The sequence below is a fragment of the Bradyrhizobium sp. 197 genome, from assembly GCF_023073375.1.
In the GTDB taxonomy this organism is placed as follows: domain Bacteria; phylum Pseudomonadota; class Alphaproteobacteria; order Rhizobiales; family Xanthobacteraceae; genus Bradyrhizobium.
On the sequence record NZ_JADPJJ010000136.1, the window covers coordinates 1 to 55,072 of the forward strand.

Genomic DNA, 55,072 nt, shown 5'->3' on the forward strand with positions numbered 1-55,072 from the left:
GCAGCCGACCGCTGCACTGCCTGTGGGCGTGCGCGCCCAGCCGGACGCCTGGGGCACCGTTGACTGGCGCCCCCTGGAGGCATTTCGCCGAGGATTGCGTGAGTTCGGATGGGCCGGCGGCCAGAATTCCGTCATCGATTGCCGGTTCGCGGATAGGCAAACCCACCGGGTGTTTCGCGTCGCAGACAATGCGTCATCGCCGCACGGCGAGGTGGCGAACGCCAGAGAACCGCTGTCTCGTGCCGCTCACGGCCTCGCTGAACTAACTGCGCAGCATACCTAACTTGGCGATGGTCCGGACCTGCTTCAGTTCGTTCCAATTCCGGAACGAGGTGAAGCAAAAGTCTCGAGGCGTTGCACATTTACAACCCGCACAGGCATTCGAGGTACTAATCTCATTGATTGAGACGACGAAACATATTTCATTCTTAGTTCAAAACCATTAGGCGGGGGCGAACGGTGTATGATGTCTATCGCAATGACAAGCGCGACTTCCTCGTTCTAAGTACAGGCTGTGCCGTACCTGCGCTTTACTCTGCACACAAGTGGCGCAAGAGCAGGAAACGAGTTCTCAAGGTCAGCGACGAAATCAAATCAGCGGTTCACGCGCGAGGCTATTACCTCCGCAGCCTGCGGGCCAGCAAGGAGCGAACGATCGAGGTCGCGTAAGGTCGGACGCCCCGGTGACAGCATCACTACCAGCCGAACCGCCATCGTCGCGCTCAACTGAGTTGTGCGCCTATTTTGGTCGCAGCCTTTACCTAGGTTTCATTCTAGGAGGTTGCGGCCCCTGAACGCTTTCCTCTGCCGCCGCCTGCGAGGTTCTGCTTCTGGGGGCCTCAAACACCGCAATGCCCCGATCAAGCTGCCACAGCTCGATGTCGTTGGCATCCACTAGCTCTTGAACACGTTCCCGTGCTTCCTGCTCGTCGGCACAATGCAAATTGGCAACGCTTATAACGTGGCGGTCGTGATCCAAAAGGTAAGCTCGGTAGTGCGCCATCCCACCCCCTCATCCATCAGTGTCCGGTCGTTGTGCTGGGCTTGTTCCCTGTCAAATTGGTCCCCGCCAGATCCTGGCTGGCTTGATCCATCGGACCATCACCTCAATATCTCAATGAGCGTTCTCCAGCCGAGCGCATCGTTCGCCGTCAGAAGCGAACCGCCAAGCCTTTCCAAGTAGTTTGGCAACTCGCAATCGGGACGCGCGTTGATATTCTCGACAAACGAGGCGACCGAGTTCTTAAGATCACCTCGGTCGAGATGATCGAAAGCTCGCTGCTTGCACCGCTCGACATATTTGTCGCGCGTCATCTCAAGTAACAGGGAACGTTCCATTCCGCCTCCCCAACTGATGGCTGCTTCCAATAGTGAAGTTGGAGCGGAGTGGATTTGGCCCGTCTGTTCGAAAGGCGACAAACGGATGCGCTTTTCGCCGCAACCGTGGGAATTAGGACACAGACACAGATCGCACAGCTTGTCGGCTCCGGGCGGACGACGGCACAAGTTCAAGCCGGTCTCAGGCCTGCACCTTGTCTATAGTTCCTGACGACTACGCCGAACGCCATGGTTGAACCGACCCATCCGAAGCCGATGCCAGTGATCCTCACGACGGATAAGGAGCGCGACGTCTGGATGCGAGCGCCATGGATTGGAGTGGCCATTTTGTCCCAAGCGGCGGTCCGTTGGCAGAAGTCGCCAATCCAGTTGGCTGGATGGCTGCAACTGGAACCTATGGTTCTGTCGAGGCAACGTTCAGAAGCTGAGCGACGGCGGTGACAACCTGAACTGGTGCGAACGGTTTGGTGAGAAGGATGCTGCCCGGCACGCCGTGAGAAGGCCACTCGTCGCCCGAGACACCAGTCATGTAGATCACCGGCATGTCGGGCTTGATCTCGCGCACGCGCTTGGCGACCTTCCAACCGCTCAATCGACCCGCCAGATTGACATCTGTCAGCAGAGCGCGAAACTTGTCTTTGTCGCCGCTGAGTATCGTCAGCGCCTCTTCGCCTGACGACAAGGATACGGCGCCAAAGCCGGCCTCGTTGAGTGCGTCCTCGATGAACCCCTGAACAGCGTGCTCGTCTTCGACGACCAGTACGACCGGCAGCAACTCTTTCACACCGAACCTTCCCCTGAGACCTTAGCTTAAGTTACAAAGTGAACACTTGTTCCGGAAATTACCGCTAAAGCGGCAGCTTGGGCTGTCGGGAGGTTATCCGCTTGATATACCTCAAAATTTTCGAGTGCGCCCCTACACAGGGAGGCCGGAACGCGGTAAAGGTTCCTCTTCGCTCCAGCAGGAGTTGCTGTGTATGCCTCGCTCCCCCTCCATCGTGCCGCATGTCGATCACGACACCTATCTTGTGCTGAACGATTTTGGCAGGTTCGGGCGCGCCTGGTGCGAGGCGGACGAAAAAGACAGTGACCGCGCATCGCTTCTCCGACGTCTTTTGGAAGACCAATATAGTCATCCGGTGCGGATCGTTGCGTTCAATACCGCCGAGGGCTGGTCGCGCGACGTGACGGTAGATATTGCCGACGAGCTGCGTCGGCGTTTTGTCGAGCACGATGACGTGCCAAGTTCTGTGCAGGAGTTTGTGGAGACCGCAGTCCGGCGGTGACCACGCCGCAAGATTCGAGAGCAAGCGGGCGAGCGCTTCCGCGATGGAATGCCGGCCTACACGCCAAACGCGCGACTGATCTCGCGCACAAGCCTAAGCGCAGCGTCAGTATTGCGGCCATAGAAGAGCGCCTGATCGAACTGAGATAAAATGCCCAGCGCAAATAGCGCGATAGCAATGCCCTTAATCATAGTTGTGGACCGGGGGTGAACAATGCTGCGCAAGTTCAAAACGGCCCCAGCCGCAGGTTGGGGAGACAGCCGGGGCCGACATTCCCATTCCATGTGCCGCAATCAGCGGTAATCGGCACGCTCTCAGTTAGGCACACAGATCCTAACGAACTATTTCGCGGGAGCGGCGTCGAACTAGCGGCGAGCCGCCGCTAGACCGGGAGAAACGTAAGTTCTCTGCGATAGGAGCGGAGCCGATCCCCCCGCTGACTGGGTGAGGCCCTGACGGACATGCCGCGCCAAGCCTCATAACCTCAGCAGCCTGACAGAAGGTCGTTCGGCTACAGTATCCAGCCTAGGCACAGTGATCGACCTCGTTTTGATCTTCCGCAAGGAGGCGCGTTCGGGCCAGCCGGTCAGAACAACTGATCGCGTCTCTGCACTTGCTTGGCGCTGCGCAAGTAAGGTTCGGTTGCGCGCAAAATTGTTTCGTTTCCTGCCTCACATTTCTTTCGAATGCTAGTGAGAGCTGGCAGGCGGCTCTTCGCAAACAACAATGGATGACATCGGCTCATTCCCCGCTTAGCGTCTGTTCCGAGGTTAGAGCCAAGTTTATGCGACGGCGCGAGCCGACATTGAAATTGAGTGTGACTGTTTCGGGCGAAAATGGACGCAAGGTCGCGTGAGGCAGCGGGGAGATCGAGGATGGCTGGCATCGCCACGATTGAGAACGTCGGCCTGAGCCGGGCGTGGCTTAAGTGTACTGCTGAGGTAGATAACCTGGCCGGATGCCGGGTTCTCGTTCTTGAGGATGAATACTTCTTGGCGAGTGATCTTGAGCAGGAATTAACCGCTCGCGGAGCGATTGTAGTCGGTCCCTTTGCCGAGATCTCTAAGGCAAAAGATCAGGTTGCGAACGGCGGCTTTGATGTTGCAGTCATCGATATTGATCTGCGTGGAGAGCCATCATTTTCGATTGCGGACGAACTGATACGCCGTCGTATCCCCTTTATTTTCGTGACGGGTTACAGCCCCGAGGTATTACCTGTCCGCTTTCAACGTGCGCGACGGTGCGAGAAGCCCGTCTATATGTCTGAGGTGCTCGAAGAGGTCGGACAATTGTGCGGACGGAACGGCGATTAGCTCGTCGGCCTGGTCTTACATGGGGGCCGCGGATTTTATTACGGCTGATCTCGTGCCCGCTCTTGTTCGACGGTGAAGAGCCGCAGGCGTCCTGCGATGGAGCGCGTGCTGGTCGCACGCCCAATTTGCTAGTTTCAGCGAAAGAACTCCTGCGATGCTGCTATTCAGCCGGGGACTTGCTTGGTCATTTACCGGATACTTCAGAACTCACCTCTTGGACCGGAAGATGTCATCCGGCTCGCAAACGCTTCCGAGCAAGCCCTGAAGACCATCGGCGTAAAGGAGCGGAACGATCCCCGTTCCAAAATGATCGCCAAGAAGATCATTGAGATCGGTCAGACCAGCCTGAAAGACCCAGTTCAAATCTGCATTCGGGCCGTCGAAGCGTTGGGCCTGCCGAAAAGGTGATCCGCGAGCCGGTCGCCGGATCGGTGGTGTCAAGCTACCAAAGCGCCTTCCGAGGTTAACTTATGTGAACCTTTGTCGGCCGACGGCGTTGTGTTTGCGAGACCGTCGCCCGCCGTCAGGTACGGCGCATGTCGCGGATAGCCAATGGTTGTTCATCACCCGCTGTCCACAACCGCTCGCGACAGATAGTCAAAGGCGGCGGTCTTGGCCTCAACTCCTGAAAAAGACAGAACGACAATGGCAGGGCAGGCTTTCGGCCAGAACAGGGAGTTCTGCCATGCGAACCCGTATTGACATCGACAGGGCGTTCGGCCGCGCAATCCTCCGAGAGATTGGCGAGAGACTGCAAGCATGTCTCGGGGACGACGAGTTAACACCTACCCTTAGACTTCAGCTTGATCTGTTACGCCGATTGGATGATCAACCGCCGCCGAGTACGCGTGGGCATCCGCCAGGCGCTTAGGCTACCGGAGCGCGACTGAAGGAGTGAAAATGCCGGGAGGAGCCAATAAGCTCAAAGCCTTTGCTGGCCCCCTGCCGAAAGCATGACGCTCACGAGGGAAATAGCTTGTCGCGAATGCAGCGCGACGTGGACGTCAGTCTGATGCCTCGCGGCTTGAGCCATGCCGCCGTATCGATCTCGCGTGTTCAAGTGCCTGCCGTGCGGAAGAATACTGCGTAGGGTCGGACGCCGGTGACAGCATCACTACCAGCCGAGCCGCCATCCTCGCGCTCAACCGAGTTGTGCGCCTACTTTGATCGCAGCCTTTACTTAGGTTTCGTTCTAGGAGGTTGCGCCCGCTGAACGCTTTCCTCTGCCGCCGCCTGCGAGGTTCTGCTTGTGGGTGCCTCAAACACCGCAATGCGCTGATCAAGCTGCCATAGCTCGATGTCGTTGGCATCAACTAGCTGCTGAGCACGGTCGCGTGCTTCCTGCTCGTCGGCACACTGCAATTTAGCCACGCTTATAACGTGGCGTTTCTGATCCAAAAGATATGCTCGGTAGTGCGTCATCCCCGCGCCCCAGCTCTAGGACACCAGCGTACTCCATTGATGCAAAGGGAAACTACGGAAAATTTTAGCTCGAAGTTCACGCTTAATGTCTGTCCCTTTCGAAAAGTTGGTTCAATGCAGGCGCCGGGGCCGCATTTGGTCTCAGGCTTCGCAAGGACAACGCCAAATGAGGTGGGCGGGCTGATCCGCCCAAGCTAATGCCCCGGTCATTCTGGCGACCGACGAGGAAGCGCGATGGCTGGATGGCGCACCATGGGATGAGGCCAAAGAATTACAACGGCCGTGTGCTCATGATCCTAGTCGTGGGGGCAAAGAAGATCGACGCAGATAGAAACGCGAACAGATCGGCTATCCCGTCGTTGCGCCATCCAACCGCGCCAGCCCTGCCTCGATCACGTCGATATCTTCCTCGATCTGCTGGATCGCTGTCCGGCAATCAAAACCGGTAAGCGCCTTCAAGTCCACGGCGAGCTTCCGGCGCTGCATGCGCAAATCGTCAAGAGCCCTCCTGTCATTTAAGCTGACGTAGCCGTCCACAATGAGCTCGATTGCGTTTGGCATTCCCCGATCCAACTCCTACCACCCACCGCAAGGCTTAGCTCGCGACACTCTTCGAAACGGCATCTCTTCGCAAATCGTCTGCAGCAGCCGTCAAATGGGACCCCTCGATCAGCCCGATCCGCCGCAACGTCAGAAGCGCAAGAGGGTCGCACAGTTCGATGGAGAGCCCGGCTCCCAATACTGCGATAGCGCGCCGTTCATCGTTATCGAGATCAGACCATGAGATGTCTTTCATTAGGCGCCTCGCTCAAAACAACGTTCAAAAACACAGACGTTAGCAATAGCCGCAGCATAGCTTTGGCGGCGCGGTATACCGACCGTAAGTTGGGATCAATTAGCTGAGCTGTACTGCTCGGCGCCACACTAGCCGGGAAGTCCATACTCCGGGCATTCCCTCTTGAAAGAGACCACCAATCCTTGGTCTTGCCCGCGTTCAAACCACTTCAGCAATTCCATGGCCGCAAACCGCGACTCATCTGCAATGGTGAGATGGTGACAACAACCGGTGACAAATTCCTTAATTGGGGCACCGACGGGCCGCGCGAGCAACGGGATGAAGTTTGGACGTGCGATAATGCTGACGACAGACGATGCACACGATTTCTGGGTGCGTGCGCCACCCTCGCCCGGCGGTGACCTGCTGGTGCAGGGCGAGCCGCACCTGATCCAGCAATCCGTGCGACTAGCGCTCCTCTGGCCCATCATTGAGTTGGTCATCAAGTTCGAGGTCGCGCATGCTGGCGAGCTACGCCTGCTTGAGACTGGCCCTTTGCCTTATCGAGGCAGCAGCGCCGCCGAATGGCGGGCCGGGGTTGGTGATACGGATAGACCAGACACAAACTGCCGGTCGGTTCATTGGCGCAGCGACTTACAATGTTCCAAGTGCGGAACGAATGCCCACCGGCAGCGCACCGCGAGTGAACGAATGCGCGATCCGAAGCCCAAACGAAAGTTTCTCGCAGCAAGCGCGCCATCGACCGATTGGTCGGCGATCGGAAAAACCTAAAAATACTTCTGGATCATAATCATGATAACGCTGACGCAAAAACAGAAATTAAGGTGGGAAAAATAGAAGAACGACGGGAGGAAGGGAATGAAACCTGTACGCCGCTTGCGCGCGATGGCCTCGTTGTGCCGACAGAGCGCCGCATATCATCCTGACAGAAGCTGGAAGCTGCTCGCCGAGGCGGAGTACTGGGACCACCTAGCCGATGGGGAGCTTCTTGAGCACTACAAAGAATGCACGGGCAGCTCAATACAAGATCGCTGCGTAAAGTAGCATGCATCCGATATCCAGCAACCCAACCTGTGAGCCCCTTTCAGAATGTGAGTGTGCTGCTCGTTGGCGAGTTGAGGCAAGCGCTCCGCCGTCACGCTGATTGCGGGCGTGTCGCGCTGGACGGTACGGCTTATTAGTGTCGGCGAATTCCGGTCTAGTCGCGTCGGCTTCACCGGATCAGGCGACTTCCGGTCTACGCCGGTGAAGGGACATTCTCAGGACAGGCGGGCAAGTCTCAACGCCAGCAGGCGACATTCAATCGAAAGAGGCCGCGCCAAGAGCGAGTCCTACGTCTCGTCCTCCATCCAAGTGTGCTCGCCGCAGGCGCATTTGAACATATGGACTATTTTGTCATTTTGAGGTGTAGAGACACCGCAACTTGGTTCCTCCACAAAGGACACGAGGGCCGTCTAGCGGAACTGGGAACCACCGATTCACGTTTGTTCCAGAACGAGGATTGACGTCAAGAGGCGAGATGATGACGTGCCACGTAGCACGTTCAATCGAGGGCTGCCGCGTTCTGATCATTGAGGATGAATACTTCCTGGCAGATGACTTGGCGAAGGCGCTTCGGTTAGTTGGCTGCAAGGTCCTTTGATGTAGCGCGAACCTGCTCGCAGCGAAGGGCCCTTCGCGGTTGATAGCGCAAGCAAAAAAATGGCCCCGAATGTCGGGGCCATTTTCGTTAATCGTCGTAGTCCCAATGATGCTGACGCCGAATAACTACCGTGCGGTCTCGATTATGATTGTACCAGCCGTGGTGCCATCCGCGATCAAAGCCACGGTCATATCCGTAGTCCCTGTCGCGATAATATCCGTGGTCGCCACCGATCCGGAAACCGAACTCCTGAGCACCGGCGAGCGTCGGTGCTGCCACGCTGAGTGCCGTCACAGCGGCGAGAACATAACAAAGCTTCCTCATTGTGCATCTCCCTTGCTGGTTACGATTACCAACCAGTGGGGAATGTCGCCGTTCCGGGAACAGCCGCGAAACTTTATTGAACAGGCGTTCACCATCATTGCGATGTGGAAGCAACGCCCCAGATGATCTTGTCGATCTCAACACCGTCCAGCTGCGTTTGATCCGCAACACGATGGACAGCACCACCACGATAATCACCGTCAGGCATCAACAAATCTCGAACTGCTCTTGATGAAGCAATTCGGCGTGCTACTACGCACCCGGTAGCCACAGGCCATACCCAAACCAAAACGAAAACGGCCCCGGCGCGTGAAGCACTCCGGGGCCGTTCAAGATCATCAGGCTCGGGTACAACCGCCGTGTCTTCTGATCATTGATGTCGCCGATTACGCCATTTGATTTTGGGCAAGATGTGGCGACCGCGCGGCATCGAGCTGCTCACATTCTGCGCGAAAGCGCTCGGCCTCCACCTCGGCCTTGCGCCACTCAGCGCGCCGCCGGTGCTCAGCCGGCTGCGCAATCCCGACCAGGCTCCGCGATCACACCTCACCCCGCGTCGAATGGCGGACAGCGCTTGCGAAGGGTCAAGGTTCCTTCCCTGGTTGTCCGGCCGTCAACATAGTTTCGCCTCCTCGTCTGCGTTAAAAGCTCCCGTATAGTTCTGGGGTGAGCTGGCAAAAAAAACGACGTGACGTGCAGTTCCATGCTCATCCCTGGGAAAGCTTCGCAGGCTCAAAAACCATCTGCATCCCGTTGAATGTTAGCTCGCCGTAGCGCAGATGCGCGGATCGCTCTCAGTGGGTGCCATTGCATTTATGGAGCACCAAATGGATTCCACGCTGGACGACAAGCTCGCGGAAGAGCAGATCACGAAAAGCTTGGAGGAGCAGTTTTCCAACCGGGTCAACTTGGCGCACGAAGAGGAAGTCGGTCCTTTGGCCCCGCCGACCAGGAGGAAGACGTCTCGCGCCGCGCCGGCAACGATTCATCGCTCGGCGGGTCGGCGCTACGTGGCTTTCGTCGGTTCTCTGTTGGCAGCATCCATTGGTGTCGCTGCCTGGCGGTGGTCATCCTCCGTTGATACGGCGAAGATGGCCCCCTCAGACCCGGCACCCCTGACACAGGCCGCGCCGGACGCCGCCGCGCCGAAAGACGTTGCGCCGACTGCTGTTGCCCTGTCTTCCGAGTTTGCGCGACAGCTCCGACCGATGGCACACGATTTCGCTGCCTTGAGGCAAACGGTCGAACAGCTCGAGGTGAGACAAGAACAATTGGTTCACGACAATGAAAATCTCGTGAGCCAAATCAAGGCGAGCCGGGAAGAAATGGCACGCAGCAATAGTACCATCGACCAGATCAACGCGACCCAGATGCAGATGGCGCGCGACGGTCAGACGCTTACGGAGCGGCTCAACGCAAGCCAGGAACAACTCGCCCACATCATCGCCAATGCCTCAGAGCCAACTGTGATGCCTGAAGAGCCAAAGGTGATGCCCGAAATACCACTGCCGCGTCGGCGGCAGTCGGCCAATGTCGCCCAGACGCAAAAGCCGACGCCGAGCCCGGCGCGGCCGCAAGCCAAAAAGCCACAACCGTCATTGGCATGGCCATGGTCAGTGCACTCGAAGGCCACAGAATGATTCTAGGCACCCGGGCGAGACGTAATCGTCAATCAACGCCTTTCCCGGTTTCAATCGGCTTGGCTCTTTCGAAGGCAGCTATAGGGACCTCGGCGAGAGATTCAATCAGCGCAGTGATAAGGTTTGGCATTGTGTGTAGAGCGGAGATCACCAGACCTTGCTCGATAACTCGAAGTTGCTAATCCGCGCCAGATCTTGCCCGATAATTCGGAGTTACTGTCTTTCGCGGTAAACCAACCTGGAGTCCCTCTTTCCGCTTCTTCTGCATCTCGGCGAGCAGGCCGAATGGCAGCCGCTCAGGTGTTGAGCCGGCGGGTGCGGCGAACGGCTGTAACCGCTTAGCCGGAACCCTTGCTTAGGGATCGGTATAGCTGTGCGAAAGAAGCCGCCGGCTTGGACGGAGGTTTGGGATGGGATTGGACAGCAAAAAGGACGTCCATTTGGACGGCTCAACGACGGGGGCGTCGTGAAGGGCCTCGCGTCCAACCTGCTTCGGTCCTCCCACTCGCGTACGAAGGGCCAGCTGCGAACTGCTTGGCCTGGCGGGCATGAGCGGCCTTCGCCCTCTCCACCAACGAAGGGCGCGACGAAGCTCCGCGCTATCAGCCGATGTGCCACCAGCTTCGCGGTGTCGCCTACCACTCCCTCGTTCAAGCCGTCGCTCACCATCTGGTCTAACCTTTAATGCCCGCATCCAGTGGGCGTTGTCTGAGCTTGTTCAGGAATATAGCAGCCGGGTGATGTCGCGGGAGAGCGCCGAGAGGTTCCGAGGCGACGGCTACTCCATCGGCTTGTAGGTCCCGTCCAGCCATCGAGCAGCTCCTCTACGACCCTGGATACCTTGATCTTATCGTGGGTCGCCTTGATGGCGTCGCGAGCGCCTCGAGGGGATGCTCGAATGCTGTGGTGAACGCCGACTTGGCCGACACGGATGATCTTGCTGTTCTGAAGGCAGCACGGCCCATTCGATCAGTAATTGCTACGCAATCAAATCGTGAGCCGCATGGAGATTGGCGTGCCCTGAGTGATCGTGGTGCGCATCTGAAATATCAATCCCGTCAGCATCCTGGACCGGCTCCGGCCCCTCGCGTGCAACAGCATGCTGACCATCTCCATAGGTTTTTCCATTTCCGTGGCTCAGTTGCTGTAGGTCATACATGTCTGAAAACGTATTGTCGGTGCCATTTTTAAAATGAAAGGAATCGCCAAGTTCGGTGCCAACCGCTGATTTGGCCTGATCTGCGCTGCCGGAAGAAGGCCCGCTCTTTCCTGCAGTCGCAATCTTCAACGCCGAATGTGCGTCGTTGGCAGAATTTACGGACGCCGTTGGTATATCCCGCTGCGGCTTGGCAGTATCTAAATCACCTACCTGTGGATGCTGTGCGTGTGGCTTGCCGGCCCCGGAGCCATCTTCGAAAGCCTGCAAATCGCCGTGCGCCTGTCCGCGATTCGAATCTTCTCCCGCGGTCTCATGCTGGGCGTGCCCCTTGGCGGCTCCGGAGCTGTTGTCGGACTCGTGTAGGGTCTTCTGCGATTGACCGTGATTTAAACCGTCTCCCGCGGCCTCATGCTTGGCGTGCTCTTTGGCGGCTCCGGAGCTGTTGTCGGACTCATGTAGGGTCTTCTGCGATTGACCGTGATTTAGACCGTCTCCTGGGGCCTCGCGCTTAGCGGCCTCGGAGCTGTTGTCGTAAGCGCGCAAGTCCGATTGCGATCGATCCTGATTGGACCCGTTATCCCGGCCTGTCTGCGTTGGGTCACGCTGCGAGGCTTCGTTCGTGGCCGCCGCAACAACGTCAACGGTCCCGGAACCTCGGGGAATAGTGATTTCTCGGTCGCTGCCGCCACCCTCCGCATGGGCATTGCCGACATAAAGCTCGCTGCCGCCTGTGGCGATTGTATCGCCTTGAGCGAACTCGAATGCGAACGCCCCATCGTACACGGCCGTGCCGCCGAAATTTGCGAACCTGGGAAGTGCGGATGCCAGTCCGTTGGCGTCGCTTGCGGTAGATGAAGTGACGATTTCATCGCCGAAATCGAACGCGTGCACGGCGTGGTTGGCACCATCGAGCTCGTAGATCAAGGCGGCGAAAGCTGCAGCCATGAAGATGCTGTAGCTGCTCGAACCCGGCCTCGGCGCGTTGAGTGTTGCCTGCGCAAATAGGCTCGCGGCAATCTCGGCCAAGGGATCGACGATTTTGCCGGTCGGCGATGACGTCCCAGTTGCGGCGCCGGCGCGGTCCTTGGTCGCGCCTCTGGCCGGGGTCCCGCCTGATACTGCTTCCTTGCGACTGATTTTGATGGTGACCACCTCCGCGCACGCGTTTTCGGCCATGACCGTGCAACTTTCGGTTGCGGCGTGACCGAGCGAATCGTCCAATGCTGCCAAGATCGCAACTGCCAGGATACTCATCGCGCCATAACGGCGCGACAGTGCCAGCGCGGCGAGCTCCGTCCGGCTTTTGATTCCGAGCTTCTGTCGCGCGTGGTCGATGTGAATCCTGACGATCTCCGGAGAGACACCGAGCATCCGAGCAATTTCACTGTCCGACAAACCTTCGGCGACGAGATCCATGATCGTCTGCTCGTTGACGGTCAGAACCGCCAGAACGTTATTGCCGAACGAGGCGATCCCATTAGCTTCGTTACCGACCCTAGCCAGGTCGGACCCGGGTTTTTCCAGCCTCAGGAACTGCACCAGCGCTTCTGGTTTGGCGTTCATCGAAATCGCGCCGCAAGCACCGGTCGCCAGTGCCCTGGCAAGATCGCCGCAGGCGACAGTAGCAGTAAAGAACACCAGCCGGGAGGAAAGGCCTTCGTCGTCCACGACGGCGAGGATGTCGGAGGCGGTTACATCTGTGAACCCGTCCTCCAGTAACACCACATCGGGGGTCAAGCTGCGAATAGCCGCAAGGCAACTAGCTCCATCAAGACAGCACGCAACCACTTCGAAATCGGGCTGCGCTTCGAGTAGCGATACAAAACCCTGCAGAACAATGGGATGTCGATCTGCTATCACAAGTCGAACGCGACGCATGGGCTTCCTTCGCTCGGCCTTGCAACACAAAATGAGAAGCGGCGATTTAACTCCGCTCGGCCGATTGCGTTCCTAATGTGATAATGGAGTTCGTGCGGATGCTTCTGACGATGAGTTCAAACAGTCCGTGCGGATAGCTCCATATGGCTCACCCTGGCCGTCCAGAGGTCGTACCGCTCGATGGCATTTGATGAGCAGAACTCTCTCCGATGTCGCTATTGCGCGAAAACGGCCGAAAAACTGGATCCCAGTCGACGACTCTTCACCGGTACAAATCGATCTCGACTGCAATCCGGACGAGGTCGGAGTGATTTTTAGCGCCGAGTTTGGACTTCAGCATGGAAGTCGTGTTGGCAACAGTTTTGTAGGAGATGCCGAGTTCGGACGCGACTTCTGAGATGCGGTCGCCGCGACCCAAAAGCCTCAGGATCTCGAGTTCGCGTCGGTTCATCTGCGTCAAAGGACTGGCCTTGATCACCGCGCCCACGAAGGTCGTCGCTTCAGCCAGACGCGGTGAGACGAAGCGCTCCCCGGCGGCAACCTTCCGGATGGCCTTGGCCAGGAGACGGGGATCATCGCTCTTTGAGACATATCCCTGAATGCCCATCTCCACAGCGCGCACCACGAACGCTGGATCTTCACTCACGCTGAACATGACTATTTTGGCGGCGGGATCATCCCTGCGGATTCGCCGGGACAATTCGAAGCCGGTAAGGTCGGGAAGCGTCACGTCAACCACGGTGACGTCGGGATGCTTCTGCAAGTACGCATGGTGGCCGTCCTTTGCATCGGAAGCTTCCAGGATCTCTACGGACGGGTCCGAAGCGAACAAGGCCCGGCAGCCCGTTACGACAACGGGATGGTCGTCGACGATCAGTATCCGCATGTCGTTCTGGCCCTCATTACACGTCCTCGCTTCCTCCAGTTGTGCAAACGTCGCGAGCGCTGGAAAGGTTCTGTGTCCGCGCGTGACGTCGGGCGATCCAACCATTGGAGCACGAGGTGCAGCAGGCGGCCGGGATGAGGTAGGCGGCGGCCAGAATGGCCGCGACCGCCGTCGCCTAGCGTACCCAGATTGGAAAGTCGGACTTGATCGTCAGGAGGCGGTGTAGAAAGGCTTTCATTCTAGAGAACGTACCCTCGGTGCTCGATGCACCGACGAGGATTCTCGCTCTCGCTTACTAGAGTTCTTCCGCGGTCGGTCTCGAGCTGCCTTCGCCGCACGGCGTGCTCCGCCGGCCGGTCATCGAGGACACGTTCATCAAGCGTTGTGCACGGCTCCTACAAAGCCGGCAAGGCCCCGAAGGAGGACGACGGGAGCCGAACCCGCGGGTATCGCCAGCCGCGACCGTCCCGCCGACCCGCACCACGCCCAGCACCCCGGATTTGAACGGGGGGCCCTTTTCCGCCGACGAGAGCATCTGTCGTTTAAGCCCGGCCCGGAAGCGGTCAATGAGGATGCAAGGCGTCCGGAGGCCGGTCAGCTCTATGACCGTCGAGGGCCCGAGCTCGATAAGGGTCCCGAGCGGCATCCGCTCGAGATCCAGGCCGGTTGTGGTGATGTTCTCGCCCAGGTCGCCCGCTGCGACCTTGAAGCCCGCTTCGAGAAGGGAGGCGAAGAGCTCGGACGGAATCAGGTGGACCTGTCGGAGATTGGCTAGGCGAGGCCGGCGACGGGCGAGATACCGGTGTCGGACGAACGCGCCGGCATGGGCGTCTCCCTCGACGCCGTAGCCTTCCACCAGGACTATGCGTTCATGGGTCGGTTTGCTGAAGTGGTGCCTGCGATCGGCGGCGGCCGCCGCCACCGCTCCCTCGAGCGAGAGATCGGGCGCCTGCGGCATCAGGCCGCTCGGGCGAGCGAGCGCCGCTTCTGGCGGAAGTAGCGCGTGATCTCGGGAAGTGTCATCGCGTTCAAGACGCGGTCGGCGGGGACGCCCCCCTTGCGGGCCATCTGGACGCCCCAGTGCATGTGGTCGAGTTCGGGAATCAGTGAGCGTCCGGGTTGATGCTCAGCATGCAGTCGAAGTCGAGGGCCGCCTGGTGCCAGCGCCAGTCGAGATCGAGCCGCCATGGGTGGGCGTTGATCTCGACGGCGACTTCATGCTTCGCGCATGCCCGCAGTACCTTCTCGACGTCGATTTCGTACCCCGGACGCCGCTGCAGCTGCCGCCCGGTCATGTGGCCGATGATCGTGGTGTGAGGATCCGAGATGGCCCGAAGCAAGCGCTGCGTCTGCGCCTTGCGGCCCAGTCTGAAGCGCCCGTGGATGCTCGCGACCACGAAATCGAAACGCTCCAGCACCTCGTCCGGATAGTCGAGCGATCCGTCGGCCAGAATATCGGATTCGATACCTTTGAGGATCCAGAAATCCTTGCCGAAGCGCTTGTTCAGGCGGTCGGCTTCCCGGTGCTGCTGCGCGATCTCCTCCACCGAGAGACCGCCAGCGTAGTGGGCGGACTTGGAATGATCGGCGACGCCGAAATATTCGAAGCCACGCTGGCGGGTGGCCTTGGCCATCGTCTCCAGGGTCTCGGTGCCGTCGGACGCGTCGGTGTGGGAGTGTAGGATTCCGCGCAGGTCCTTGTCGGTGACGAGCTTCGGCAACTTGCCTTTCAGCGCCAGCTCGACCTCGCTCCGCCCCTCCCGGAGTTCGGGATCGATAAAGGGCAAGCCGAGGGCGCGGTAGATCTCGGACTCGTCGCCGGCGACCAGCGTGCGGCCCTTGTGCAACCCGTCCGCCTCCAACCGCATTCCTTTTTCGGCGGCCAGCGCTTGGAGCTGCTCGATGTGAGCGGCCGAGCCGGTGGCGAAGAGAAGCGTAGCGCCGAAGTGCTTTCGATCGGACAGCCGGATCTGCAATCCGTCAGCAGCTGACGCCTTCGACCTTTTGTCCTTCTTGGGTGCTTCCGCGACGATCGCGAGGTCGCCGACGAGTTCGCAGCCGCGGCGGAACTCGCCTGCGATCGTGACGCGCTTCAGCTCGGGTTGAGACTTGCGGATCGAGTCCTTGGCGTGAGCGAGCAGAGCCGCCGCACGGTGCAGGTGGAGGCGGTCTTCGCCGCTCTTCGCGATGGCGAGGTTCTGCAGGATCTTGGTTTGCAACGCGGCCCCGAGGCCTTTGGCCTTCTTGATGCGGTCGTCCTTGGCGGCGGCCTCCAGCTCCGTTAGCGAGGCGATGCCGAGATCCCGGTACAGACGCAGCACTTTCTCGGGGCGGAGGCCAGGCACGGCGAGCATTTCGAGCACACCCTCGGGAATCCCTTTCCGCAGTTTTTCGAGGCTCGGGTGAGTGCCGGTCTTGTGGAGCTTGGTAATGATGTCCCCGATCGCCTCGCCGACGCCGGGGATTTCCGTAAGCCGGTCCTCGGCGACGAGCACATCGAGAGGGATCGCAAGAGCCGCCAGGTTATCCGCGGCCCGTGAATAGGCTTTTGCCCGGTAGGGATTGCCGCCGCGCAAGGCTGTTCGCTGTGCGTATTCTCGCAGGAGGCTCGCTACGGTGCGGGTGTCGAGGGAAGCCACTTAGCGAACCTCCCGCCCGGCGCGCGGCCAGCTCGACTGAGCAAAGTGACTTTGAGAGGGTGGGCCATCTCCAGGCCGCCGATCGAGGGATCTCTCGAGCTTCTGCGCAGCGCGGAAGTCCTCAAGGTGCTGCGTGTTCGGGCCGTAAGCCGCCTCCTTCTTGAGGAGATTATAGATCCGCCCGGCCAGCAGCTGCAGATGTTTCATCCTGCCGTGCGGCATCGACCGGGCCCTGCAAAGAGCTCGGATAGCGTAGGCCCGGAAGTAGTCAAAAGCGTCTGACATGATGTAGATAACGCCTGGTCTCCCCTATAGTTCGGTTGCTGGCCTCGGCCCTGCTGGGAGAGCGCCCCCAACATCCTCGCACATTCCCTTGAGAACGGATGCGTCGGCTCGACCCAACGCCTAGGAACGAAACGCAGCAGCGTGGCTTCTTCGCTAAAGGAGTCGCGCAATGAAACGCTCCAGCATTGCACTTGTCTTAGCTCTCGTCATCCCTTGCGCAGCATTTGCCCAAGGTGGGGGCGGAGGCGGTGGAGGCAGCGGCGGTGGTGCCGGCGGATCTGCCGGTGGAAGCGCTGGCGGTGCGTCGTCCTCTGCAGGTGCAGGGGGTTCGACTGCAGCATCTCCGTCCGCTGCAGGAGCCGCAGGCGCTGCGACCTCGGGCGGGGCGGCAAGCCCGTCGGCTACTGCCCCGAATGCAAATACCAATCCAACCACGGGCACCACCAATGCGATAACCGGTATCGCCAACGGCACTTCCAGCCCTCAATCCGGGCGCAATCAGGGAGCGGTCGAAGGAAACAGCACGAATGCCGCAAGCCCCGGCACCAATGCTGCCGGAACCGCAGCTTCATCGGGAACGCCTGCCGCTAATACCCAGGGAGCCGCTGCAGGCGGCATCGGTCGGCCGACGACCGCTGATCAACACGATAGTGACGCCAAGATCGATCAGGAGAACAGCAAAGTCGACCAGACCGTGAAAAAGATATGCAAAAATTGCTAAAGCATCGACGACAGAGGTGATGGGCCACAGAACCTTCGAGGTCCGGCGCGGCGACGCCAGGAACAGCGCACAGCAGTGGAGCGTTTTGCCCCGCTCTGCCGCCAGGATAGGACAAGGATAGAATGACCGAGAAGTTTGATCCCGCCCCGCCGGACAAGCACGCGCAGAATCCCAAGCAGCAAATCAGGAGTGACAAGGCTAAGGATGACGAGTTGCAAAAGGGACTGAAGGACAGCTTCCCGGCGTCTGACCCCGTCAGCAGCACTCAGGCATCCGAGACGACGCCGGACTGACGCCGGGCCAGAACTCGGTAATGGAAGGTCGACCGCCCGCCGGCCAACTTGGCGGTGGGTTTTTTTGTGAGTGGCGAAGCGTACCAAGGCATCGGCCCCGAAGCCGGGAGCCCCTCAGATGCCGGGCTTCATCAGCCCCCAATTGGCGACCCTGAAGATGAAGGCGCCTTCGGGGCGCGCAGTGGATTCACGAAATCAAATACGATGGCTACCGCATCCAGCTCCGCCTCTACTTCGCGTTCGATCTGCTGTGGCTCGACGGTAAAGACTTACGCGGAGAGCCGCAGATCGAGCGGAAGAAGCTGCTCAAGGAGCTGATCGAGGAGCACGAGCTCAATGAGCCTGTCTTCTATAGCGAGCACCACGAAGGAGACGGTCAGGCGCTTTTCGCCGCCGCCGGCAAGTTGAACTACGAGGGCATCGTTTCCAAGCGTGTGGACGCCCCATACCGGTCGGAGTGGGTTGAGGCCTGGCAAAAGATCAAGGTCGTTCAGAAGGGCAAATTCCCGTGGTCGGCTTCATGAAGGACCCGTCGGGCGTGGCCGCCCTCTATTTGGGTAAGAAGGAAGGGAAGGACTTGGTCTACATGGGCAAGGTCGGCACGGGATGGAGCCGGACCACGTCTGCGCAGATCGCAAGGCGCTCGACACCGTAGTGAGCCCAAAGCAGAAGCTGACGAAAACCATCAGGAAGCCCAAGGACACCTGGGTCGAACCCAAGTTCTACGCAGACATCGAGTACCGCGACATCACCTCCGAAAACCTTCTGCGGGCGAGTTCGTTCAAGGGCCTGAGCAAAGGAACCCGCCGTTCATAGGGGCGTTTGCCTTCCGAGTATCTGGAGTACCGGCGATGAAACCGGACAAGCGAGTGCTGAAGGCGGAGGAAGAGGCTCAGGACATACTGGCCCGTCATGTCGAGCCCGGCCGCAGAGATTGCGGCCAAACCAACAACCAACTGCTGGACGTGCTCGACGACGAAGCCGTCGTGCAGGCGGTCGAGGATTCAAACATGGAAAAGCCCAGCGCAGAACAACTCGCCGAACTCAAAAGGCTCTCCGCGATAGCGCGGGTGCCGGATGAATCGGAGATCGTCACCTCGAATGAGGAGGCCGAGATCCGAATCCGCGACCTGAAGGACAAGGCAAGGATGGAATGATGCCTGACGAGCCGATGAATGGCGTGGAGCCCGAGCGCTCCGAAGATGACATCCAGCGCGACGAGCTCGGTCCCCGCGGCGTGCCTGGAAAGGAAAGCCCGGCGAAGATGACGCCTCAGCGGGAGAAGAAGACGCCGAAGGACGTCGACCCCGGACATACTGCATGAATCCGATGGATACGTTCAATCCCGATATGCCCTGTCGGGTCCACGACAAAGTCAATGACCACATCTTTGAATGGAATCCACAAATGGGCATCGATATTTCGCGAGTACGGGGCGATATGGCATGAAGGCGTCGTGGCTTGGGACGGCCTGTTGCTCGACGGATGGACCCCCATCATGCATGAGCACCCAAGCGGCCACTGATCGGCGTTAGGCAGAAACGACCGAGTAGGCTCGTCAGACTCGGCTGGAAAAACGGGTGAATGCGGTCAGGGTCTGCAGGCGCGGTTCGACGTCGCGAAGATAGATCTCGGTCCGGAGAAATGCGAGTTCGGCGTCGAACGCGGCCTCGCAGACGTCGACGTACCAAGACTTCGGTCTGCCGTCGCTGCCGTCACTCCAGCGGTAGCCGCGCCGCTTCAGCGAATCCTTGAGTTCGAACGGCGACTGCTCGGCCCATATTCGCACGGTTGGCTTGCGGGCGTTCTCGAGCAGGAGGGCGAGCGCGGGCGAACCCGTGGAGGCAATTGGAAGGCAAGGACTTCCAGCAGAGCGTGGCAGTCGTCGATCGCCGGTGCGCATGGTGAAAGAAGCCCGCGCCGTTCAACAAGTAGCCGAGCTGCGCGCCCGCGAAGCCGTGTTCGCGCCAGTCGATCTCGGTGGCGCTGCAGCCCCAGGCCTTGTGCTCGAATACCGGCCAGTAGCGCTCGACGAACTTCCTGTCGAACCCACTGCTGTGCGCGATCGTGATGGCTGAATCGTGGGCGAAGGCCGTGACGGCGGCCTCGTCGATTCGGTGGCCGGCCACCATTTCGTCGGTGATGCCGGTGAGCGCCGTCACCTCGGGCGGGATCGGCGCCGACGGCTCGTTAAGGCCGAGAAAGTGTCCCTGACGCCGACGATCCTACCGTCCGGCACGTAGTCGAATTTGACCATCCGGAGCTCGATGATCTCGTCCCTGCCGTGATCGAAGCCGGTGGTTTCGGTGTCGAGCAGGATGCCGGTTTTGAACTCCTGCCCGATTTCCGGCTGGGACGCGGGCCGCGGCACCAGGCGTCGCAGCACCCGGAAGTCGGGCGACCGGTCCAGGGCATCGGCCATGGCTGCCAGGCTGATGGTGTTCTGAAATATCGTTTCCCGCTGTCTATCGCGGCGACGGGCATGCCGGCCGCTGGCGCACGATACCGAGGCAGCCGGCGGCGAGGTATCGGAAATTGGCGCGATCCAACGTGTTCTCGGGACCGTCGTTGCGTTCTGTCGCGCTTCGGAAGAAATCGGCCGCCATCAGTCGGCCACGCAGAGACTCGGCGGCGGTCACCAGAGCGACGGCCCGGCGCCGGACCGGGTCGCGTTCATGGAGCTCAGCTTGTTGCCGCTGCAAGGCGCAGCGCCTCCCCCCACCCCGTTCCGAGCCGCTAGGATCGCGTTCACGGCGAAATGCGATGCCGCACCCGCTTATGGCGTCAAACCCTCGCTGGTGAGGCCAGAACCACCGGCTGGGTACGCGAGCTTGGTCCTCGGCAGAGTCCGTCGGCGGCTCTCTTCGCGCGCTGCGGGAAGGCGGCCACGCTCGATCGGGGCGCGCTGCGCCACCACCAAGAACGACAAGAGGGCGTGGGCGTCAGGCCTCGCCCGGTCCGGAGAAGATCGACGCCGGCGGCGTCGTGCGCGGCACCGGCGGGGGGCGCTCGACCGCTCTCGCGGGCCGTACGGCGCTACCGCCCTTCAGGTCGTATTGCTCCGCCAGCTTCTGCAAACGCCTTCTGGTGAAGGGATCGGCCTTCTCGGCCAGGTCGCGCACGCGTTGTGCCAGACCTCTGTAGAACTCCTGCTGCTCCATGACGCACCCCGCAACATCACTGATCGCAGGAGTTGAGTATATCCGCGGCCGGCGAGTCAAGCCGCGCCACTCACGGAAGCGGCCCTGCGGGCAGTCGTTCAGAAGAGAGCGGCCCCGAGATCGAGGCTGAAGGTCATGACCGCCGCCATGGACAGCAGCAGACCCGCGCCACCGAAGATCGCGACGGTCTTGAATTGCTCTATGTCTACATCCGTGCCGGTCGCGTTCGCCAGCGCCTTGGCCGCCCAATCCATGCTTTGATCTCCTCGAAGAAAGCGAAGACGACGGCAAGGGTAGCGGATGTTCGCGCCAGCACGTGTGAACTGGCTCTCACGCGCCAACCGAATATGGATCTGTCCCTTGGATTAATCCCAATCGTGGTGCGGCGGCGGCTGAGCGCGGATATGTCCGCGAGGAAGATCTGATTGACGACCCACGCCGCTCGGCGGCTCTCCGTACTGCAATGGCCGAAGCCGCTTCACTTCGGAGGCTTGAGCTCGCCGGCGAGCCAGCCGACCGCGTCCGTCTTCATCGGATCCACGGCGATCGAGATCTTTTCGGTCCGCTCGCAGGTCGAGCACTCGAACGTGCGCTCTTCGAAGCCATGTGCGCCAGGCGAGATGCGCGCCAGCACCATCCGGTGCTTGCATACCGGACACTTCGGCCGATCGGTGCTCGATGCGATCATCCCTCTAATCCCAGACGCGGATCATACGATGTCCGGAGCCGGAGTCTGCAACATTCGTGAGTTCGGAGCTTTTCCCGTAGCGAGGAACGACGCCGGTCCGGTGTCGTTGCTTCCTCAGGCTGCGCGCCAATGCGTGGCCTGCGTGGCTCCGCCCTCAAGCCCCCCCAGTCCCCAAAGGCGGGGCTGCGCTCATCCTGCATCGCGGGAAGTCCGGTTTCGGGTGAATTTTCTTGCAGCATTTTACTTGTTTGAATCCCGGCAGCGGACGGGGGATGCATCATGCGGCCATCGCAGGGGGATATCTCCATGTTCGACGCCGAAACGACAGCGCTCTTGCGCGCCGTCCTCGATGAGGTCTGCGAAACCGTGTCCCGCAATGAAACCGGCACCCGGACACATGTGGCCTCGAAGCTCCTGCTCAAGCAGGTCGGGCGGAGAGCCTGGAACGAGGCGCCCACCATGTGGCGATAGGCCGGCTGGCTCCGCAAAAGACCTCCTCGGGGCGAGGGCGAGGACCATCGCAGCCGAGGGGCCAGCGCATCATGGCGTAGCCGTCTTCACGTGCGCTGCGCCTCCGCCGCGCCTCTACCAGACAGATCCCGAGGACGAGGAGCAGGATCACGGCCCATCTGAGCTCACCGCCGATCGACCGAACGTCTACGCATGCTGCCCAACGCGTTCGCCGCGTAGCGGCACCTGTTCATCGCGCGATATTTCTTCCGCCGATCGGGCTTGTGGATCCGTCCTTGTCGCCGCACTCGCGGAGATCAGCATCGCCTTGGCTGATTCCAGACAGGAGCCTGGCCGCGTCTGGCAGTTCCTGCAAAAGAGCGCGTTTGAGGCGCGACGACCCCTTCGCGCTGAAAGCCAGTGGTGTCGCTCTTCTTACACCTTGAATGTCGCCTTCTGGCCCGATGGCGAAATTCGGTTTGCCTTAAATAGGATCTGCTGATCGGGGGAGACAGGAAGTGACACGAGGCCAGTCAACGGCGCTTTTGACCCAACAACCGAGACATCGGGCGTAGCCGTCGTCTATCTTGCAGGAATGCCGAGAAGCGTGAATATTCATGCTGGTGCGCGTGCCATCCGTAAAATCCCGTCATAGAGCGCCGCAAATGAGGTGTTTTGTCATGAAGAGGTATTCGCTCCCAGTGGCCGCCTCAGTGCTGGGTCTGGTGCTCGTGCTGTCGCCGTCCGCCAACGTGCAGGCTGCCGAACTCAGGCTTCTGGCGGGTGGAGCAATGTCAGGCGTTTGGGCAGATATCAAACCGCAGTTCGAGCAAGCCTCTGGTCACAGGCTTGAGATTTTCTTTGGCACCACTCCGAACCTCATAAAGGAGGCTACGTCGGGCAAGCCGTTTGATGTTGGTGTTGTACCTGTCGAAGTTATGCAGGACGCGTCGTCCCGAGCTAAATTCGCGGCAGGTCCGACAATCGATATTGCCCACGTTGGCCTCGGCGTTGCTATCCGCTCTGGCGCTCAAAAGCCTGAAATCGGCAACGCGGACGCGCTCAAGGCAACGCTGCTCAAAGCTCAGTCCATTGCCTCGATCCCGGAGAGCGCCACCGGCTATTCAATCGCAAAGGTATTTGATCGCCTTGGAATCACCGAGCCGATGAAGGCGAAGATGAGGGCGCAGCCCAACCCTGCGCAGGTCGTCGCGGTGGTTGCCCAGGGTGAAGTCGAATTGGGCCTATTCCTTATCAACGTTCTCACCGCTCCCGGTTTGGATGTCGTCGGGCCACTTCCGGCCGAACTGCAACAAAATGTGGTGTTTACGGCCGCGGTTGGATCAGAAACCAAAGAGACCACCGCTGCCAAGGCCCTCATTGATTACCTTAAAGGTCCGGCGGCAGTTGCAATCATCAAATCGAAGGGCATGAACCCCGGCTGATCCGACGGATCTCCCTGCGCCAGCGGGTGCTGGGATGACAAGCGTCTTAGATGTTGGGTCTCAGGAACGCCACCCGAAGGTGGCTCGACGATGAGTGCGTCATGAAACGCCTTATTTTTTCGGCGGGCCTTTTGTGGGCGGCATCATCATTGGGTTGGGCTTGCCCGACAGCATCCGCGCTCAGGTGCCGGGATACGTAACCAAGCGAATATTCAAGACGGACTTGGTCAATCTGCCCGGCCAAGAGGCAATCATCTACGCAGCAGAGTGGTCGTCTGGCTTTCGGCTTCCGCTGCACCAGCATGAGGAAGGTTACGAAGCCGTCTACCTCATCGAGGGCGAGCAGATCTTTGAAATCGACGGTGTCGGAACCAAGATAGTTAACGCCAGTGAAGTTGTGTACACGCCACCGAACACCAAGCACTTCGGCCGGAACGCTACGGACAAGCCATCGAAGACGCGGGTGATCGGCATCAAGACCAAAGACAGACCCGTGATGACAGACGTGAAGTAGTTTATCGAGGTTGCCTCCGTTGGCGGTCTCTTTTATCTCTATCGGACCGCGCGGATGTCGCTTGTTGGCCCATCAGCGAAGTAGCGGCCCGCTTCATTGAGGCCTGCTCACTGAAGCATGGCGGACCAGATTTGCTCACGTCGAGTTCTTCGCATTTCTGACCCACAGCGGACGTTGTGCGCGTCGCGCCCGTTTAAGGAATCAATATCGCAATTGGTAAACTTCGATCTGCTCGGCTTTTGAAATGAGCCGATAATGCTCTTAGGCACATGTCCACGTACTTCCTCGCTGCCTGTCTGATCGTGATCGTCTTGAGTTTCGAGGTATCGTTCCGTCGATCCTTGGAATCTCTCACGGAACTCGCGCGGGGCTGCCCCGGCCCATCGGCTCGCACGCGGCGGCGGGCGCTTTGGCCCCTGCATTCGGCGCTCTCATTTGTACGCTGCTGGGGGCTGATCGGATTCGACCATGTTCAAGACAAACTTGCCTCTCCGCAACGGCCAATCTCATGATGCTTAGTACGGCTTTCTTCAGCGGATGGTTCCTTGGCGTCATTGCCGGGATGAATCAGGATTGAAGCCGCGACCGATGCCAAGCGAAAGGTGCATCAGCCTATTGGCGCGTCATTGGAGCGATCGCGAAAAGGCCTGCTCGCAGGTCGCAACCTTCTGCGCCATCCGCTTTTCGAGCAGCAGGATGGTTCTCTGAGTGTGCCCAAGGAACATTGGAGCGCAAGAAGCATTGAGCCAACCCGGCTGGAGTCTACGGAGGCGGCACCTATTGCCCGCAATGTTTCCCTATGGCTCGAATCGAAGACTACGCACTGATTGGCGACTGCGAGACCGCAGCGTTGGTGGGTCTTGATGGCTCCATCGACTGGCTTTGCCTGCCGCGGTTCGACTCCGACAGTTGCTTCGCAAAGCTACTCGGGTCCGAAGACAACGGCTATTGGCGCGTCGCGCCCGTGGCGTCGCGCTCAGCCGAGCGCCGGTATCGGCCGGGCACGTTGATCCTGGAGACGACCTTCAGAACCGACGACGGCAGCGTTCGTGTCACGGACTTCATGCCGCCCAAATCCGACAAATCGCGCATCGTCCGGATCCTCGAAGGACTCGATGGCCGGGTCGAGATGCGGAGCGAATTGGCGGCGCGTTTTGACTACGGCGTCTCCGTGCCATGGGTCAGCCGGCTTGATGATGGCGCACGATCCCTGGTGGCCGGAGCCTCCATGCTGGTGCTGCGGGCTGACGTGCCGCTGCAGGGCGAGGAGATGGCGACCGTGGGCTCGTTCGTGGTCTCGGCGGGCGAACGTAGAGCCTTGGTGCTCAGTCATCAGATTTCCTATCAGGAGGAAACGCCAGCCGCGCATCCTTTCCAGCTTCTGGAGTACACCGAGCGTTTTTGGCGGGACTGGTCCAGCCGATGCCGGGCGGCTGGGGCGTATTCGAACGAGGTTCTCCGCTCCCTCATCACGCTGAAGGCGCTGACGTTCGAGCCGAGTGGCGGGATCGTCGCGGCCGCGACGACGTCTCTGCCCGAGCAGCTCGGCGGCCCTCGCAACTGGGACTACCGGTTCTGCTGGGTTCGGGATGCCACGCTCACGCTGCTCGCGTTCATGGACGGGGGATACTACGACGAGGCTCGCGCCTGGCGCGATTGGCTCATTCGCGCGGTCGCCGGCAGCCCCGACCAACTGCAGATCATGTACTCGGTCACCGGCGAACGCCGGCTGACCGAGTGGGAAGTGCCATGGCTGTCCGGCTACGAAAATTCGAAGCCGGTCCGGATCGGCAACGCCGCCCACCAGCAGCTACAACTGGACGTCTACGGCGAACTGATGGACGCGCTTTACCAGGCGCGGCGCGGGGGGCTCGCCGAGAACAAGCGGGCATGGGCCGTCCAATGCGCGTTGCTCGATCATCTGAAGGCAATCTGGACCGAGCCGGACGAAGGCATCTGGGAGGTCCGAGGCGGCCGCAAGCAGTTCACATACTCGAAGATCATGGCATGGGTGGCCTTCGATCGTGCGATCAAGTCCGCCAAGGAATTCGGGATGGAGGGGCCGGTCGACGATTGGACCGCGGTCCGGGATGCGATCCATGCGGACGTGTGTCGGCGCGGATACGACGAGGACCGCAAGTCCTTTGTTCAAGTCTATGGCGAGCCTCAGCTCGACGCCAGCCTGTTGCTGATTCCTGCCGTGGGCTTTCTCCCGCCGGATGATCCACGTGTCATCTCGACCGTAGGAGCCGTCGAACGCGACCTGGTCGTGGATGGCTTCGTGCGCCGCTACGACACGGGCGCAACCAAGGATGGACTGCCGCCGGGCGAGGGTATGTTCCTGGCCTGTAGCTTCTGGCTCGCCGATGCCTATCAGCTCATAGGCCGTGCGGCCGATGCGAAGGCGTTGTTCGAGCGGCTTCTCTCCTTGCGCAACGACGTCGGATTGCTCTCCGAAGAGTACGATGTCTCGAAGCGCAGACTGGTCGGCAACTTCCCGCAGGCATTCTCCCACATCGCCCTGGTGAACACGGCGCACAACCTCACTCACCGCGACAAGCCCTCCGAAACACGCGGCGGAAAGAAGTCGCTGCCGAGCGAAGGAGCGCAGAGCACGACTGCAGGAGCCAACCATGCCTGAAGCGACAACCGACCCTGCCGGACCCGTCCCGCCGGGCGCGAGACAGCGTTCAGCCGTCCGTTTTCCCGTCGTCCTGGAGGGACAACCGGCGTTGGTCACCGGCGCAAATTCAGGGATCGGCAAGGCTGTGGCGCTGGGTCTCGCTGCTTCGGGCGCCGACGTCGTCGTGAACTACGTGGCCGACCCGGCCGCGGCGGAGGAGGTGGCGCACCAAATCGAAGCCGGCGGTCGCCGCGCCATCGCCATCAAGGCGGACGTCAGCAAGGAGGACGAGGTCAATTCGATGTTCGCCCACGCGGTCGATCATTTCGGGACCCTCCACATTGCGGTGAACAACGCCGGCTTGCAGAGAGATGCCTCTTTCGACGAGATGACCCTCGAGCAGTGGAGGAAGGTGATCGACGTCAATCTCACGGGCCAATTCCTGTGCGCGCGAGAGGCCGTTCGTGAGTTCAAGAAACGCGGCGTGGTGAGCCGAATCTCCGCGGCGGCGGGCAAGCTCGTGTTCATGAGCTCCGTTCACCAGGAGATACCCTGGGCCGGTCACGTCAACTACGCAGCGTCGAAGGGCGGCGTCATGCAGTTGATGCGCAGCATCGCCCAGGAAGTCGCCCCATTTGCCATTCGCGCAAACGGGGTCGCTCCTGGCGCCATTCGCACGCCCATCAACCGGCCCGCATGGGAGACCCCGGATGCCTACGAACGGCTCATGACGTTGGTGCCGTACAAGCGCATCGGAGAACCGGACGACATCGCGCAGACGGTGGCTTGGCTGGTTTCTGACATGGCCGACTACGTCACTGGCGCCACCTTGTTCGTGGACGGAGGGATGAGCCTCTACCCAGGATTCGCGACCGGCGGCTAAGCGGGATTTCATTCGGAAAGGAGGAATGCCATGCGGCAGGGCCATCAGGAAAGCGAGCGCCGGCATCGGCGGCTGTTTGCGTCCATCGCCAACAAGGCCTCGCAGGGGGCGGGGCGTGCATCGACGTTTGTCCTAGCCTGCGCGGTAATCGTCATCTGGGCCGTTACAGGACCGCTGTTCCGGTTTTCCGACACTTGGCAGCTCGTCATCAACACCGGGACGACCATCGTGACCTTCCTGATGGTCTTCCTGATCCAAAACTCGCAGAACCGGGACAGTGCCGCGATCCAGGTGAAACTGGATGAGCTGATCCGGACGGGTATCGTGCAGAATAGCTTCGTGGGAATCGAGCATCTGAGCGCGGACGAGCTCGAGGATCTGCGCGCGCGCTGCGAAGAACGCGCGAAAGCCGTCGCCAAAGACGTGGTCGAGCGCAGCACGGGGACGGCCCTCAGGGGCTGGAAAGCCGCAACGGAATGATCTGGATCCGCGACCTGCTGTTCCGGAAGCCGTCCTGCTGGAGGACCACCGCATTCTCGGGAATTTGCCGGGTCCGCCGGCAGGCTAGACTACCCATCGGGACACCGGTTCGATCCGGCGCCGTCGCCTTCAGCCGCAGGGATCCGGCGATGGACGACTTCGGCGATGCCACCGTGATCCGGAAGTTCCGGGATTTCGGACGATCTCGGCGCCGTGAGTATCCACTGGTCGGCAACGAGATCACGCACCTGCGCGGATGCGCTCTCCTCGCCGCAATGAGCTGCGGCTTCGATCCCAGTAGCGTTCTGTACGGCGCCACTACGCAGAGGAAGCGTTCGCCCGCGCCCGTTCCCGCGCGCCGCGCGCACGCTCCCGACGTTCGCGACGCCGCCTCGCCCGCTCGGCCGGCTGCGGCAGCGACGGCAGCGGCGCGTCTACGGCTAGTTCCGACTCTATGGCCTGCTCGGCGACCGGGCGCGCCTCCATGAACTCCAGCACCATCCGCCCCTTGACGGTGATCTTCCAGCCGCCACTTTCGCGCGCGACCAGGCCTTGCGAAAAGATGTCGAGGTCCGGCATGCGCGCCGCCAGCCGCTTGGTGCGATCGGCCCAGTCCCGACCGCTGGTCGCCAGGATCGCCATGTCGCGCTTGAGGTCGGCCATCACGGCAAATCCATCCGGGTAGCCCACCAGGATCTTCAGCACCGTGACCTGAAAATTCACCCCCGCCCCCTCGGTCCGGTCAGCGCCACATGGTCGGCGCTTGCGAGAGAGCTTGGTGCCCGACCTGCCTGAGACCTTCGGGCGACACCTCTCCGCGCGTAGCAGCTTCCAGAATCTTCGCAGCGACGTGGGTGCGCACTCCGCTCTCGCGGCGCGAAACGCTCTCGCGGACTTCGTCGAGGACCGCGCGCAAAAGCGCGGTAGTGGAGGTGTCGAACATGAAATGAAATGCCCCATGCGGGAAAGCCTCATCCTAGCGCAATTTTTCGCTTTTGGAATTCGGAATCTTGAACACCGCGAGTGTCAGAGTAGCTGCCCCAATTCGGAGAGGCAGGCGACCTAAGATCCCAAACGACCGAAGGCAAGGTCGCCCTCGTGGACCGGTGGACTTGCGCCGGAAGATCAGGCAAATCCCTGAAGGCACTTCCAGCATGAGGAGCTCCCGTGTCTCGGCCAAGGAAGGCATACCGGCAAGCGGCTCTTTCGATGTCGGTCGTTTTGCTCCTTGCAGCCAACGCCATGGCGCAGGAGGACAAGAAGACCGACGACGACAAGCCGGCCGATCCCGACACGGGAGAGAGCACCGTCGAGGAGAAGACGCTCGGCCTTCTGCCCAATCCGTTGCAGAAGTACGGCGTCAAATTCGCCGCGACCTACATCGGCGAGGTGTTCGGCAACGCGTCCGGAGGGTTGAAGCAGGGCGCGATCTACGAAGGCCGACTTAGCCTGGCCGTGGACATCGATCTGCAGAAGCTCGTCGGGATCGACAAGCTCACCTTTCACGCCAACATGTTCCAGATCCATGGCGACGGGCTGTCGCGCTCCAATCTGCAGAATTTTTTCGTCGTCAGCGGAATCGAAGCTCTGCCGTCGACGCGGCTGTACGAAGCCTATTTCGAAAAGCAGTGGGGCGCGAAGAAGCTCTCGCTGAAGTTCGGGCAGCTGGCCGCCGACAGCGAATTCTTCAACACCAAGTACACCGATGTGTTCACGAATGCTTCCATGGGTTGGCCGGCCGTCACGTCGCTCGACCTGCCCAGCGGCGGACCTTCGCCGCCTTTGGCCGCGATGGGAGCCCGCCTGCTCGTCAACGTGACCGACCAGCTTGCGGTACTTGGCGGAATCTTCGATGGCGACCAGGCCGGTCCCGGTCCGGGCGATCCGCAGGAGCGCAACCGCTATGGCGTGAATTTCCGCGTCAACGATCCGCCTCTCCTGCTCGGGCAGATCCAGTACGCCTGGAACAACAAGAAGGGCGATCCGAACCTGAGCGGCCAGATCAAGCTCGGGGGCTGGCGGCACTTCGGCTCCTTCACGGACCAGCACCTCGCGTCGAATGGGGTCTCGCTCGCCGCTCCCGCCAGCAGCGGCGGGCCCCTGCTGTTGTCGGGGGACATCGGCGGCTGGGCAGTGTTCGAGCAACAGATCTATCGCGTACCGCATAGCGACGATCGCGGCATCGGCGTGTTCACTCGCGTTGCCGGCGCGCCTGCCGATCGCAACCTGATCGATCTGTACGCGGATGCCGGCATCGAATTCATCGGTCTGCGCGACGACCGTTCAGACGACAAATTCGGGATCGCAGCGGGTTATGCCCACGTTTCGAAACGGGCGCAGGCGCTCGACTGGGATTATCGGACGCTCGTCGATCCGAATTGGCCGGTGCGAAGCTTTGAAGGCCTGCTGACTGCAGTCTATCAATATCAGGTCAAGGATGGCTGGACGGTGCAACCGAATTTCCAGTACATCGTCCATCCCGGCGGCGGTGCAACGCTGCCGGCGGGCCCGCTCGCTGGAAAGGCTCTCAGGAACGCTTTGGTGTTCGGTCTCAGAACCACGCTCAAGTTCTGAGACCGGACGCGCGCTGCGCTAGATGTGCTGACCGGAGCCAAGAGCAGTGGGCTAAAAGCTCCAATTGGCCATGTCGAAAGTGAAACGTCGCGACGCGGAAGGCCCACGCCGGCGGTGAACACCTAGCTGAGTGCCAAACCGTAGAAAGACGGGCGTCACGTAAAGCCTGGGTTGCGAGGACCAGTCGCATCTCAGGCGCCATGAAGCCTTTCGTGAGCACCTCGACCCTGCAGCCGAGCAACTCTTCGAGTTGGATCTCGACCCGTGCCAGATCGTAAAGCGAGGTGCCCGGAGGCGCCTCGACCAGAATGTCCAAGTCGGTGTCCTCGCCGCGCGCCACCGATCCGAACACTTTCGGGTTGCGCATGCCTGCGCGGTTCAGGATCTCACGAACCTGGTTGCCGTGCTCAGCGATGGAAGTCGATGGTCTCATCGAACCGGCCTTCCGCGACATTTCTTGGTACGGCTTCTATACCGCCGCCTCAGGAACTCCGGTTAAAATACAACTAGCCGGACCGAGTCGGAAGCGCGCGTATCCAGGTCCTTGCGCCGATAGTTGCCGCTTCAGCTTGTTGGTGCCACCCAGCCATCCCTTGAGCATTCCTCCACTACCCTGGGAACGCCGGTCTTTCGCGGATCGTCCTGATCTTGGCGTCCAGCAGGCCCACGACCATGAGCAGCTGCTCGTAGATCACGCTGGCGTCAGTGGCCGGCTAGGTGGCGTTCGGATCCCTTCGGAAGGGCGAGTTCCGGCTTGCCCGAGGAGACGGAAGCCGGAAGCTGCGGCAGCCTTCCCGCGCTGAAGACCCCGTGCTGTATCGTCGGCGGAAATACGGCAGGGAGCGAGGTTTGCGCTTCCAGCCAGCCTGGCCTTCGCCTAACGGCCGAAGGGGTGTCTCAGCCGACGAGGCCTACCCTTGGTCAGGCGCCCGTCATGACGAGCGCCGATCTTCGATTTGCTCCATGTCCTTGGGGTTGCCCCAGAAAGCGCCCGGACGCAGCCCTCGGAACCGAAACCTTTTCATGCCTTCATGAATTCAGCACAGGGGCATTCGAGCGAGAAGCAGCAGCCAATGGCCCCAATGCCGATAGGCGACGTGGTTCTCACGGTTTCAATCATGACCGTCGCCTTCGTGGGTGAGGTCGCGGTGTTCACCCTCTTCGGAATCTTCTGAGGGGAGGCTCAGCCGCTTAAGCCGACGATGGCGTCTGCAAGCCGCGTAACAGGTCTGCCATTTGCAGGCCTGCAGCGCTTCATGGACCCCTGAAGGAACGGCATCACAGCTTGGTCAGCTCGCCCGCATGCGCCGAACTTCGGATCAGCCTGGTGGGCTCGCACCAGACGCCGAGGCTGACCAAGCTGGAGGGCGGATTGAGCGCGTGCAGCATGCTCAAATCGCGCAACGCCTCGCGCACGTGCGGTTGCTGCGGCGTAATGAAGCGCGTGAAGATGGTTCGTGCCCGATAGCGCGACGCGATCGCTGCAACCGTCGGCAGAACGCGCTCCATCCATGGCGTTGCCCACAGACCTCCGGGCGCAAAGATGTTCTGCATGTCGATGCAGAGATGAACTGGATCCCGGATCTCGGCGCGTTCCGACTTGCTGTCCCTCATAGCCACCAATCGTCATGGGTTCGCGGAGTGCCCGGGCGTCTCCCGGCCGCGCCCGGCAATAGGAACTTGCGTATGGAAGCGGCGTTCCAAAGCCGCCATTGCGAAAGGAAACGTACAATATGGGCTTCTTCACCAAGGACATTAATCGATGGAGGACCTGCTGATCCACGATCTGTCAGTTGCGCATGTTCGTTGCAGGCATCATCCGGAGATCCAGAGATTTTGCAGGCCCAACGCTTGATCGGCAATTCCGAAAGGAAAGCCCGCACAGGGGTCGCGGGATGGATCGTTGCGCTTGTCGTTTGCCTCGCGGCTCCGATGCCGGCGCGCGCGGCCGTCACGGCTTCGCAGCTCGAGCAGGTCGGCCTCGTCCCTCACCTCGACGCCCAACTGCCCTTGCGTACCGAGATGCGCGATCTGAGGGACCGCAACTCACCGCTGCAAAGCTGGCTCGGCGATATTCCCACCGTCTGGATTCTCGCCGATTACACTTGCGAGACGCTCTGCGGACCGACGATATCGATCGTATCGAACGCCCTTGCCGATACCGGATTGAAGGCGGGCAGGGATTTCCGGCTCATCGTCGTCGGTCTCGATCCCAAGGACAGCGCGGCCCAGGCGCTGGCCATGAAAACCGCGCAGGTCAGCACGAGAAGCGACCTGCCGGACCACAGCTATTTCCTGCGTGCAGCGGCATCGGACGTCGAGACATTGACCGGTGTATTCGGGTTGCGCACGGTCTACGACGCCGCGCACGACCAATTCGCCCATTCCGCTGCTGCCTTCGTTGTGACGCCAGACGGGCGAATTTCGCGCGCGCTCTCGGCGCTGGCGGTCGATGCGACCAGCCTGCGGCTGGCGCTGGTCGAGGCCGGCCGCGGACATGTCGGAGGCTGGACCGACCAGATCCATCTGCTCTGCTACGGTTTTGATCCGGCCAGCGGCACTTATACGTTCGCGGCTCGGCGGCTGCTGCTCGCCGCCGCCTCGATCAGCCTCATCGCCCTTGGCGGACTGATCGGGCTGCTGTTTCGCCGCGAATTCGCGGCCAGATGACGTCCAGCGGCGCTCTCCGCTCGGCCTCCCGCGCCAGCAGCGCGTCGAACGCAAGCCACAGAACCGAGCCAACAAGCAGCAGGGCAGCAATCAGCATCACGACGGTCGTGGCGGCGGAAAGCCCGTGAATGGCCGGCAGGATCAGGATCGCGGATTCCAGCCACCGCATCGCCAGCGTGAGCGCGCACAGGGCCAGTAGCCAATGCGGGTCCGAGCGTACCCTGGAGCTCAGCATCGCGCAGAACGGGACCACGAATTGCCCGAAGGCGACCCCGGCGAGGGCATATTGCCAACCGTTGTCGGAGCGCGCGATGTACCAGGAGACCTCGTTCGGGATATTGCCCGACCAGATGACGATGTACTGCATAGCGTGGAGATAGCACCACAGCAGCAACACCGACATCAGCAGCGCGCTGTAGCCGCGGCTCGGTCCGATCTGCCGCATCGACAATAGCCCGGCCGCTACGACGAAGGCTGTCCCGTTTACCATCGCGATGCTGAGATAGAGCAGGCCGTAGATCGACGAGTGAAAATCCGGCTCCAGTGCCTCCATCCAGTCGATCCCTGCGAACGACGCGGTCAGCGCCCACACGATCAATCCGGTCGAGGCTGCGCGCACCATGGGCTCGTCATTGCGCCAGGCGCCGCGGAGCCAACTGGCCAACGCAATCCAGACCGCGAAGTAAAGCACGGCTCGCAATATGACGAACCACGGCATGAGCCAGGCCGCCTTGAATGGCGGCAATGACGACGGATCGGCTGCGGCCGGATAGACCTCCTTCATGAAGAGAAGGACCGGAATGAACGCCAGCGCCGCGACCGGCAAGGTGCCCGTGGCCGCCAGAAAGACAGGATGCAGCGCCTCGGTCCAGCGTCGCCGCACCAGATAGCTGGTCATGAACAGCGCCAGCGCTCCGATCGGAACCGCGCTCCACGCGATCCAGGCAGCGAGATAAGCGGCAACCGTCGACCGCGCGTCGAGAACGAGCCCGGCGATCAGGATCAGGCCCGTGACCGCTGTGACAAAGCCGATACGACGCCTCATGGCAAGGCCTCCAGCCTGGCGCGCTCGTCCGCGGGCACGTCGTCGAGCGAGGCGTGGCGGCTGAGCTGAAGCGCGCGGATATAGGCGACGATCGCCCAGCGGTCGGCCGGCGGCACCCGCGCGGCATAGGAATACATCGCGCCATAGCCGTTGGTGATCACGTCGAAGAAGTGCTGGTCGTCGGCGGTGAGCAGCCGCTGGTCGTGATAGCTCGTCGGATGCGGCATGCCGCGCTGGACCACAATGCCGTTGCCGTCGCCGCCGGCGCCGTGGCAGGGCGAGCAAAAGATGCCAAAACGCTGCCGTCCTCGCGCCAAAAGTTCGATGGAAAGCGTTGGTCTGGTGGTCGCGGCCTTCTCCCGGTCGAGATCGTCGCGGGCGACGGTATTAGCCGGCGGGCGCCGCAGCACGCTGCCCCGGAACAGCGGCGCGCGCGAATAGTCGCTGTAGCGGGGCTGCGAATCCATGTTCTGGTCGCAGCCAACGAGCAGCATCGCAAGCGCGATGATGAACGGTAGTCTGTTCATCCCGGCACAAGCTCCACCGAAAGCGCCCCCGTGCCACTGAGAAAGACCAGGGTCTCGTTGGCACTGAACTTGGCATCTTCCGCGCTCACGCAGAGGAAGAAGCGGTCCTTGCTGGCGCGAAAGAAGCGTGTGTCGCCGAACACGGGATAGTTCAGCCGCGGCAACCCATTTTGCACGAGCATCCCGAACAGCATGGCCAGCGCAGAGAACAGGATGGTGAGTTCGAAAGTCACGACTGCGAAGGCCGAGAGCGCATAGACCGGCCGGCCCCCGACATTGAGCGGGTAGTCGTAGTTCGTATAGAGCTGCATCGCGAGCGCGATCCCGGCCCCGAAGATGGCGCCCGCCAGCCCGACGAAGGAGATCCTTGGTCGCGGAAGGTGCAGGATGCGGTCCAGCCCCTCGACCGGAAACGGCGTGAAAGCGTCGAGATTGCGGTACCCGGCCGCGCGCGCCTTCCGCGTGGCGGTGATCAGGTCCTCGGGGCTCTTGAATTCGGCCAGCGCGCCGTAGAATTCCTCAGCCATGCCGCTCCTCCTCCTTCTCCTGGTGGAGAAGCTCCTTGGTCTCGAAGATCGAGATCATGGGGATCAGCCGGATGGCGATCAGGAACGGCACCAGGAAGAGACCGATCGTGCCAAAATAGGTCGACCAGTCCCAGAACGTCGGCGTGAAGTGGCCCCAGGACGAGACCAGGAAGTCGCGGTAGAGGCTGGTGACGAGAATCATGTAGCGCTCGAGCCACATACCGACCGCGACGGAGACCGAGATCAGCAGCAGCATCCATCCGGTCCGCCGGACGACGCGCCACCATAGCGCCTGCAGCGGGATGAAGTTGAAGACCACCGCGCCCCAATACGACCAGGCGTAGGCGCCGGTGAAACGATTGGCCAGCGTCTGGAGCTCATGAGGCTCGCCGGAATAGAGCGCGTCGAACACTTCGAAGACGTAACCATAGGCCGTCATCAAGCCGGTGGCGAGCAGCACTTTTCCGAGCAGATCGAGGTGATCGTCGGTGACGAGGTTTTGCAATCCGAACCACGAACGCAGCGCGACCGCGATGATGGACACGACGGCGAAGCCGGAGAAGGCAGCGCCGAGCACGAAGTAAGGTGGGAAAATTGTCGAATGCCAGCCGGGGATTTGTCCCGCGGCGAACAGCAGCGACACCTCGCTGTGGACGGAGACGACCAGGGGCACGGCAAGCCCTGCCATCAACCGGTAGGCCTGCGACCAGCGCAGCCAATGCGTGGCCGAGCCGCGCCATCCCAACGCAAGAACACCGAAGAAGATCTGCCAGCCGCGGCGGGTCGCGCGGTCGCGCGCGGCGGCGAGATCGGGGATCAGGCCGGTGTACCAGAACGCGATCGAGACCGTCAGATAGGTCAAAACCGCCCAGATGTCCCATTCCAGCGGGCTGCGGAACTGCGGCCACACCCCCATGGTCGCCGGATAGGGAAACATCCAATAGACGTACCAGGGTCGTCCGAGATGCAGGATCGGGTAGATGCTGGCACAGACCACCGCGAACAGGGTCATGGTCTCGGCGAAGCGGTTGAGCGAGTTGCGCCATTCGCTGCCGGTGAGCAGCAGCAGCGCCGAGATCAGCGTGCCGGCGTGGCCGATGCCGAGCCACCAGACGTAGTTGTGGATCGCAAACGCCCAGTTCACGGGGATGTTGATGCCCCAAATGCCGACGCCGCGGGTGAACAGCGCAATTACCGAGACCATCAACAACAGCAGCAGCGCGCTCGCGAACGCCATCGCGATCAGCCAGCGCCGCTGGGCCGGGAAATGCAGGGGAATGCCGGTGAGCTGGTCGGCGATTCCGCCCATGCTCTGACGCGTCGGCAGGATGTCGGTGCGATCGCTCATCCCTGCGCCTCGTCGTCGCGCCAGCGCGCCAGATAGGTCGTGCGCGGCCGCGTTCCCAGCTCCTCGAGCAGCACGTAGTGCCGGCCGTCTCGCTTCAGCCGTGACACCTCGGAATTGGGATCGTTGATATCGCCGAACACAATGGCCCTGGTCGGACAGGCCTGCTGGCATGCGGTGATCACCTCGCCGTCACGTATCGACCGGTTCTCCTTGTCGGCTGCGATATGCGCCGCCTCGATGCGCTGCGTGCAATAGGTGCATTTTTCCATGACGCCGCGCGAGCGCACGGTGACATCAGGATTGTGGGCGGCATGCTCGGATGACTCGGCCGGCGCACGATAGTCGAAGAAATTGAAGCGTCGCACCTTGTAAGGGCAGTAGCTGGAGCAGGTCCGCGTGCCGATGCAACGGTTATAGACCATCTGGTTCACGCCTTCAGGACTGTGCGTCGTCGCGTGCACCGGACAGCCCATCTCGCAAGGCGCCTCCTCGCAATGCATGCATGGCACCGGCTGGAAAAAGCTGCGCGGCTGTTCGATGTCGCCGGTGTAGTAGCGCGCGATCCGCAGCCAGTGCATCTCGCGGCCGGCCTTGACCTGGTCGGCCCCGACCACGGGCACGTTGTTCTCCGCCGTGCAGGCCGTTACGCAGGCATTGCAGCCGATGCAGCTGTCGACATCGATCACCATGCCCCAGGCGTTCTTCGACGATGGCCAGGCCGCATAGAGGCTGGCCTGATCCGGGCTTGGCGGCGGCGTGACATGGCCGGGGCTGACCTCGCGGACGAGGTCGACCCCCTCCATGCGATGATGCAGCTGGGTCACCGCCAGGTCTTCGCTGGCGTCGAGCTTGCGCAGGCTGCCCCCGGTCAGCGACGGCGCGGCCGCGGGCTGTACGCGGTAGGCATCGTGGCCGAGTTCGTTGCCGACACGCCCTGCCCGCGTCCGTCCGTAGCCGAGCCAGAGCGCGACGGTGCTTCCGGCCTGCCCCGGCATGATCCAGAGCGGACCGGTGACGCGACGGTCGCCGACCGCCACTTCGACATGATCGCCATTCACCGCAGCGAGACGCTTTGCCAGCGCCGGACTGACCGCGATCACGTTGCTCCAGGTCACGGTCGTCAGCGGCTTGGGCAGCTCCTGAAGCCATCCGACATTGGCGAACTGCCCGTCCCACACGGTCGGGTCGGGCCGGAACACGATGTCGAGTTCGCCGGCGGGGCCTGGTGGCGAGATTGCCGTGCTCGCGGTGGCGACCGTGATGAAGGGGGCGGCGCCGTCGACAAAGCCGTCGTGCAGCGCCTGCTTCCAGCGCGCTCCGAACGCATCGCCAAAGCTCATCTGCCAGGTCACGCGCACGGCGCCGTCCACGACCGGGTCAATCTCGCCGAGCAGCATCGCAAGGATCTGATGCGCCGTCTTGACGTCGTGGAACGGTGAAATCAGCGGCTGCAATATGGTCGCGGTGCCATCGACGGCACGGGCGTCGCTCCAGCTTTCCAGCGCATGGGCCAGCGGAAGCTGCCACTCGCACAGCGCGCCGGTCTCGTCGCGATGCAGTCCGATATGCAGCGACACGCGCACGCGCTTGATGGCGTCGCCGACATTGAGCTCACCGGGCGCCGTGTAGGCGGGATTGCCGTCGAGCACGATGAGCGCGGTGACGCGCTCCGCATTGATATCCGACACGAGCTCAGCCAGCGAGCGGGCATTCGGAGGGCCCGCGATCGGCGCTGTAAACCGGAGTGTCTGGCCGGCATTTTTGAGTTGTTCATTGATCCGGGCGATCCAGTGAGCCGTACTCGGACCTCCGCTCAGGCCCGAGACGAATAAGGAGCGCCCTGCCCGATCCTTGCAGGCGTCGGTCACGGTCGCGACCCAGCGGCTTTCGACCTCCGTCAACTGCGCCTTTGACGCGCCGGCAACGCCGAGCGCGCCTGCCAGCGCCTCCGCCAGCAGCGGCATGCGCCGGGCCTCGGCGACCAAGCGCTGGCCCGCCATCGCGCCCGTGGCCGACGGCACGCTCTCGGCCATCAACAGGCGATTGCCCGGCCGGTCATCGGACCGCCGCCGCGCTTGCGACCAGCCCAGCGCGTTGCGCACCTGGTCGGGTCCGGGCCCCAGGAAATCGTCGTCGAGGCTGACGACGACATCGCATTCGCCGAGCACATAGTGCAGGTCCAAGGCCTGCCCGTACACCGCAGCCGCGATTTGACGTCTCGCATCCGCGCCTGCGGCCGAATGCCGATGAACGCGCGCGTTGGGAAATTGCTTCAGGAAGGTTTCTATTTGCCGCAGCAGCGTCGGAGACGTCGTCGGTCCGAGCAGCAACCGCACGCCCTCACCCGCATCGACCCGCCAGCTCTCGCGCATGATGCCGATAGCCGCCTCGACGTCGCTCCAGCTCGCGGGCTCGCCGTGCCGGGTCGGCGCGGCCGCACGATCGGGATCGTACAATTGCAGCACTGCGCTCTGCATGAAGATGTCGCTGCGGCCCTGCGTGACCGGATGGCGGGGATTGCCGTCGAGCTTGGTCGGCCGACCGGCGTAGGCCGTGGCGATCACCGGCTGCGCAAAGCCGTCGAGCAGCACGGCCGTCGCATAGTAACGCGGCAGGCCGAGCGTCTCGGCGGCGGGCTGGTCGACGTAAGGCAGCGCCGCAACCAACGAGCTCTTCTCGCAGCCGGTCAGCCCCGCCAGCGCGAATGACGCGCCCATCAATCTCAGGAATTCGCGTCGTGCCGTCTTCGAGAATTGCTGAACCGCCGGGTATTCCGCCTCGATGAAGGCCTGAAATCGTGGATCGTCCGAGAGCTCTTCGATGCCCGCCCAGAGTGGCTCCCCGCCCGCCGTCCGAGGCTGATGGTCAATGCGCCGCTTCATCGGTGACACACATAGCAATGCGTGAGCTCGCCGAAACGGATACCCTCGTGAGCGGCAATCGCTTCGCCTTGCTTGCGCGGGTTCGCAGGCGGCTTCCAAGCCATGTCCGTGACATGACCTTTCGGACGCAGATGCGGCGCGGGATCGCGGTGGCAATCGATGCAAAACTCCATCGTGAACGCTTTCGCGCGATAGGTCAGCGCCATCTGGTCGACGCGGCCGTGGCAGCTCTCGCAGCCGACCCCCTTCGCGATGTGGATGTCGTGCCGGAAGAACACGTAATCGGGCAGCTTTGCGACGCGGGTCCACTGGATCGGCGTGTGGTCGGCAAGGCTTTTTCGGACCGGCGCCAGCATCGCCGCGTTGGTCCAGATCTGCGAGTGACACGTCATGCAGGTCTCGGTCGGTGGGAGGCCGGCGCGCGGACCGGCGTCGACGTTGCTGTGGCAGTAGCGACAGTCGATGCCGAGTTCGCCCGCGTGGTGGCGATGACTGAACGGCACAGGCTGATGTGGGCGGATGCCGGTGTCCGTCATGTAGGCCGAGTGCGCGAAACCGACGGCAGCCACGATGCTGCCGCCTGCGAGCGACAGGCCGCCGACCAGAAGCAGGCGTAACCACGTGTCCGCCACAGAAGAGAATATTTGCGCCATTCTCGCTGTGACCCGATCGCGAGCTGTCGGATCGACAATTCTCGCCCTTGGACATTGGTTCCAACTTGGAACACTCTTCTCGATGCGGAATTGTCCCGCCGCATCGAGGACATCGGTATGGCGGCGGAAAGCAAGCGCTTCGGCTACGAGCGGTCGGACGTCTCGATGCGCCTCGTCGTCTGGCTCGCGGCCGGCCTTGCGACTTTCGTCGTGGTCACGCCTCTCGTGCTGCCGCTGATCTTCCCGCAATCACGCACCCGCACCACGCCCGCGAGCCGGCCTGCGCTCAGCTCGAACGTGCCGCCGCTCGAGGTTGCCCCTCGCAAGACGTTGCAGATCGTACGGCATGACGAGGAGCAGCTCACGCGCGATTACGGTTGGACCGATCGCAGCCGGGGAACGGTTCGCATCCCCGTCGATCGCGCAATCGACATCCTGCTGCGCAAGGGATTGCCGGGGTGGCCCTCTCCATGATGCCAATCTATGCGCGTCGATGGAGGGTGCCGTAGATGTGGCGCCAGTGGATCCCGTTCTGGCAGCCCGGGCTTTCGCCGCATGCCGGCGATGTCGACCTGCTGTTCGCCGGCTTGCTGATCATGAGTGCGCTGGTGCTCGGGTTGCTGTTCTTCCTGCTTGCGCTGTTTTGCGCCCGCTACCGCGCCGGCAACCAGACCGACCGCGACCATCGCGTCGAGAAAGGCTGGCGCTGGGAAGTCGGCTGGACCGCCGCCTCGTTCATCGGCTTCCTCGGCCTCTTCATCTGGGGTTCAGTCGTCTATTTTCAGATTTACAAGACGCCCGCGGACGAACTCGACGTGTTCGTCGTGGCAAAACAGTGGATGTGGAAGACGCAGCATCCCGGCGGCCAGTCCGAGATCGACGCGCTGCACGTCCCGATCAGGCGCCCGATCCGCCTGGTGATGGCGTCGCAGGACGTCATTCACAGCTTCTTCATCCCCGCATTGCGGCTCAAGCACGACGTCGTGCCCGGCCGTTACCAGGACATCGAAATCGAGGTCGACAAGCCCGGCAGCTATCATTTGTTCTGCGCCGAATATTGCGGCACCGATCATTCCGGCATGATCGGCGAGATCGTGGCAATGGCGCCGGCCGACTTCTCGAAATGGCTGGCGCAGCAGGCCCCCTCGAGCCCGCTTGCGGACGAAGGCGGCCAGCTGTTTCGCGCGCTCGGCTGCAGCGGCTGCCACGGCAATGGCAGCAAGGTCCGCGCACCGCCGCTCGAGGGTCTCTACGGCAAGCCGGTGCCGCTGTCCGACGGCAGCAGCGTGATTGCGGACGACAAATATATCCGGGATTCCATCCTGTTGCCGCGCAGCCAGATCGTCGCCAGCTACGAGCCGCTGATGCCATCGTTCGAGGGCAAGGTCAGCGAGGATCAGCTGCTGCGGCTCGTCATCTACATCAAATCGCTCGCAGGACGCCCATCATGAGCGAGAAGAACTATCTCACGACGGACTACACGCTGAAATCATGGTTCACCACCACGGACCACAAGCGGATCGCGATCCTGTATTTCGCCAGCCTGATCGTCTTTTTTTTCATCGGCGGCGCGGCTGCCACCTTGATCCGGATCGAGCTTGCGACCCCGCAAGCCGATCTCGTCAGCTCCGATACCTACAACCGCCTGTTCACCATGCACGGAATCATCATGGTGTGGTTCTTCCTGATCCCCTCGATTCCCAACACGCTCGGCAATTTCATCGTGCCGCTGATGATCGGCGCGCGCGACCTCGCCTTCCCCCGGCTCAATTTGATGAGCTGGTACATCTTCATGCTCGGCGGCTCGCTCACGCTGTTTGCGATCTTCGCGGGCGGCATCGACACCGGCTGGACCTTCTATACGCCGTTCTCCACGCTCTATTCCAACAGCTATGTGATGGCCGCGGCCGCGGGGGTCTTCATCGCCGGATTCTCGTCGATCCTGACCGGCCTCAATTTCATCGTCACCATCCACCGGCTCCGCGCCCCGGGGCTGACCTGGTACCGGCTGCCGCTGTTCCTGTGGTCGCTCTACGCGACGTCCGTGATCCTGGTGCTGGCGACGCCGGTGCTCGCGATCACGCTGCTGCTCATGGCGACCGAGCGCTTCTTCGGTGTCGGCATCTTCGATCCCAGGATCGGCGGCGATCCCCTGCTGTTCCAACACCTGTTCTGGTTCTACTCGCATCCCGCCGTCTACATCATGATCCTGCCGGGCATGGGCGTCATCAACGAGCTGATCTCCTGCTTCTCGCGCAAGCCCGTGTTCGGCTACAAATTCGTAGCCTGGGCGAGCCTGGCCATTGCAGCGCTCGGCTTCCTGGTCTGGGGCCATCACATGTTCGTCAGCGGCCAGTCGCTGGTCGCAAGCCTCGTCTTCTCCTTCATGAGCTTCATCGTCGCGGTGCCCTCGGCCATCAAGGTCTTCAACTGGACCGCGACGCTGCACAAGGGCTCCCTGCGTTTCGACGCGCCGATGCTCTATGCGCTGGGGTTCATCGGATTGTTCACGATCGGCGGGCTCACCGGCCTGTTCCTGGCCTGCCTCGCCTTTGACGTCCACGCGACCGACACCTATTTCGTCGTCGCGCATTTCCACTACATCATGGTCGGCGGAATGGTGACGGCCTATTTCGGCGGCCTGCATTATTGGTGGCCGAAGATTACCGGCCGGCTCTATTCGGAATATTGGGCTCGCGCCGCCGCGGTGCTGATCTTCTTCGGCTTCAACCTGACGTTCTTTCCGCAATTCATCCTCGGCGCGGAGGGCATGCCGCGGCGCTATCACGTCTATCCGCCGGAATTCCAGGTCTGGAACGTGCTCTCGTCCGGTGGCGCCGCCATGCTCGCCGTCGCCTATCTGATGCCGCTGTTCTATCTCGGCTACTCCGCCTTCTTCGGTGCCCGCGCGCCGGCGAATCCGTGGAACGCCACCGGGCTGGAATGGCAGACATCTTCTCCGCCGCCGGAGTTCAATTTTCCGACCCAGCCCGTGGTGACGCGGGCGCCCTATCAATACTCCCGCGACTTCGAGGCGGAGCCGCAAAATGCCTGAAGCTCCCGCCGTCGCACCACAATATCTCTCGGCTGCGCAACGCGACCACACCGCGGAGCTGGGGATGTGGGTCTTTATCGCCACCGAGGTGCTGTTGTTCGGCGGACTGATCCTCGCCTTTCTCGTCTATCGGCACGCCTATCCGCATGCCTTTGCCGAGGGCAGCCGGCATACCGATATCGTGATTGGAACGGCCAACACGGCGGTTCTGCTGACATCGAGCTTCCTCGTGGCCTGGGCGGTCGAGATCTTCTCGCCCAGGACCGCCAGGATCGTCACGCGGCTGCTCGTGGGTGCGGCCTGCCTCGGCTTCGTCTTCATCGTGCTCAAGGGCATCGAGTACAGCAACGAATATGAGGATCATCTGGTCCCGGGAATCGACTTCCACTTCGCCGGGCCGCTGGCCAATGGCATCCAGCTGTTCTTCATCTTCTACTTCATTGCGACCGCGATCCACGCCCTGCACATGTTCATCGGAATCTGCCTGCTGATCACGCTCGCAACCATCTGCCGGAAGGCGCCGACCACGCGCCACCGGACGGCCCTGCACAGCGCGGCGCTGTATTGGCACTTCGTCGACGTTGTCTGGATTTTTCTGTTCGCGCTGATCTATTTGCCGGGACGGTCCTCATGACAGAATGGCGACCACCGCCTGTCCTGATCGGAGCCTGGCTCGGGCTGCTGGCCCTGCTGGCCTTGACCGTGATGCTCGCCTACGTCCCGCTCGGAGCCGGCAATGCCGTCGTGGCTCTGAGCATCGGCACCATCAAGGCGGGACTCGTTGCCGCGGTCTTCATGGAGTTGCGGCATAGCAACGGGCTGACGCTGGTCTTCGCCGGCGCCGGCTTGTTCTGGCTCGGAATCCTGCTCTGGCTCGGCTTGATGGACTTTATGACGCGAACGTAGGATTCGGTTAGGGTTCGGTCGGCACGCGCAACGGCCGATGCAACTATTGGATACCACAGTCCGGAGGAACGATCGACACGACTTGCGTTTGACCCCACGTTCCCTCACGATCGGACGAGGTCTGCCATGTCACGCGCGCGGTCGATTTTCAACACCTGGGCGGCGCCTGTTGTTGGCGTCATCATGGCCGTCATCGGCATCGTCCTGCTGATCGGCGGCGCCTGGCTCATCTCGCTGCATGGATCGCCCTATTATCTCTGTGCCGGCATCGGTCTCATCGTGTCGGGCATCCTTCTGGTCATGCGTAAATCCGAAGGCGCGCTGCTCTATCTCCTTGTCTTCCTGGCAACGCTGGCCTGGGCCTATTGGGAGGTCGGCATCAACGGATGGGCGCTGGTCCCGCGAGTGGTCGGGCCCGCGGTGCTTTTGCTGCTGACGCTGATCGTCAGTCCGACCCTGACGTCCTCTCGGCGCGGCACCGTGCCGGCGTTCGCCGCCGCCTCGGTCCTCCTGCTTGCCGCGACCGTCGCCATGTTCGCGGGACCGCGCATCGCAAGCGCGCGGGCCGATACCGCGCCTGCTCCTTCTGCGTCTTCCTCTCCTGCGCTGACCATGAACGATCCCTCTTCGCTTCGAACTGGCGCGGACTGGCCGGCCTATGGCGGCTCCTTCAGCGCGCGGCGCTATTCGCCGCTGGATCAGATCACGACCGCCAATGTGGGTTCGCTGAAACGCGTGTGGGAGGTCCACACCAAGGATCTACCGGTCTCCGAGACCAAGGGCACCTATGGCTCTGAAAATACGCCGCTGAAGGTCGGCGACACCCTTTTCGTCTGCACGCCCAAGGACATGGTCATCGCGATGGATCCAGCCACGGGCCAGCAGCGCTGGCGCTTCGATCCGCAGGTCCCGGACGTGTCCATCCCTTATACGGCTGCCTGCCGGGGCGTCGCCTATTTCGTCGTTCCTGATGCCGACGTCACGGCGGCCTGCGCGAGGCGGATCGTGCTGGGGACGCTGGATGCACGGCTGATCGAGATCGACGCCAAGACCGGGAAGCGGTGTCAGGCCTTCGGCCATGGCGGCGAGGTCGACACCGCGCTCGGCATCGGTCGTCACGATCCCGGCATGTACTCGATCACCTCGGCCCCAACCATCGTGAGGAATGTGATCGTAACGGGGCATCAGGTGCTCGACGGTCAGAAGCGCGACGCGCCCTCGGGCGTGATCCAGGGTTATGACGCGACGACCGGCGCCCTCAAATGGGCCTGGGACATGGTGAAGCCCGACGCGCCGGCCGTTCCGCCAGAGGGCCAGACCTACACGCGCGGCACACCCAACATGTGGACCACCGCGTCCGGCGACGAACAGCTCGGATTGGTCTATCTGCCGCTCGGCATCTCCGCGGTCGACTATTGGAGCGGCAGCCGCTCGGATCGCGAGAAGGAGTTCGGCACCTCGCTGGTCGCGATCGACGTCACCACCGGCAAGGTCGCCTGGCATTTCCAGACCGTTCACAACGACGTCTGGGACTATGATCTGGGATCCCAAGCGTCTCTGGTCGATTTCCCGACCGACCAGGGCACGGTCCCCGCGCTTGTATTGCCCAGCAAACGCGGGGACATTTTTGTGCTCGACCGTCGCAACGGCAAGCCGCTGGCCGGCGTCGAGGAGCGCAATGTGCCGCAAGGCGGCGTCGAGCCCGAACAGCGGTCGAAGACGCAGCCGTTCTCGCTTTACCATACGCTGGCCAAGCGCGATCTGACCGAACGCGACATGTGGGGCATGTCGCAGATCGATCAGATGATCTGCCGCATCGAGTTCAAGCGTGCCAGCTACCAGGGTATCTTCACGCCGCCGACCACCGACACAAAATACATCGAGTATCCCGGCTACAATGGCGGATCGGACTGGGGCGGCATCGCGATCGACCCGGCGCGCGGCGTGATCGTCGCGAACTACAACGATATGCCGAACTACAATCGATTGGTCCCGCGCGATGAGGCCAACAAGCGCGGCTGGACGCCGCGCGACCAGACCCGCGGCCGCATCGGCGGTGTCGAGGGCGCCGGCGATCCGCAGGCCGGAACGCCCTATGCCATCAACGTCAATGCCGGCTGGCGACTGCCGGGAACGGGACTGCTGTGCAAGCAGCCGCCGTACGGCGGCATCCGCGCCATCGATCTGAAGACGGGCAAGACGATATGGGACCGCCCGTTGGGCGAGGCCCGCACCAACGGCCCGTTCAACATTCCCTCGATGCTGCCGATCACGATCGGCACGCCGAACAACGGCGGCTCGATCATCACGGCGGGAGGCCTGATCTTCGTCGCGGCGGCGACCGACAATCTGATCCGCGCCATCGACATCAAGACCGGCAAGACGGTCTGGCAGGACAAGCTTCCGGCCGGTGGACAGGCGACACCGATGACCTATGAGGAAAACGGCAAGCAGTACCTCGTGATCATGGCCGGCGGTCATCACTTCATGGAGACGCCGATCGGCGACGAGCTGATCGCCTACGCCCTGCCGTCGAAAGCGTCATGACGGGCTAAATGCTGATCAGCGCGATGCCTAGATCAGGGCGCTTCCTGCGGCGAAGATGAAGCACCGTCTCCCTGATCATCACCTCGAGGGTCGGCTGAACCGACCCCGACAGCAGGTGCCCGCCGCGTACCGTTCCGTCCTGTAGACCGAGCACGGCATGCAAATGCAGGCTGGCCTTGCCGTCATCGCCCTGTGCGACATCGCCCAGCAGGCTCAGCACCTCGCACTGCTCGTTGAGTTCGATCGGTTTGTAGGTCTTGGCGGCGAAGTCGAACCAGCCGACCTTTGCCGTCGAGAAGGCACCGATCGCCGACACAGAGGCGCCCGTGATCTTCTCGCGACCGGCGAATTCGGTGATGGATTTGAAGGCCTCTTCCCCGGGATCGAGGATGAGGACGAATGTTCGTTCGACGCCGTCATTGATCGACTTTGATTTCATCGGACAGTCCGTAGGCTTGCCGCAGATGCTGCCGACCGGCAACCCGCGTCGCGCCACATCCGTTCCGTCACGTTCGTCGCCTGCTCAGACCGTCGTGATCGGAATTTCTCCGCCGTCGATGATCTCAGGCACCACGGCCTTGAACACGCGCACCGGAACCGACTTCGCCGCCGGCACCTTGCTGCCTTCCGCGTGGTGCCACAGCGGGATCAGCCCGTTGCACTCCGGGTAATAGCCGGCGATGCTCCGGCGCGGGATGTCATAGGCGACGACCTGGAGCTCGCTCAGGCTGCGCACGATGCCGTCGCCGGCTTCGGTCACCAGGGTGACGGTGTCACCCGACTTGAGACCATCGGCTTCCATGTCAGCCGGGTTCATCAGGACGACGTAGCGGCTGCCCTTGAGGCCGCGGAAGCGGTCGTCTTCGTTGTAGATCGTGGTGTTGAACTGCCCGTCGGCGCGCATGGTCATCAGCTCATAGACGCCGTCGGTCTCATTCGGAGGGCTGAAGGCCGCCTTCGGCACTGTGAAATTCGCCTTGCCGTTGGGCGTCTTCCATTTGCGCTCGCGCGCGGCGAGCGGCCGCGGAAAGCCGCCGGGCTCGAACATGCGCCTGTTGAAATCCTTGAATTGATCGGGGTAGGTCAGTTCGATGGCGTCGCGCACGCGTGAATAATCGGCGACCCAGCTCTCCCAGTCGATCTTGGGGTTCGGCTTCAGCGTCGCCTTGGCGAGGCCGGCGATGATCGCCGGTTCCGACAGGGCGTGCTCTGCGACCGGCTTGCGCTGGCCGCGGGAGCCATGGACGCAAGCGGTGGAATCCTCCATCGAGACGGCCTGCGCGCCGCCCGCCTGCTGGTCGATCTCGATCCGGCCGAGGCATGGCAGCAGGTAAGTCACCTCGCCCGGCACGATATGGCTGCGATTGAGTTTTGTCGCGATCTGCACCGACAGACGCAAGCCCGACCATGCCGGCTCCATCAGCGACCGCTCCGGAATGGCACGCACGAAATTGCCGCCGAGACTGACGAAGCCACGCACGTCGCCTTTCAAAATGCCCTCGCAAGCATCCACGGTCGTCAGCCCATCCCAACGCGGCGGCTCGAAACCGTAGAGTTCGGCGAGCCTGTCCAGCGGCACCAGCTTGGCCTTCTCGGAGATGCCGACGGTACGCTGGCCCTGCACGTTGGAGTGGCCGCGGATCGGCGAGATGCCGGCGCCGGGCTTGCCGATATTGCCGCGCAACAGCAACAGATTGACGATCATTTTCGCCGTCTCGACGCCGTGCTTGTGCTGGGTGATGCCCATGCCGTAATTGGCGATCACGGCGTTCGCGCCCATATAGGCGTTCGCGGCGTCGAGCATCGCGGCGCGCGCGAGACCCGACGCCCGCTCGATCTCGCCCCAATCCTGCGCGCGGCAGAACGCGGCAAATTCCTCGAATCCGGCGGTGTGCTGCGCGATGAAATCGGCGTCGACAACCCGCGGGCTGCCGTTCGCCTGCGCGAGATCGTCGGATTCGATCACCCATTTGCAAATGCCGACGATGGCCGCGGCGTCGCCGCCGACACGCACCTGATGGTATTGCGAGCTGATGCGGGTACCGCCCGCGATCATCTGCACCGGATTTTGCGGATTGACGAAGCGTTCCAGTCCGCGCTCGCGCAACGGATTGAAGGTCACGATCGGCACGCCGCGCTGGGCTGCCTCCTGCAGCGGATGCAGCATGCGCGGGGCGTTGGTCGTGGTATTGTGACCGAAGAAGAAGATACAGTCGGTGCTGTCGAAATCCTTCAGCAGCACCGTGCCGACCGGCACGCCGATCACCGGCGGCAGCGCCACCGATGTGGACTCGTGGCACATGTTGGAGCTGTCGGGGAAATTGCTGGTGCCGTACATGCGGCCGAACAGCTGGTACATGTAGCTGGCCTCCAGCGAGGCGCGGCCGGACGTGTACATGACGACGGAGCATGGATCGAGCTTGTTCAGTTCGGCGCCGATCTCCCGGAACGCGTCCTCCCACGCCACCGGAAGATATTTATCGCTGCCGGGATCGTAGCGCATCGGCGTCGTCAGGCGCCCCTGCTCCTCCAGTTGATGGTCGGACCAGGTTCGCAGCTCCGCCAGCCGGTGCTGCGCGAAAAAATCGGGCGTGACGGTCTTTCCGGTGATTTCCCAGGCTGTGGCCTTCGCGCCGTTCTCGCAGAACTCGAACGGATGCGGATCCGCGGGCTTGGCCCAGGAGCAGCTCACGCACATGTAACCGCCTGGCTTGTTCTGCTTCAGCAGAATCTCGCTGCCGAGGATCGCGACCTCTTCCTGCGTGAGAATATGCATGACGGCGTTCAGCGATCCCCAGCCTCCAGCCGGCGAATCATAATTCTCGACTTTTGCTTTTTGCCGCATGACGGGCCCTTCAGCTGCAAGCCCCGACCGGAAAACCGGAGAGCCGGTCGCTAGTTCCTCGGCATTCGGAACATTGAGCTATCTCGCGCGTCGATACATCGTCGTAGGGCACACACCATGCATGGCTCCCGCTTCGGCGAACGCGACCGTCTGTCGGCCCCCACTGCTTCCGTCAGGATGCCCCGGCTCACGTCGAGCGGCGTGCAGGATGAACGTGAGGTTGCCGAGGAGTGCCCGGTCGCGCTCGTCTACGACGGAACGACCGTGGCGGTTCTGATGGCCACGCCTGCCGACCTGGCCGATCTCGCGCTCGGCTTCAGCCTCACCGAGGGCATTATCCAGGACGTGGGCGAGATCGATGAGCTTCTGGTCGTTCCGGGACCCGACGGCGTCGAGCTGAGGATGTGGCTGCGGCCAAATGCCGGCCGACAGTTGAAGGAGCGACGGCGGCACCTGGTCGGCCCCACCGGCTGCGGCCTGTGCGGAATCGAAAGCCTGCGCGAAGCCAACCGGATCATCCGACCCGCCAAGCGGCAGCTCAGCCTGACAGCCGAGCAAATCAGCCGATCGATCGAGATGCTCACCGCGGCGCAGAGTCTGGGCCGCGCGACCCGCGCCACTCACGCCGCCGGATTTTTTCAACCCGAGAGCAGCAACATGATCGTGCGCGAGGACGTTGGCCGCCATAACGCGCTCGACAAGCTCGCGGGAGCCCTTGCGACACGAGGACTTTCAGGCCGCACTGGCGCCGTCGTGCTCACGAGCCGAATGTCAGTCGAGATGGTGCAAAAGGCCGCCGCGATCGGCGCCGGCATCATCGTTGCCATTTCGGCGCCGACCGGGCTTGCGATACGCACGGCTGAAGCCGGCGGAATCACGCTCGCCGGCATCGCACGCGGACGTGAGTTTGAAGTCTTCTGTGGTCCGGCCGGCATCAAGCTATGAAGGGCACTCGCCGGCGGGGCTCCAGCCGATTTGCCTAACCCCGATGGGCCAAGCATGTCATGGACCGTCTCGAGGTGATTTCTGTCACTGGCATGCGAAGCGAAATACGCTCCACGACGCTGGTGGTATTTTCAGCTGCCATACGCCGTTGTCGATCGTGGCGTCAGGGCCTCGCTCAGGTCGTACGCGCTCGGGATCGTCAGCGGTATTCGTCGCGTCCAGGTCCGCCGATGTCATCACGCGGCTGTCGATGAAGCTGTCGAGCTTGAACCCGCGCAGATCGATGTCCAGATCAATTGCCCGTCCGAAATTACGATTGACGCAAAACAGTGCGAGGCTCTGTCCGTCCTCCGCCAGCACGGCAGTGCTGACGATGTCGGGAAACCGTTCGCCATTGCTTGCGGCGAACGTTCCGCAGATCAGGCGCATGTCGAGGACCGTGCCGCGGGCCCACTGCGACGCATGCTGGAACGGATAGAAGATCGGTTGGCGCCAGGCCCGTCCCCCTGTCTCGGTCATGATCAGCCCAGTGACATTGACGAGTTGAGCCACGCAGGCAGCTTTGACCCGGTCGCATCGGTTGATCAGCGTCAGGAGCGCAGCGCCGAAGACCAGGGTGTCTTCCATCGTATAAAGCTCTTCGAGAATGGCCGGAGCCTCCGGCCAACCCGGCTTGGTGCGGGTCGCGCGGTCGCGCGTGCGATACCAGACATTCCATTCGTCGAAGGACAACATGATCCGCTTGGACGATCGCCGGCGCAGCGACCCCGTCTGCGACGGCGACGATTTCATCGATATATCGACCGACCAGATCGGCTTCAGCCATGAAGTCATGAGACTTGTCGCCATGCTTGGAAAAGTAGCCGTGGAGCGTCCTAAATATTTACCGAGGCAGCGGGCCGACCCGAGGGTTACGGGCAACGCTTTTAAACCGCCGACGGGCGCGCAGACCTCACGATCCAGGCCGCGTCCAACGTCGAGAACGATGCTCCCGCTGCTTTTCTGGCAAAGAAGCATCCGCCTCCTCGCATTCAGTACAAGCGAGTGACACCACGGTTCTTTGCAGTGTCCAGCTACAAGGGCGACAAGGTTTTGTACAACCGCTGCAACTTCTCGGGGCGGCCGGTTCATTGCGTCCTGATCAACTATCCCGCCGACGAAGAGCGTGACTGGGACATGACTCGCGTCAGCCTACTTGCCGCGAAGCGACAGGCTCAAGCGAGGTTTCTGAAGCGCAGGACTCCAGGCCGCTGCGCTTTTCATGGCTGACCATCGCAATTTGAGCTTCGTCTTTAGGTCGGCGTTAACGGCGTCTTCGGAGCGGAGCGTGCCTTAACCTGCCTTGAAGGTGAGGGGGCGGATGCTGGCCGCTTTACGACGGCAGAGCCATGGCCATCGACATCATTACGCACCGGGACGCGCTACGCCACACGATGGGCCGTTCCGCCGTGAGCGTCGGCCTGACCGTCGTCTTGACGTTGTCCCTGTGCCTCCTGCAGTTCGGACCCGATCCGGATGCCTTGGTGCGCGTCGGCTTCGTGACCAAATCGTCCATCCTAATCAGCATGATGATTTCGGGGCTGCTGACGGCGGCCCTGAGCTACCGGTCCGCGCTGACGATGCGCGAGCTGGCGCTGACGCGCGCCGAACTGCAGCGAATCTCCGGCACCGACCAGCTGACCGGACTGCTCAACCGACGGGGCTTCGATCAGGCCGCCGAATCGGCCTTGACCAAGGCGCGCGATGCGAACCTGCCGACCACCGTGCTGATGTGCGACATCGACCGCTTCAAGGCGATCAACGACCAGTTCGGGCATGAGTTCGGAGACAAGGTGCTCATCGCGGTGGCGCAGGTGTTGTGCTCCTTCGCGGAGCGAAGGCAGATGCTGGTGGCAAGGCATGGCGGCGAGGAATTCGCCGTTGTGATGACCGGGGTGTCCAAGGAACGCGCTGCCCAATACGCCGAAGATCTGCGGCAGGCCTGCGCCGCCGAAGCAGTCGTCGCTGAAGGTGCCTCGACCAACGTGACGATCAGCATCGGGCTCGCCGAATCCCATGGCGAAATAGATCTGGGCAAGATCATGCGGATGGCCGATCAGGCGCTCTATGCGGCCAAGCATCGAGGTCGCAATCGCGTGGTCCGGGCGGACGTCCTGGTGGACTCCATCGCGGCGTAGCCCGAGGGCGTGCCGGACCTACGGCGGCCTCGTTCAGCAGCATCAGCTGTTGAATTCGTCGACATCCCATGAGCTCGGCGACCTTCACGGCATTCCTCCGATCGGCTGTCGCGGCCGCAACTCCAGTCCGTCGTAGATATCTCGCAGGCCGAGTGTCACGTTCAGCCTTTCGAGTTGGATGACGGCATCGAGCCCCTCGACCAGGCGGTCCTTCCAAAAGCCATTGACGCGCGAATACAGAAGCACGCGCGGATTTTCGGTATCCACGAACAGGATGTGATCCACGCGCGATACGGACTGATATTCCGAAAGCTTTACGGTCAGGTCGAACCCGCCCGTCGCCGGCGACGGCCATCAACGACTGATCCTCCGGGCGTCCGCAGTCTACGCCCAGATCCGGCATGCGTCGCGTGGCCGGCATGGACCTCCACGGAGTTGGCCATGAATGGCGGTGAGGAGATTCACGACGACGCGGTCGTGCCGTCGTGCGGCCTGGGCCAGCATCACGATCTCGCCATCCACGAGTTCAAAGCGACCTTCGTGCGCGGTCACCCAGGCGAAGAACTGATCGGGAGTCACAGCGCGCTCAGATCGTCCGGCACCTCGCCGAACTTCCGGATGCCCTTGGCGTCGCCGAATTCGCCGGTCGCCGGGTCCCCGCTGCGACTGAAGGCCACCGCCCCGACGTGGCCCGGCTTGCGCGCGAGCGCCTCGGCCTGCATAACGGCGGCGTTCGGATTGAAGCACTCGACCGCCTCGCCGGCGGCGATGCCGTCATCGGCCGCTACGAAGGGCAGGGCGACGTAGTAGGTGACCTCAGCCATCTCAGTCGTACCAGTCCTTTCGATCGCGCAGTACCTCGAACCGGCCGCGCGCGTAGCCGGCGGAAACCGCCGCCCGTAGCTCGTCGACCTGGACTTCCAGGAAGCTGTTCGCCACGATCAGCGCCTTGACGGCTTCCCGAGCGTCACCGCCGCAGGCCGCGATGGCCAGGTCGGCGGCGGCCTCCAGGTCGTCAGGGGCGGGCGCGGACGTCTCGGGGGCGGCCATGCCCCAATGTTCTCTCTTTGTTCGATGCTAGTCAAGCAGACCGCTACTTCCGCTGGCGCGGCGGGATGCCCCGTTAAAGATGAATCGAGGGCAGGACGGGCGATTGTCGGAACCAGACCAATTGAATCGTCTTGAATCCGTGCCGCCCTCGAGGAGTTTTGCGTAATGGCCCCGCGCGCCAACTGGAAAGGCTTCCTTCGCCTGTCCCTCGTCACCTGCCCAGTTGCGCTGTATCCGGCCACGTCCGAGAGCGAGAAGATCTCGTTCAATCAGCTCAACCGGCAGACCGGCCATCGGATCAAGTACCTGAAGGTCGATGCCGACACCGGCGATGAGGTGCCCAACGAGGACATCGTCAAGGGGTATGAGCTCGACAAAGGCCAGTACATCGAGGTCTCCAAGGAGGAGCTCGAGGAGATCGCGCTGGAATCGACGCGCACCATCGAGATCGACGAGTTCGTCGGCAGAACTGACATCGACCCGCGCTACCTGATCCGCCCCTACTACATCCGCCCGGACGGCAAGGTCGGTCATGACGCCTTCGCGGTGATCCGGGAGACCATCCGCGAGATGGACAAGGTCGCGATCGGACGGGTGGTGCTGACCAACCGCGAGCACATCATCGCGCTCGAGCCGATGGACAAGGGGCTGGTCGGCACGCTGCTGCGCTATCCGTACGAGGTGCGCAGCGAGCAGGAGTATTTCGACGAGATCCAGGACGTGAAGGTGACCAAGGATATGCTGGATCTCGCCAGGCACATCGTGAATCAGAAGGCCGGGCGGTTCGCCCCCGAGAAGTTCGAGGACCATTACGAGACCGCGCTGATCGATCTCATCAACCAGAAGCGCGCCGGCAAGCCGATCACTCCGAAGGAGCGTCCGCGCGGCGAGAACGTCGTCGACCTGATGGACGCGCTGCGCAAGAGCGTCGGCGCCGCGACGGCGGAGACCAAGGCTCCGAAGAAGCCGGTCAAGAAGGCGAAGAAGGCGGCGGCCGGCCAGAAGGAGATGCTGATGCCGATCGCGGGCAAGAAGCCGGCGAAGGATGCGGCGGCGAAGAAGCCGGCGGCCAAGCCGCAGCGGAAGACCGCCTAACGACGGAATAGGAGAGCCGCATGGATATGGATTTGAAGGAAGCCTCGGCAATGACCGAAGCCTCCGGGCTGACGAACGAGATGGACGGCAACGAGCAGACCTCCGGGGCCCGCCGGCGACCGGCCCAGCCCGCGAAGGATGCCGCCATCGTTTGGGCGGACCGCCTCCGCAGGGTAACCGTCCAGGCGCCCCTGCAATCGCTCGCCGTCGCGTTCGTGCTGGGAATGTGGGTCGCCCGCCGGCGCTGACGAGCAGCGAGCGGGCGCGACATGGCGCGAAAGCTCAAGACGTATCAGACCTCGCTGGGATTCTACGATCTTGCGATCGCCGCGCGCTCGATGAAAGCGGCGCTCGAGGCGT

The 55,072-nt window shown here is 62.0% G+C and carries 55 protein-coding genes and 5 pseudogenes; 31 read left to right on the forward strand and 29 right to left on the reverse strand.

The features are described 5' to 3' along the window. Both IVB27_RS29940 and IVB27_RS29945 read left to right on the forward strand, forming a co-directional pair. Positions 1-283: pseudogene (locus IVB27_RS29940) on the forward strand (OpgC domain-containing protein); the annotation flags it as partial. A 176-nt stretch (positions 284-459) separates the two neighbouring features. Next, positions 460-669, forward strand: coding sequence for a hypothetical protein (locus IVB27_RS29945; protein WP_247446477.1), 210 nt, complete (start codon positions 460-462; stop codon positions 667-669). 432 nt (positions 670-1,101) lie between these two features. On the opposite strand, the gene IVB27_RS29950 is transcribed toward IVB27_RS29945, so the two are convergent. Both IVB27_RS29950 and IVB27_RS29960 read right to left on the reverse strand, forming a co-directional pair. Beyond that, a complete protein-coding gene (locus IVB27_RS29950) occupies positions 1,102-1,338 on the reverse strand; it encodes a hypothetical protein (protein ID WP_247446478.1) in 237 nt (78 codons plus the stop codon). 394 nt (positions 1,339-1,732) lie between these two features. Further along, positions 1,733-2,122, reverse strand: a complete 390-nt coding sequence (locus IVB27_RS29960; protein ID WP_247446479.1) for a response regulator — start codon at positions 2,120-2,122, stop codon at positions 1,733-1,735. A 193-nt stretch (positions 2,123-2,315) separates the two neighbouring features. Between IVB27_RS29960 and IVB27_RS29965 the strand changes: the two genes are divergently transcribed. The 3 genes from IVB27_RS29965 to IVB27_RS29975 all read left to right on the forward strand — a co-directional run bounded on the left by IVB27_RS29965 (position 2,316) and on the right by IVB27_RS29975 (position 4,345). Next, entirely contained in the window at positions 2,316-2,624 is a 309-nt protein-coding gene (locus IVB27_RS29965; RefSeq protein WP_247446480.1) for a hypothetical protein, read from the forward strand. 875 nt (positions 2,625-3,499) lie between these two features. After that, entirely contained in the window at positions 3,500-3,937 is a 438-nt protein-coding gene (locus IVB27_RS29970; protein WP_247446481.1) for a response regulator, read from the forward strand. 180 nt (positions 3,938-4,117) lie between these two features. Further along, positions 4,118-4,345 carry a hypothetical protein gene (locus IVB27_RS29975; RefSeq protein WP_247350976.1) on the forward strand — a complete coding sequence of 76 codons (228 nt, stop codon included), beginning with the start codon at positions 4,118-4,120 and terminating at the stop codon, positions 4,343-4,345. A 1,362-nt stretch (positions 4,346-5,707) separates the two neighbouring features. Here IVB27_RS29975 and IVB27_RS29985 read toward each other — a convergent pair. Then, positions 5,708-5,920, reverse strand: a complete 213-nt coding sequence (locus IVB27_RS29985) for a hypothetical protein (protein WP_247446482.1) — start codon at positions 5,918-5,920, stop codon at positions 5,708-5,710. A 34-nt stretch (positions 5,921-5,954) separates the two neighbouring features. Beyond that, complete coding sequence (locus tag IVB27_RS29990; protein ID WP_247350974.1) at positions 5,955-6,155, reverse strand: hypothetical protein; 201 nt, start codon at positions 6,153-6,155, stop codon at positions 5,955-5,957. A 339-nt stretch (positions 6,156-6,494) separates the two neighbouring features. On the opposite strand from IVB27_RS29990, the gene IVB27_RS29995 reads away from it, so the two are divergent. Then, the gene (locus tag IVB27_RS29995; protein ID WP_247446483.1) at positions 6,495-6,926 is read left to right on the forward strand and encodes a hypothetical protein; all 432 of its coding nucleotides are present in this window, start codon (positions 6,495-6,497) and stop codon (positions 6,924-6,926) included. A gap of 958 nt (positions 6,927-7,884) precedes the next feature. On the opposite strand, the gene IVB27_RS43395 is transcribed toward IVB27_RS29995, so the two are convergent. Beyond that, a complete protein-coding gene (locus tag IVB27_RS43395; RefSeq protein WP_345946936.1) occupies positions 7,885-8,310 on the reverse strand; it encodes a hypothetical protein in 426 nt (141 codons plus the stop codon). Between the two features lie 638 nt (positions 8,311-8,948). Here IVB27_RS43395 and IVB27_RS30005 point away from each other — a divergent pair. Continuing rightward, entirely contained in the window at positions 8,949-9,761 is an 813-nt protein-coding gene (locus IVB27_RS30005; RefSeq protein WP_247446484.1) for a CDK-activating kinase assembly factor MAT1, read from the forward strand. Positions 9,762-10,740: 979 nt separating this feature from the next. Here IVB27_RS30005 and IVB27_RS30010 read toward each other — a convergent pair. The 4 genes and pseudogenes from IVB27_RS30010 to IVB27_RS30025 form a co-directional block, all read right to left on the reverse strand. Further along, a complete protein-coding gene (locus IVB27_RS30010) occupies positions 10,741-12,798 on the reverse strand; it encodes a response regulator transcription factor (protein ID WP_247446485.1) in 2,058 nt (685 codons plus the stop codon). Positions 12,799-13,060: 262 nt separating this feature from the next. Further along, positions 13,061-13,684 (reverse strand): response regulator transcription factor, encoded by a 624-nt coding sequence (locus tag IVB27_RS30015; RefSeq protein WP_247446486.1) that lies wholly within the window; start codon positions 13,682-13,684, stop codon positions 13,061-13,063. A gap of 295 nt (positions 13,685-13,979) precedes the next feature. After that, positions 13,980-14,642, reverse strand: coding sequence for an MOSC domain-containing protein (locus IVB27_RS30020; RefSeq protein WP_247446487.1), 663 nt, complete (start codon positions 14,640-14,642; stop codon positions 13,980-13,982). Further along, a pseudogene (locus IVB27_RS30025) lies at positions 14,642-16,323 on the reverse strand (PHP domain-containing protein). The gene IVB27_RS30020 and the pseudogene IVB27_RS30025 overlap by 1 nt, the downstream one beginning before the upstream one ends. A 1,128-nt stretch (positions 16,324-17,451) precedes the next feature. On the opposite strand from IVB27_RS30025, the gene IVB27_RS30030 reads away from it, so the two are divergent. The 5 genes from IVB27_RS30030 to IVB27_RS30045 all read left to right on the forward strand — a co-directional run bounded on the left by IVB27_RS30030 (position 17,452) and on the right by IVB27_RS30045 (position 18,946). Continuing rightward, positions 17,452-17,622 (forward strand): hypothetical protein, encoded by a 171-nt coding sequence (locus IVB27_RS30030; RefSeq protein ID WP_247446488.1) that lies wholly within the window; start codon positions 17,452-17,454, stop codon positions 17,620-17,622. A gap of 287 nt (positions 17,623-17,909) precedes the next feature. Then, positions 17,910-18,146 (forward strand): DNA ligase-like domain-containing protein, encoded by a 237-nt coding sequence (locus IVB27_RS43400; protein WP_345946940.1) that lies wholly within the window; start codon positions 17,910-17,912, stop codon positions 18,144-18,146. Between the two features lie 82 nt (positions 18,147-18,228). Continuing rightward, positions 18,229-18,438: an ATP dependent DNA ligase gene (locus IVB27_RS43405; protein ID WP_345946937.1), complete on the forward strand. Its 210-nt coding sequence runs from the start codon at positions 18,229-18,231 to the stop codon at positions 18,436-18,438. A 35-nt stretch (positions 18,439-18,473) separates the two neighbouring features. Then, complete coding sequence (locus tag IVB27_RS30040; RefSeq protein ID WP_247446489.1) at positions 18,474-18,779, forward strand: hypothetical protein; 306 nt, start codon at positions 18,474-18,476, stop codon at positions 18,777-18,779. Continuing rightward, on the forward strand, positions 18,779-18,946 hold the full coding sequence (locus tag IVB27_RS30045; RefSeq protein WP_247446546.1) for a hypothetical protein: 168 nt from the start codon (positions 18,779-18,781) through the stop codon (positions 18,944-18,946). The genes IVB27_RS30040 and IVB27_RS30045 overlap by 1 nt, the downstream gene beginning before the upstream one ends. A gap of 234 nt (positions 18,947-19,180) precedes the next feature. Here IVB27_RS30045 and IVB27_RS30050 read toward each other — a convergent pair. The 4 genes and pseudogenes from IVB27_RS30050 to IVB27_RS30065 all read right to left on the reverse strand — a co-directional run bounded on the left by IVB27_RS30050 (position 19,181) and on the right by IVB27_RS30065 (position 21,471). Then, positions 19,181-20,044, reverse strand: a pseudogene (locus tag IVB27_RS30050) (3'-5' exonuclease). 520 nt (positions 20,045-20,564) lie between these two features. Continuing rightward, positions 20,565-20,783 (reverse strand): hypothetical protein, encoded by a 219-nt coding sequence (locus IVB27_RS30055; protein WP_247446490.1) that lies wholly within the window; start codon positions 20,781-20,783, stop codon positions 20,565-20,567. A 98-nt stretch (positions 20,784-20,881) separates the two neighbouring features. Then, complete coding sequence (locus IVB27_RS30060) at positions 20,882-21,037, reverse strand: hypothetical protein (protein WP_247446491.1); 156 nt, start codon at positions 21,035-21,037, stop codon at positions 20,882-20,884. Between the two features lie 224 nt (positions 21,038-21,261). Continuing rightward, positions 21,262-21,471 carry a response regulator gene (locus IVB27_RS30065; protein ID WP_247446492.1) on the reverse strand — a complete coding sequence of 70 codons (210 nt, stop codon included), beginning with the start codon at positions 21,469-21,471 and terminating at the stop codon, positions 21,262-21,264. A 306-nt stretch (positions 21,472-21,777) separates the two neighbouring features. On the opposite strand from IVB27_RS30065, the gene IVB27_RS30070 reads away from it, so the two are divergent. The 6 genes from IVB27_RS30070 to IVB27_RS30095 all read left to right on the forward strand — a co-directional run bounded on the left by IVB27_RS30070 (position 21,778) and on the right by IVB27_RS30095 (position 27,866). Further along, entirely contained in the window at positions 21,778-21,942 is a 165-nt protein-coding gene (locus tag IVB27_RS30070; RefSeq protein ID WP_247446493.1) for a hypothetical protein, read from the forward strand. A gap of 659 nt (positions 21,943-22,601) precedes the next feature. Beyond that, positions 22,602-23,366, forward strand: a complete 765-nt coding sequence (locus IVB27_RS30075) for a molybdate ABC transporter substrate-binding protein (RefSeq protein ID WP_247446494.1) — start codon at positions 22,602-22,604, stop codon at positions 23,364-23,366. A 94-nt stretch (positions 23,367-23,460) separates the two neighbouring features. Then, the gene (locus tag IVB27_RS30080; RefSeq protein WP_247446495.1) at positions 23,461-23,880 is read left to right on the forward strand and encodes a cupin domain-containing protein; all 420 of its coding nucleotides are present in this window, start codon (positions 23,461-23,463) and stop codon (positions 23,878-23,880) included. A gap of 799 nt (positions 23,881-24,679) precedes the next feature. After that, a complete protein-coding gene (locus tag IVB27_RS30085; protein ID WP_247446496.1) occupies positions 24,680-26,521 on the forward strand; it encodes a glycoside hydrolase family 15 protein in 1,842 nt (613 codons plus the stop codon). Then, a complete protein-coding gene (locus tag IVB27_RS30090) occupies positions 26,514-27,386 on the forward strand; it encodes an SDR family oxidoreductase (RefSeq protein WP_247446497.1) in 873 nt (290 codons plus the stop codon). The genes IVB27_RS30085 and IVB27_RS30090 overlap by 8 nt, the downstream gene beginning before the upstream one ends. A 30-nt stretch (positions 27,387-27,416) precedes the next feature. Further along, positions 27,417-27,866, forward strand: a complete 450-nt coding sequence (locus IVB27_RS30095; protein WP_247446498.1) for a low affinity iron permease family protein — start codon at positions 27,417-27,419, stop codon at positions 27,864-27,866. Between the two features lie 318 nt (positions 27,867-28,184). Here IVB27_RS30095 and IVB27_RS30100 read toward each other — a convergent pair whose 3' ends face one another. Together IVB27_RS30100 and IVB27_RS30105 are read right to left on the reverse strand one after the other, a co-directional pair. Next, positions 28,185-28,589, reverse strand: a complete 405-nt coding sequence (locus IVB27_RS30100) for a hypothetical protein (protein ID WP_247446499.1) — start codon at positions 28,587-28,589, stop codon at positions 28,185-28,187. Between the two features lie 19 nt (positions 28,590-28,608). Further along, positions 28,609-28,809 (reverse strand): hypothetical protein, encoded by a 201-nt coding sequence (locus tag IVB27_RS30105; protein ID WP_247446500.1) that lies wholly within the window; start codon positions 28,807-28,809, stop codon positions 28,609-28,611. Between the two features lie 266 nt (positions 28,810-29,075). Here IVB27_RS30105 and IVB27_RS30110 point away from each other — a divergent pair, with 266 nt between their 5' ends. Then, positions 29,076-30,440, forward strand: coding sequence for a carbohydrate porin (locus IVB27_RS30110; RefSeq protein ID WP_247446501.1), 1,365 nt, complete (start codon positions 29,076-29,078; stop codon positions 30,438-30,440). Here the strand turns inward: IVB27_RS30110 and IVB27_RS30115 are convergent. Both IVB27_RS30115 and IVB27_RS30120 read right to left on the reverse strand, forming a co-directional pair. Continuing rightward, the gene (locus IVB27_RS30115) at positions 30,430-30,873 is read right to left on the reverse strand and encodes a nucleotidyltransferase family protein (RefSeq protein WP_247446502.1); all 444 of its coding nucleotides are present in this window, start codon (positions 30,871-30,873) and stop codon (positions 30,430-30,432) included. The two genes, IVB27_RS30110 and IVB27_RS30115, sit on opposite strands and share 11 nt — an antisense overlap. Before the next feature lie 977 nt (positions 30,874-31,850). Continuing rightward, positions 31,851-32,054, reverse strand: a pseudogene (locus IVB27_RS30120) (cysteine hydrolase); the annotation flags it as partial. A gap of 318 nt (positions 32,055-32,372) precedes the next feature. On the opposite strand from IVB27_RS30120, the gene IVB27_RS30125 reads away from it, so the two are divergent. Next, complete coding sequence (locus tag IVB27_RS30125; protein WP_247446503.1) at positions 32,373-33,110, forward strand: SCO family protein; 738 nt, start codon at positions 32,373-32,375, stop codon at positions 33,108-33,110. Here IVB27_RS30125 and IVB27_RS30130 read toward each other — a convergent pair. From IVB27_RS30130 to IVB27_RS30155, 6 genes are read right to left on the reverse strand one after another with little or no spacing between them, the layout of a single operon-like run. Then, entirely contained in the window at positions 33,052-34,155 is a 1,104-nt protein-coding gene (locus tag IVB27_RS30130) for a hypothetical protein (protein ID WP_247446505.1), read from the reverse strand. The two genes, IVB27_RS30125 and IVB27_RS30130, sit on opposite strands and share 59 nt — an antisense overlap. Then, positions 34,152-34,682: a c-type cytochrome gene (locus IVB27_RS30135; RefSeq protein WP_247446506.1), complete on the reverse strand. Its 531-nt coding sequence runs from the start codon at positions 34,680-34,682 to the stop codon at positions 34,152-34,154. Before IVB27_RS30135 ends, IVB27_RS30130 begins: the two co-directional genes overlap by 4 nt. Then, positions 34,679-35,209 carry a DUF3341 domain-containing protein gene (locus IVB27_RS30140; RefSeq protein WP_247446507.1) on the reverse strand — a complete coding sequence of 177 codons (531 nt, stop codon included), beginning with the start codon at positions 35,207-35,209 and terminating at the stop codon, positions 34,679-34,681. Before IVB27_RS30140 ends, IVB27_RS30135 begins: the two co-directional genes overlap by 4 nt. Next, the gene (gene nrfD / locus IVB27_RS30145; RefSeq protein ID WP_247446508.1) at positions 35,202-36,557 is read right to left on the reverse strand and encodes an NrfD/PsrC family molybdoenzyme membrane anchor subunit; all 1,356 of its coding nucleotides are present in this window, start codon (positions 36,555-36,557) and stop codon (positions 35,202-35,204) included. Before nrfD ends, IVB27_RS30140 begins: the two co-directional genes overlap by 8 nt. After that, the gene (locus tag IVB27_RS30150) at positions 36,554-39,439 is read right to left on the reverse strand and encodes a TAT-variant-translocated molybdopterin oxidoreductase (protein ID WP_247446509.1); all 2,886 of its coding nucleotides are present in this window, start codon (positions 39,437-39,439) and stop codon (positions 36,554-36,556) included. The genes nrfD and IVB27_RS30150 overlap by 4 nt, the downstream gene beginning before the upstream one ends. Next, positions 39,436-40,092 (reverse strand): cytochrome c3 family protein, encoded by a 657-nt coding sequence (locus IVB27_RS30155; RefSeq protein WP_247446510.1) that lies wholly within the window; start codon positions 40,090-40,092, stop codon positions 39,436-39,438. Before IVB27_RS30155 ends, IVB27_RS30150 begins: the two co-directional genes overlap by 4 nt. A gap of 90 nt (positions 40,093-40,182) precedes the next feature. On the opposite strand from IVB27_RS30155, the gene IVB27_RS30160 reads away from it, so the two are divergent. The 6 genes from IVB27_RS30160 to IVB27_RS30185 all read left to right on the forward strand — a co-directional run bounded on the left by IVB27_RS30160 (position 40,183) and on the right by IVB27_RS30185 (position 46,600). Next, entirely contained in the window at positions 40,183-40,566 is a 384-nt protein-coding gene (locus IVB27_RS30160) for a hypothetical protein (protein WP_247446511.1), read from the forward strand. Positions 40,567-40,601: 35 nt separating this feature from the next. Then, a complete protein-coding gene (locus tag IVB27_RS30165) occupies positions 40,602-41,543 on the forward strand; it encodes a cytochrome c oxidase subunit II (RefSeq protein WP_247446512.1) in 942 nt (313 codons plus the stop codon). Next, entirely contained in the window at positions 41,540-43,147 is a 1,608-nt protein-coding gene (ctaD, locus tag IVB27_RS30170; protein WP_247446513.1) for a cytochrome c oxidase subunit I, read from the forward strand. Before IVB27_RS30165 ends, ctaD begins: the two co-directional genes overlap by 4 nt. Further along, positions 43,140-43,781 (forward strand): cytochrome c oxidase subunit 3, encoded by a 642-nt coding sequence (locus tag IVB27_RS30175; RefSeq protein WP_247446514.1) that lies wholly within the window; start codon positions 43,140-43,142, stop codon positions 43,779-43,781. The genes ctaD and IVB27_RS30175 overlap by 8 nt, the downstream gene beginning before the upstream one ends. Beyond that, positions 43,778-44,053 carry a cytochrome C oxidase subunit IV family protein gene (locus IVB27_RS30180; protein WP_247446515.1) on the forward strand — a complete coding sequence of 92 codons (276 nt, stop codon included), beginning with the start codon at positions 43,778-43,780 and terminating at the stop codon, positions 44,051-44,053. Before IVB27_RS30175 ends, IVB27_RS30180 begins: the two co-directional genes overlap by 4 nt. Before the next feature lie 126 nt (positions 44,054-44,179). Further along, positions 44,180-46,600, forward strand: coding sequence for a membrane-bound PQQ-dependent dehydrogenase, glucose/quinate/shikimate family (locus IVB27_RS30185; RefSeq protein WP_247446517.1), 2,421 nt, complete (start codon positions 44,180-44,182; stop codon positions 46,598-46,600). A gap of 4 nt (positions 46,601-46,604) precedes the next feature. On the opposite strand, the gene IVB27_RS30190 is transcribed toward IVB27_RS30185, so the two are convergent. Next, a complete protein-coding gene (locus tag IVB27_RS30190) occupies positions 46,605-47,039 on the reverse strand; it encodes a PPC domain-containing DNA-binding protein (protein WP_247446518.1) in 435 nt (144 codons plus the stop codon). Between the two features lie 84 nt (positions 47,040-47,123). Then, positions 47,124-49,445: an FdhF/YdeP family oxidoreductase gene (locus IVB27_RS30195; protein ID WP_247446519.1), complete on the reverse strand. Its 2,322-nt coding sequence runs from the start codon at positions 49,443-49,445 to the stop codon at positions 47,124-47,126. Positions 49,446-49,562: 117 nt separating this feature from the next. Here IVB27_RS30195 and fdhD point away from each other — a divergent pair, with 117 nt between their 5' ends. Then, a complete protein-coding gene (fdhD, locus tag IVB27_RS30200) occupies positions 49,563-50,390 on the forward strand; it encodes a formate dehydrogenase accessory sulfurtransferase FdhD (protein WP_345946938.1) in 828 nt (275 codons plus the stop codon). 84 nt (positions 50,391-50,474) lie between these two features. On the opposite strand, the gene IVB27_RS30205 is transcribed toward fdhD, so the two are convergent. Continuing rightward, on the reverse strand, positions 50,475-51,182 hold the full coding sequence (locus IVB27_RS30205; protein WP_247446520.1) for an alpha-L-arabinofuranosidase C-terminal domain-containing protein: 708 nt from the start codon (positions 51,180-51,182) through the stop codon (positions 50,475-50,477). Positions 51,183-51,269: 87 nt separating this feature from the next. Between IVB27_RS30205 and IVB27_RS30210 the strand changes: the two are divergent. Together IVB27_RS30210 and IVB27_RS30215 are read left to right on the forward strand one after the other, a co-directional pair. Further along, positions 51,270-51,584, forward strand: a pseudogene (locus IVB27_RS30210) (hypothetical protein); the annotation flags it as partial. Between the two features lie 194 nt (positions 51,585-51,778). Then, positions 51,779-52,567: a GGDEF domain-containing protein gene (locus IVB27_RS30215; protein WP_247446521.1), complete on the forward strand. Its 789-nt coding sequence runs from the start codon at positions 51,779-51,781 to the stop codon at positions 52,565-52,567. A gap of 84 nt (positions 52,568-52,651) precedes the next feature. Here IVB27_RS30215 and IVB27_RS30220 read toward each other — a convergent pair whose 3' ends face one another. From IVB27_RS30220 to IVB27_RS30235, 3 genes are all read right to left on the reverse strand, one after another. Next, positions 52,652-52,852 (reverse strand): hypothetical protein, encoded by a 201-nt coding sequence (locus IVB27_RS30220; protein ID WP_345946939.1) that lies wholly within the window; start codon positions 52,850-52,852, stop codon positions 52,652-52,654. Positions 52,853-53,142: 290 nt separating this feature from the next. Further along, complete coding sequence (locus tag IVB27_RS30230) at positions 53,143-53,391, reverse strand: hypothetical protein (RefSeq protein ID WP_247446522.1); 249 nt, start codon at positions 53,389-53,391, stop codon at positions 53,143-53,145. Between the two features lies 1 nt (position 53,392). Next, a complete protein-coding gene (locus IVB27_RS30235) occupies positions 53,393-53,617 on the reverse strand; it encodes a hypothetical protein (protein ID WP_247446523.1) in 225 nt (74 codons plus the stop codon). Between the two features lie 165 nt (positions 53,618-53,782). Here IVB27_RS30235 and ku point away from each other — a divergent pair, with 165 nt between their 5' ends. Together ku and IVB27_RS30245 are read left to right on the forward strand one after the other, a co-directional pair. Beyond that, positions 53,783-54,712, forward strand: coding sequence for a non-homologous end joining protein Ku (gene ku, locus IVB27_RS30240; protein ID WP_247446524.1), 930 nt, complete (start codon positions 53,783-53,785; stop codon positions 54,710-54,712). Positions 54,713-54,732: 20 nt separating this feature from the next. Then, on the forward strand, positions 54,733-54,960 hold the full coding sequence (locus IVB27_RS30245) for a hypothetical protein (protein WP_247446525.1): 228 nt from the start codon (positions 54,733-54,735) through the stop codon (positions 54,958-54,960). The last annotated feature ends 112 nt before the right edge of the window (positions 54,961-55,072 follow it).

Excerpts from the sequence above, each read along its gene's own strand:
- IVB27_RS29950 (WP_247446478.1), bottom strand. The coding sequence starts at position 1,338 with ATGGAACGTTCCCTGTTACTTGAGATGACGCGCGACAAATATGTCGAG.
- IVB27_RS29965 (WP_247446480.1), top strand. The coding sequence starts at position 2,316 with ATGCCTCGCTCCCCCTCCATCGTGCCGCATGTCGATCACGACACCTAT.
- IVB27_RS29970 (WP_247446481.1), top strand. The coding sequence starts at position 3,500 with ATGGCTGGCATCGCCACGATTGAGAACGTCGGCCTGAGCCGGGCGTGG.
- IVB27_RS29985 (WP_247446482.1), bottom strand. The coding sequence starts at position 5,920 with ATGCCAAACGCAATCGAGCTCATTGTGGACGGCTACGTCAGCTTAAAT.
- IVB27_RS29990 (WP_247350974.1), bottom strand. The coding sequence starts at position 6,155 with ATGAAAGACATCTCATGGTCTGATCTCGATAACGATGAACGGCGCGCT.
- IVB27_RS29995 (WP_247446483.1), top strand. The coding sequence starts at position 6,495 with ATGCTGACGACAGACGATGCACACGATTTCTGGGTGCGTGCGCCACCC.
- IVB27_RS30005 (WP_247446484.1), top strand. The coding sequence starts at position 8,949 with ATGGATTCCACGCTGGACGACAAGCTCGCGGAAGAGCAGATCACGAAA.
- IVB27_RS30010 (WP_247446485.1), bottom strand. The coding sequence starts at position 12,798 with ATGCGTCGCGTTCGACTTGTGATAGCAGATCGACATCCCATTGTTCTG.
- IVB27_RS30015 (WP_247446486.1), bottom strand. The coding sequence starts at position 13,684 with ATGCGGATACTGATCGTCGACGACCATCCCGTTGTCGTAACGGGCTGC.
- IVB27_RS30020 (WP_247446487.1), bottom strand. The coding sequence starts at position 14,642 with ATGCCGCAGGCGCCCGATCTCTCGCTCGAGGGAGCGGTGGCGGCGGCC.
- IVB27_RS30030 (WP_247446488.1), top strand. The coding sequence starts at position 17,452 with ATGACCGAGAAGTTTGATCCCGCCCCGCCGGACAAGCACGCGCAGAAT.
- IVB27_RS43405 (WP_345946937.1), top strand. The coding sequence starts at position 18,229 with ATGGAGCCGGACCACGTCTGCGCAGATCGCAAGGCGCTCGACACCGTA.
- IVB27_RS30040 (WP_247446489.1), top strand. The coding sequence starts at position 18,474 with ATGAAACCGGACAAGCGAGTGCTGAAGGCGGAGGAAGAGGCTCAGGAC.
- IVB27_RS30045 (WP_247446546.1), top strand. The coding sequence starts at position 18,779 with ATGCCTGACGAGCCGATGAATGGCGTGGAGCCCGAGCGCTCCGAAGAT.
- IVB27_RS30055 (WP_247446490.1), bottom strand. The coding sequence starts at position 20,783 with ATGGAGCAGCAGGAGTTCTACAGAGGTCTGGCACAACGCGTGCGCGAC.
- IVB27_RS30060 (WP_247446491.1), bottom strand. The coding sequence starts at position 21,037 with ATGGATTGGGCGGCCAAGGCGCTGGCGAACGCGACCGGCACGGATGTA.
- IVB27_RS30065 (WP_247446492.1), bottom strand. The coding sequence starts at position 21,471 with ATGATCGCATCGAGCACCGATCGGCCGAAGTGTCCGGTATGCAAGCAC.
- IVB27_RS30070 (WP_247446493.1), top strand. The coding sequence starts at position 21,778 with ATGTTCGACGCCGAAACGACAGCGCTCTTGCGCGCCGTCCTCGATGAG.
- IVB27_RS30075 (WP_247446494.1), top strand. The coding sequence starts at position 22,602 with ATGAAGAGGTATTCGCTCCCAGTGGCCGCCTCAGTGCTGGGTCTGGTG.
- IVB27_RS30085 (WP_247446496.1), top strand. The coding sequence starts at position 24,680 with ATGGCTCGAATCGAAGACTACGCACTGATTGGCGACTGCGAGACCGCA.
- IVB27_RS30090 (WP_247446497.1), top strand. The coding sequence starts at position 26,514 with ATGCCTGAAGCGACAACCGACCCTGCCGGACCCGTCCCGCCGGGCGCG.
- IVB27_RS30095 (WP_247446498.1), top strand. The coding sequence starts at position 27,417 with ATGCGGCAGGGCCATCAGGAAAGCGAGCGCCGGCATCGGCGGCTGTTT.
- IVB27_RS30105 (WP_247446500.1), bottom strand. The coding sequence starts at position 28,809 with ATGTTCGACACCTCCACTACCGCGCTTTTGCGCGCGGTCCTCGACGAA.
- IVB27_RS30110 (WP_247446501.1), top strand. The coding sequence starts at position 29,076 with ATGTCGGTCGTTTTGCTCCTTGCAGCCAACGCCATGGCGCAGGAGGAC.
- IVB27_RS30115 (WP_247446502.1), bottom strand. The coding sequence starts at position 30,873 with ATGAGACCATCGACTTCCATCGCTGAGCACGGCAACCAGGTTCGTGAG.
- IVB27_RS30125 (WP_247446503.1), top strand. The coding sequence starts at position 32,373 with ATGCCGGCGCGCGCGGCCGTCACGGCTTCGCAGCTCGAGCAGGTCGGC.
- IVB27_RS30130 (WP_247446505.1), bottom strand. The coding sequence starts at position 34,155 with ATGAGGCGTCGTATCGGCTTTGTCACAGCGGTCACGGGCCTGATCCTG.
- IVB27_RS30135 (WP_247446506.1), bottom strand. The coding sequence starts at position 34,682 with ATGAACAGACTACCGTTCATCATCGCGCTTGCGATGCTGCTCGTTGGC.
- IVB27_RS30140 (WP_247446507.1), bottom strand. The coding sequence starts at position 35,209 with ATGGCTGAGGAATTCTACGGCGCGCTGGCCGAATTCAAGAGCCCCGAG.
- nrfD (WP_247446508.1), bottom strand. The coding sequence starts at position 36,557 with ATGAGCGATCGCACCGACATCCTGCCGACGCGTCAGAGCATGGGCGGA.
- IVB27_RS30150 (WP_247446509.1), bottom strand. The coding sequence starts at position 39,439 with ATGAAGCGGCGCATTGACCATCAGCCTCGGACGGCGGGCGGGGAGCCA.
- IVB27_RS30155 (WP_247446510.1), bottom strand. The coding sequence starts at position 40,092 with ATGGCGCAAATATTCTCTTCTGTGGCGGACACGTGGTTACGCCTGCTT.
- IVB27_RS30165 (WP_247446512.1), top strand. The coding sequence starts at position 40,602 with ATGTGGCGCCAGTGGATCCCGTTCTGGCAGCCCGGGCTTTCGCCGCAT.
- ctaD (WP_247446513.1), top strand. The coding sequence starts at position 41,540 with ATGAGCGAGAAGAACTATCTCACGACGGACTACACGCTGAAATCATGG.
- IVB27_RS30175 (WP_247446514.1), top strand. The coding sequence starts at position 43,140 with ATGCCTGAAGCTCCCGCCGTCGCACCACAATATCTCTCGGCTGCGCAA.
- IVB27_RS30180 (WP_247446515.1), top strand. The coding sequence starts at position 43,778 with ATGACAGAATGGCGACCACCGCCTGTCCTGATCGGAGCCTGGCTCGGG.
- IVB27_RS30185 (WP_247446517.1), top strand. The coding sequence starts at position 44,180 with ATGTCACGCGCGCGGTCGATTTTCAACACCTGGGCGGCGCCTGTTGTT.
- IVB27_RS30190 (WP_247446518.1), bottom strand. The coding sequence starts at position 47,039 with ATGAAATCAAAGTCGATCAATGACGGCGTCGAACGAACATTCGTCCTC.
- IVB27_RS30195 (WP_247446519.1), bottom strand. The coding sequence starts at position 49,445 with ATGCGGCAAAAAGCAAAAGTCGAGAATTATGATTCGCCGGCTGGAGGC.
- fdhD (WP_345946938.1), top strand. The coding sequence starts at position 49,563 with ATGCATGGCTCCCGCTTCGGCGAACGCGACCGTCTGTCGGCCCCCACT.
- IVB27_RS30205 (WP_247446520.1), bottom strand. The coding sequence starts at position 51,182 with ATGAAATCGTCGCCGTCGCAGACGGGGTCGCTGCGCCGGCGATCGTCC.
- IVB27_RS30215 (WP_247446521.1), top strand. The coding sequence starts at position 51,779 with ATGGCCATCGACATCATTACGCACCGGGACGCGCTACGCCACACGATG.
- IVB27_RS30230 (WP_247446522.1), bottom strand. The coding sequence starts at position 53,391 with ATGGCTGAGGTCACCTACTACGTCGCCCTGCCCTTCGTAGCGGCCGAT.
- IVB27_RS30235 (WP_247446523.1), bottom strand. The coding sequence starts at position 53,617 with ATGGCCGCCCCCGAGACGTCCGCGCCCGCCCCTGACGACCTGGAGGCC.
- ku (WP_247446524.1), top strand. The coding sequence starts at position 53,783 with ATGGCCCCGCGCGCCAACTGGAAAGGCTTCCTTCGCCTGTCCCTCGTC.
- IVB27_RS30245 (WP_247446525.1), top strand. The coding sequence starts at position 54,733 with ATGGATATGGATTTGAAGGAAGCCTCGGCAATGACCGAAGCCTCCGGG.